The organism is Acinetobacter sp. P1332, from assembly GCF_044057475.1.
Classification (GTDB): Bacteria; Pseudomonadota; Gammaproteobacteria; order Pseudomonadales; family Moraxellaceae; genus Acinetobacter; species Acinetobacter johnsonii.
In genome coordinates, this window is the sequence record NZ_CP171157.1 from 1,556,566 (window position 1) to 1,614,236 (window position 57,671).

Annotated in this window: 54 protein-coding genes (2 of these 54 only partly in view); 27 read left to right on the forward strand and 27 right to left on the reverse strand. The window is 41.0% G+C overall.

Annotation, left to right across the window (positions count from 1 at the left end; genetic code table 11):
• The 4 genes from ACFN7Z_RS07660 to ACFN7Z_RS07675 form a co-directional block, all read right to left on the reverse strand.
• On the reverse strand, positions 1–1,049 hold the 5' portion of the coding sequence (locus ACFN7Z_RS07660; protein ID WP_010326831.1) for a benzoate/H(+) symporter BenE family transporter. It extends 127 nt beyond the left edge of the window; only the first 1,049 of its 1,176 coding nucleotides appear in the window; it begins with the start codon at positions 1,047–1,049; its stop codon lies beyond the left edge, outside the window.
• 125 nt (positions 1,050–1,174) lie between these two features.
• Positions 1,175–1,825 carry a leucine efflux protein LeuE gene (gene leuE / locus ACFN7Z_RS07665; RefSeq protein WP_010326830.1) on the reverse strand — a complete coding sequence of 217 codons (651 nt, stop codon included), beginning with the start codon at positions 1,823–1,825 and terminating at the stop codon, positions 1,175–1,177.
• A gap of 70 nt (positions 1,826–1,895) precedes the next feature.
• Positions 1,896–2,882, reverse strand: coding sequence for a transaldolase (tal, locus tag ACFN7Z_RS07670; RefSeq protein ID WP_395442660.1), 987 nt, complete (start codon positions 2,880–2,882; stop codon positions 1,896–1,898).
• Positions 2,883–2,974: 92 nt separating this feature from the next.
• Complete coding sequence (locus ACFN7Z_RS07675) at positions 2,975–3,862, reverse strand: LysR family transcriptional regulator (RefSeq protein WP_063454283.1); 888 nt, start codon at positions 3,860–3,862, stop codon at positions 2,975–2,977.
• Between the two features lie 99 nt (positions 3,863–3,961).
• Here ACFN7Z_RS07675 and aceI point away from each other — a divergent pair, with 99 nt between their 5' ends.
• On the forward strand, positions 3,962–4,396 hold the full coding sequence (gene aceI, locus ACFN7Z_RS07680; protein WP_010326827.1) for a chlorhexidine efflux PACE transporter AceI: 435 nt from the start codon (positions 3,962–3,964) through the stop codon (positions 4,394–4,396).
• A gap of 46 nt (positions 4,397–4,442) precedes the next feature.
• Here the strand turns inward: aceI and ACFN7Z_RS07685 are convergent, their stop codons facing one another.
• Entirely contained in the window at positions 4,443–4,994 is a 552-nt protein-coding gene (locus tag ACFN7Z_RS07685; RefSeq protein WP_010326826.1) for a hypothetical protein, read from the reverse strand.
• 107 nt (positions 4,995–5,101) lie between these two features.
• Entirely contained in the window at positions 5,102–6,619 is a 1,518-nt protein-coding gene (locus ACFN7Z_RS07690; protein WP_029575037.1) for an acetyl-CoA C-acetyltransferase, read from the reverse strand.
• Between the two features lie 240 nt (positions 6,620–6,859).
• Here ACFN7Z_RS07690 and ACFN7Z_RS07695 point away from each other — a divergent pair, with 240 nt between their 5' ends.
• From ACFN7Z_RS07695 to dnaX, 5 genes are all read left to right on the forward strand, one after another.
• Entirely contained in the window at positions 6,860–8,251 is a 1,392-nt protein-coding gene (locus ACFN7Z_RS07695) for a 3-oxoacyl-ACP reductase (protein WP_130235073.1), read from the forward strand.
• A gap of 147 nt (positions 8,252–8,398) precedes the next feature.
• Positions 8,399–9,253 (forward strand): MaoC/PaaZ C-terminal domain-containing protein, encoded by an 855-nt coding sequence (locus ACFN7Z_RS07700; protein WP_130235072.1) that lies wholly within the window; start codon positions 8,399–8,401, stop codon positions 9,251–9,253.
• A gap of 74 nt (positions 9,254–9,327) precedes the next feature.
• Positions 9,328–10,572, forward strand: coding sequence for a serine hydrolase (locus ACFN7Z_RS07705; protein ID WP_227557097.1), 1,245 nt, complete (start codon positions 9,328–9,330; stop codon positions 10,570–10,572).
• Positions 10,573–10,643: 71 nt separating this feature from the next.
• Positions 10,644–11,099 (forward strand): copper resistance protein NlpE N-terminal domain-containing protein, encoded by a 456-nt coding sequence (locus ACFN7Z_RS07710; protein ID WP_159151526.1) that lies wholly within the window; start codon positions 10,644–10,646, stop codon positions 11,097–11,099.
• 260 nt (positions 11,100–11,359) lie between these two features.
• Positions 11,360–13,462 carry a DNA polymerase III subunit gamma/tau gene (gene dnaX, locus ACFN7Z_RS07715; protein ID WP_131230386.1) on the forward strand — a complete coding sequence of 701 codons (2,103 nt, stop codon included), beginning with the start codon at positions 11,360–11,362 and terminating at the stop codon, positions 13,460–13,462.
• Here the strand turns inward: dnaX and ACFN7Z_RS07720 are convergent.
• Together ACFN7Z_RS07720 and ACFN7Z_RS07725 are read right to left on the reverse strand one after the other, a co-directional pair.
• Complete coding sequence (locus tag ACFN7Z_RS07720) at positions 13,455–13,898, reverse strand: thioesterase family protein (protein WP_130235068.1); 444 nt, start codon at positions 13,896–13,898, stop codon at positions 13,455–13,457. The two genes, dnaX and ACFN7Z_RS07720, sit on opposite strands and share 8 nt — an antisense overlap.
• Before the next feature lie 52 nt (positions 13,899–13,950).
• The gene (locus ACFN7Z_RS07725; RefSeq protein ID WP_010326818.1) at positions 13,951–15,111 is read right to left on the reverse strand and encodes an iron-containing alcohol dehydrogenase; all 1,161 of its coding nucleotides are present in this window, start codon (positions 15,109–15,111) and stop codon (positions 13,951–13,953) included.
• A 114-nt stretch (positions 15,112–15,225) separates the two neighbouring features.
• Here ACFN7Z_RS07725 and ACFN7Z_RS07730 point away from each other — a divergent pair, with 114 nt between their 5' ends.
• Genes ACFN7Z_RS07730 through ACFN7Z_RS07745 form a run of 4 tightly spaced genes read left to right on the forward strand, consistent with a single transcriptional unit; the run spans position 15,226 to position 18,934 of the window.
• Complete coding sequence (locus tag ACFN7Z_RS07730; protein WP_010326817.1) at positions 15,226–15,735, forward strand: low molecular weight protein-tyrosine-phosphatase; 510 nt, start codon at positions 15,226–15,228, stop codon at positions 15,733–15,735.
• 13 nt (positions 15,736–15,748) lie between these two features.
• Positions 15,749–16,786 (forward strand): UDP-N-acetylmuramate dehydrogenase, encoded by a 1,038-nt coding sequence (gene murB, locus ACFN7Z_RS07735; protein ID WP_010326816.1) that lies wholly within the window; start codon positions 15,749–15,751, stop codon positions 16,784–16,786.
• A gap of 4 nt (positions 16,787–16,790) precedes the next feature.
• On the forward strand, positions 16,791–17,903 hold the full coding sequence (locus ACFN7Z_RS07740) for a YdcF family protein (protein WP_010326815.1): 1,113 nt from the start codon (positions 16,791–16,793) through the stop codon (positions 17,901–17,903).
• On the forward strand, positions 17,903–18,934 hold the full coding sequence (locus ACFN7Z_RS07745) for an alpha/beta hydrolase (RefSeq protein WP_010326814.1): 1,032 nt from the start codon (positions 17,903–17,905) through the stop codon (positions 18,932–18,934). The genes ACFN7Z_RS07740 and ACFN7Z_RS07745 overlap by 1 nt, the downstream gene beginning before the upstream one ends.
• A 58-nt stretch (positions 18,935–18,992) precedes the next feature.
• Here the strand turns inward: ACFN7Z_RS07745 and ACFN7Z_RS07750 are convergent, their stop codons facing one another.
• Positions 18,993–20,663, reverse strand: a complete 1,671-nt coding sequence (locus ACFN7Z_RS07750; protein ID WP_010326813.1) for an FMN-binding glutamate synthase family protein — start codon at positions 20,661–20,663, stop codon at positions 18,993–18,995.
• A 298-nt stretch (positions 20,664–20,961) separates the two neighbouring features.
• Between ACFN7Z_RS07750 and ACFN7Z_RS07755 the strand changes: the two genes are divergently transcribed.
• Together ACFN7Z_RS07755 and ACFN7Z_RS07760 are read left to right on the forward strand one after the other, a co-directional pair.
• Entirely contained in the window at positions 20,962–21,648 is a 687-nt protein-coding gene (locus ACFN7Z_RS07755) for a response regulator transcription factor (RefSeq protein WP_004696942.1), read from the forward strand.
• Complete coding sequence (locus ACFN7Z_RS07760) at positions 21,645–23,543, forward strand: 7TM diverse intracellular signaling domain-containing protein (RefSeq protein WP_010326812.1); 1,899 nt, start codon at positions 21,645–21,647, stop codon at positions 23,541–23,543. Before ACFN7Z_RS07755 ends, ACFN7Z_RS07760 begins: the two co-directional genes overlap by 4 nt.
• Positions 23,544–23,569: 26 nt before the next feature.
• Here the strand turns inward: ACFN7Z_RS07760 and ACFN7Z_RS07765 are convergent, their stop codons facing one another.
• Positions 23,570–24,736, reverse strand: a complete 1,167-nt coding sequence (locus ACFN7Z_RS07765; RefSeq protein WP_010326811.1) for a cupin domain-containing protein — start codon at positions 24,734–24,736, stop codon at positions 23,570–23,572.
• A gap of 193 nt (positions 24,737–24,929) precedes the next feature.
• Here ACFN7Z_RS07765 and ACFN7Z_RS07770 point away from each other — a divergent pair, with 193 nt between their 5' ends.
• Positions 24,930–25,352, forward strand: coding sequence for a hypothetical protein (locus ACFN7Z_RS07770; RefSeq protein WP_010326810.1), 423 nt, complete (start codon positions 24,930–24,932; stop codon positions 25,350–25,352).
• A gap of 114 nt (positions 25,353–25,466) precedes the next feature.
• Here the strand turns inward: ACFN7Z_RS07770 and ACFN7Z_RS07775 are convergent, their stop codons facing one another.
• On the reverse strand, positions 25,467–26,060 hold the full coding sequence (locus tag ACFN7Z_RS07775) for a nucleoside triphosphate pyrophosphatase (protein WP_010326809.1): 594 nt from the start codon (positions 26,058–26,060) through the stop codon (positions 25,467–25,469).
• Positions 26,057–26,443, reverse strand: coding sequence for a DUF2237 family protein (locus ACFN7Z_RS07780; protein ID WP_004984725.1), 387 nt, complete (start codon positions 26,441–26,443; stop codon positions 26,057–26,059). The genes ACFN7Z_RS07775 and ACFN7Z_RS07780 overlap by 4 nt, the downstream gene beginning before the upstream one ends.
• 139 nt (positions 26,444–26,582) lie before the next feature.
• Between ACFN7Z_RS07780 and ACFN7Z_RS07785 the strand changes: the two genes are divergently transcribed.
• The 4 genes from ACFN7Z_RS07785 to ACFN7Z_RS07800 all read left to right on the forward strand — a co-directional run bounded on the left by ACFN7Z_RS07785 (position 26,583) and on the right by ACFN7Z_RS07800 (position 30,303).
• The gene (locus ACFN7Z_RS07785) at positions 26,583–27,773 is read left to right on the forward strand and encodes a phosphoglycerate kinase (RefSeq protein WP_010326808.1); all 1,191 of its coding nucleotides are present in this window, start codon (positions 26,583–26,585) and stop codon (positions 27,771–27,773) included.
• A 148-nt stretch (positions 27,774–27,921) separates the two neighbouring features.
• The gene (locus ACFN7Z_RS07790; protein WP_004696954.1) at positions 27,922–28,197 is read left to right on the forward strand and encodes a hypothetical protein; all 276 of its coding nucleotides are present in this window, start codon (positions 27,922–27,924) and stop codon (positions 28,195–28,197) included.
• 121 nt (positions 28,198–28,318) lie between these two features.
• Entirely contained in the window at positions 28,319–29,356 is a 1,038-nt protein-coding gene (gene fba / locus ACFN7Z_RS07795) for a class II fructose-bisphosphate aldolase (RefSeq protein ID WP_004984718.1), read from the forward strand.
• Positions 29,357–29,445: 89 nt separating this feature from the next.
• Positions 29,446–30,303 (forward strand): DMT family transporter, encoded by an 858-nt coding sequence (locus ACFN7Z_RS07800; protein WP_010326807.1) that lies wholly within the window; start codon positions 29,446–29,448, stop codon positions 30,301–30,303.
• A 293-nt stretch (positions 30,304–30,596) separates the two neighbouring features.
• Here ACFN7Z_RS07800 and nfsB read toward each other — a convergent pair whose 3' ends face one another.
• The gene (gene nfsB, locus ACFN7Z_RS07805; RefSeq protein WP_063454281.1) at positions 30,597–31,250 is read right to left on the reverse strand and encodes an oxygen-insensitive NAD(P)H nitroreductase; all 654 of its coding nucleotides are present in this window, start codon (positions 31,248–31,250) and stop codon (positions 30,597–30,599) included.
• A gap of 301 nt (positions 31,251–31,551) precedes the next feature.
• On the opposite strand from nfsB, the gene ACFN7Z_RS07810 reads away from it, so the two are divergent.
• Positions 31,552–31,785 carry a hypothetical protein gene (locus ACFN7Z_RS07810; protein WP_004696964.1) on the forward strand — a complete coding sequence of 78 codons (234 nt, stop codon included), beginning with the start codon at positions 31,552–31,554 and terminating at the stop codon, positions 31,783–31,785.
• A gap of 252 nt (positions 31,786–32,037) precedes the next feature.
• Positions 32,038–32,265 carry a hypothetical protein gene (locus ACFN7Z_RS07815; protein WP_010326805.1) on the forward strand — a complete coding sequence of 76 codons (228 nt, stop codon included), beginning with the start codon at positions 32,038–32,040 and terminating at the stop codon, positions 32,263–32,265.
• A gap of 61 nt (positions 32,266–32,326) precedes the next feature.
• On the opposite strand, the gene ACFN7Z_RS07820 is transcribed toward ACFN7Z_RS07815, so the two are convergent.
• On the reverse strand, positions 32,327–33,046 hold the full coding sequence (locus ACFN7Z_RS07820; protein ID WP_010326804.1) for a UDP-2,3-diacylglucosamine diphosphatase: 720 nt from the start codon (positions 33,044–33,046) through the stop codon (positions 32,327–32,329).
• A gap of 118 nt (positions 33,047–33,164) precedes the next feature.
• Positions 33,165–33,674, reverse strand: coding sequence for a peptidylprolyl isomerase (locus ACFN7Z_RS07825; protein ID WP_004696971.1), 510 nt, complete (start codon positions 33,672–33,674; stop codon positions 33,165–33,167).
• A gap of 235 nt (positions 33,675–33,909) precedes the next feature.
• Here ACFN7Z_RS07825 and ACFN7Z_RS07830 point away from each other — a divergent pair, with 235 nt between their 5' ends.
• The 3 genes from ACFN7Z_RS07830 (at position 33,910) to ACFN7Z_RS07840 (ending at position 37,203) form a co-directional block, all read left to right on the forward strand.
• Positions 33,910–35,628: a glutamine--tRNA ligase/YqeY domain fusion protein gene (locus ACFN7Z_RS07830; protein WP_010326803.1), complete on the forward strand. Its 1,719-nt coding sequence runs from the start codon at positions 33,910–33,912 to the stop codon at positions 35,626–35,628.
• Between the two features lie 82 nt (positions 35,629–35,710).
• Positions 35,711–36,622 carry a bestrophin family protein gene (locus ACFN7Z_RS07835; protein WP_010326802.1) on the forward strand — a complete coding sequence of 304 codons (912 nt, stop codon included), beginning with the start codon at positions 35,711–35,713 and terminating at the stop codon, positions 36,620–36,622.
• Positions 36,623–36,741: 119 nt separating this feature from the next.
• Entirely contained in the window at positions 36,742–37,203 is a 462-nt protein-coding gene (locus tag ACFN7Z_RS07840; protein ID WP_010326801.1) for an SRPBCC domain-containing protein, read from the forward strand.
• Here the strand turns inward: ACFN7Z_RS07840 and ACFN7Z_RS07845 are convergent.
• The 5 genes from ACFN7Z_RS07845 to putA all read right to left on the reverse strand — a co-directional run bounded on the left by ACFN7Z_RS07845 (position 37,197) and on the right by putA (position 43,968).
• On the reverse strand, positions 37,197–37,736 hold the full coding sequence (locus tag ACFN7Z_RS07845) for a lecithin retinol acyltransferase family protein (RefSeq protein WP_010326800.1): 540 nt from the start codon (positions 37,734–37,736) through the stop codon (positions 37,197–37,199). The two genes, ACFN7Z_RS07840 and ACFN7Z_RS07845, sit on opposite strands and share 7 nt — an antisense overlap.
• Positions 37,737–37,938: 202 nt before the next feature.
• Positions 37,939–38,187, reverse strand: coding sequence for a hypothetical protein (locus ACFN7Z_RS07850; protein WP_010326799.1), 249 nt, complete (start codon positions 38,185–38,187; stop codon positions 37,939–37,941).
• Between the two features lie 208 nt (positions 38,188–38,395).
• Positions 38,396–38,620: a hypothetical protein gene (locus tag ACFN7Z_RS07855; RefSeq protein WP_004984703.1), complete on the reverse strand. Its 225-nt coding sequence runs from the start codon at positions 38,618–38,620 to the stop codon at positions 38,396–38,398.
• A gap of 242 nt (positions 38,621–38,862) precedes the next feature.
• Complete coding sequence (gene trmA / locus ACFN7Z_RS07860) at positions 38,863–39,945, reverse strand: tRNA (uridine(54)-C5)-methyltransferase TrmA (protein WP_395442661.1); 1,083 nt, start codon at positions 39,943–39,945, stop codon at positions 38,863–38,865.
• Between the two features lie 267 nt (positions 39,946–40,212).
• A complete protein-coding gene (gene putA / locus ACFN7Z_RS07865; RefSeq protein WP_029575035.1) occupies positions 40,213–43,968 on the reverse strand; it encodes a trifunctional transcriptional regulator/proline dehydrogenase/L-glutamate gamma-semialdehyde dehydrogenase in 3,756 nt (1,251 codons plus the stop codon).
• Positions 43,969–44,085: 117 nt separating this feature from the next.
• On the opposite strand from putA, the gene ACFN7Z_RS07870 reads away from it, so the two are divergent.
• Entirely contained in the window at positions 44,086–44,580 is a 495-nt protein-coding gene (locus tag ACFN7Z_RS07870; protein ID WP_010326795.1) for an Lrp/AsnC ligand binding domain-containing protein, read from the forward strand.
• A gap of 69 nt (positions 44,581–44,649) precedes the next feature.
• On the opposite strand, the gene putP is transcribed toward ACFN7Z_RS07870, so the two are convergent.
• A complete protein-coding gene (gene putP, locus ACFN7Z_RS07875) occupies positions 44,650–46,173 on the reverse strand; it encodes a sodium/proline symporter PutP (RefSeq protein WP_010326794.1) in 1,524 nt (507 codons plus the stop codon).
• 1,124 nt (positions 46,174–47,297) lie between these two features.
• Here putP and ACFN7Z_RS07880 point away from each other — a divergent pair.
• From ACFN7Z_RS07880 to ACFN7Z_RS07895, 4 genes are all read left to right on the forward strand, one after another.
• The gene (locus ACFN7Z_RS07880) at positions 47,298–47,663 is read left to right on the forward strand and encodes a hypothetical protein (protein WP_010326793.1); all 366 of its coding nucleotides are present in this window, start codon (positions 47,298–47,300) and stop codon (positions 47,661–47,663) included.
• 140 nt (positions 47,664–47,803) lie between these two features.
• Positions 47,804–51,262 carry a transcription-repair coupling factor gene (gene mfd / locus ACFN7Z_RS07885; RefSeq protein WP_010326792.1) on the forward strand — a complete coding sequence of 1,153 codons (3,459 nt, stop codon included), beginning with the start codon at positions 47,804–47,806 and terminating at the stop codon, positions 51,260–51,262.
• A 231-nt stretch (positions 51,263–51,493) separates the two neighbouring features.
• Entirely contained in the window at positions 51,494–51,928 is a 435-nt protein-coding gene (locus ACFN7Z_RS07890; protein ID WP_004696995.1) for an HIT domain-containing protein, read from the forward strand.
• Positions 51,929–51,986: 58 nt separating this feature from the next.
• Positions 51,987–53,450 (forward strand): adenylate/guanylate cyclase domain-containing protein, encoded by a 1,464-nt coding sequence (locus ACFN7Z_RS07895; protein ID WP_010326791.1) that lies wholly within the window; start codon positions 51,987–51,989, stop codon positions 53,448–53,450.
• Between the two features lie 75 nt (positions 53,451–53,525).
• Here ACFN7Z_RS07895 and fdx read toward each other — a convergent pair whose 3' ends face one another.
• From fdx to ACFN7Z_RS07925, 6 genes are all read right to left on the reverse strand, one after another.
• Positions 53,526–53,864: an ISC system 2Fe-2S type ferredoxin gene (fdx, locus tag ACFN7Z_RS07900; protein ID WP_004697000.1), complete on the reverse strand. Its 339-nt coding sequence runs from the start codon at positions 53,862–53,864 to the stop codon at positions 53,526–53,528.
• A 16-nt stretch (positions 53,865–53,880) separates the two neighbouring features.
• Positions 53,881–55,740 carry a Fe-S protein assembly chaperone HscA gene (hscA, locus tag ACFN7Z_RS07905; protein WP_010326790.1) on the reverse strand — a complete coding sequence of 620 codons (1,860 nt, stop codon included), beginning with the start codon at positions 55,738–55,740 and terminating at the stop codon, positions 53,881–53,883.
• Between the two features lie 37 nt (positions 55,741–55,777).
• Complete coding sequence (hscB, locus tag ACFN7Z_RS07910; RefSeq protein ID WP_004697004.1) at positions 55,778–56,293, reverse strand: Fe-S protein assembly co-chaperone HscB; 516 nt, start codon at positions 56,291–56,293, stop codon at positions 55,778–55,780.
• Positions 56,294–56,412: 119 nt separating this feature from the next.
• Positions 56,413–56,733: an iron-sulfur cluster assembly protein IscA gene (iscA, locus tag ACFN7Z_RS07915; protein ID WP_010326789.1), complete on the reverse strand. Its 321-nt coding sequence runs from the start codon at positions 56,731–56,733 to the stop codon at positions 56,413–56,415.
• A 36-nt stretch (positions 56,734–56,769) separates the two neighbouring features.
• The gene (gene iscU / locus ACFN7Z_RS07920; RefSeq protein WP_004697007.1) at positions 56,770–57,156 is read right to left on the reverse strand and encodes a Fe-S cluster assembly scaffold IscU; all 387 of its coding nucleotides are present in this window, start codon (positions 57,154–57,156) and stop codon (positions 56,770–56,772) included.
• A 104-nt stretch (positions 57,157–57,260) separates the two neighbouring features.
• On the reverse strand, positions 57,261–57,671 hold the final stretch of the coding sequence (locus tag ACFN7Z_RS07925; protein WP_004697009.1) for an IscS subfamily cysteine desulfurase. Its footprint extends 807 nt past the window's final position; only the last 411 of its 1,218 coding nucleotides appear in the window; its start codon lies beyond the right edge, outside the window; the stop codon is at positions 57,261–57,263.

Here is a 57,671-nt window from a genome sequence, read left to right on the forward strand (position 1 = left end):
GCCTCACGGTCTGATACCGCTTCAAATGCAATCGCGATGTTATGACTAATCGTGCCAAACAAAGCAATACCAGCCAATGCTGTAATAAAGATTGCAGGGAAAGACAGTAAAAGGCTGGTCAGGGTGGCTGCGAATAGTCCCATTAAGATATAGAAGAAACCGCAGCTCATGCCCGCAATATAACGTTTTGATGGATCAGGGTGAACTTGTTCATCTAAACTGACAGCTGCACTAATTGCTGCGGTATTGACACTATAACAGCCAAAGGGTGCGAGTAAGGCTTGAGCGGTACCCGTCCATCCAATCAGTTGATTGACGTGGGGGTTATAGCCATAGCTTTTAATCATGGCAATACCGGGTAAGTACTGCGATGCCATATTGATCACAAACAAAGGTAGCGCTAAACCTAAAATAGCAGACATGCTGAACTCAGGTGCCATCCAAACAGGTTGCGCTAGGCTCCATGTGATTTGAGGCGTATGGAAGTCTAAGAATAACGGGCAGAGTAACAAGCCTGCAATCACTGTAATGACAATGCAGTAACGTGGAGTAAGTCGCTTAGAAACAATATAAGCCGCCAGCATGGATAAAATAAAACCCCAATGGTCTTGCATACTAGCGAACAATGAAATACCAAACTTCAATAACACACCAGCTAGCATGGCACTGGTTAGGCTTTGCGGGATATACGTCAGAACTTTTTCAAAGATACCGAAAAAGCCCAAAATGGCAGTAACTAAACCACAGACCAAAAATGCGCCAATCGCTTCATGCAAACTATAACCACTGCCTGTCGCAATAATTAAGGCCAGTGCTGCCGTAGACCATGAGGTCGATACAGGATATTTAAGTTTCCAAGATAAAAGCAGCCCACTTAAACCAATACCCAGACCTAAAGCCCAGAACCATGAGTTGATTTGTGCGGTATTTGCACCTAAGACTTGGGCGGATTGAATGACCAAGACTGAAGACACACTAATGCCAATGAGGAAGGTAATAAAACCTGCGAATACTGCTGGAACTGAGAAATCTTGAAATAATTTTTGCATGAAGATCAAAACATAATTTGAATGAGTGAAAATAGCGATTGTTCAAGGATCATACGCTGGTTCTTGAAAAAGAAAACAGCATACAATGGTTTTTTTATCGAAAATAACGAGATTATTCACGAGAATTACAGGGTGGAAAGTGCGAGCTTTAAACCAAAACCACAAAACAGTAAACCAACAGTTGCCACTGCGACAGCGGCAACTTTAAACTGACGGTTAAAGTAACTGGCCAATTTAATCCCTGAGAAAATCAAAATGCTAAGATAAGCCATGCTAATGATCTGCAAGATGACTGAAAGTAAAGTAAAGCTGAGTGCAGGATAAGCGTATTTAGGGTTAACAAACTGCACAAAGAAAGACAAATAGAACAAAATAGCTTTAGGGTTTAAAAGACTAATGGTCAGCGCTGATCTAAACGGGTGTAGCGTTTGCAAAGTATTCTGGTTTGCACTTGCTTCAAGATGCTGTGGGGATGAATGCCACGTTTTGACGCCAGCAAATAAGAGTTTTCCACCTAGGTAGGATAGGTACAAAGCACCTACAATTTTTAATAAAATGAACAGCCAAGGAAAAGTATGTAAAAGAGATGCTGCGCCTAGTACCGTGCATAGAATGAGAATCAGGTCACCTGTGAAAACGCCTAATGCTCCCCAATAGCCGATCTTCGGACCAAAACGTGAGGCAATGGACATCACATAAAGAGAATTTGGGCCTGGTAGAATCACAATTAAAATTGTACCGATGATATAGGTACCGATGTCGATAATCCCAAACACAACATATTCTCAATAAAAAAGCCGATATTGCATGATAGCAAAATCGGCTTTTAAAAGAAGAAAAATCAAGTTAAGCTGAAATTTCTTCATCTAGACCAAAAGACTGACGCAATAGTGTGTTCAGCTGTTGACGGGCTTTAATAAATCCATCAATACCGCCTTGTAACAACTGCGTTGCCATCAAGTCATGTTCAATTTGATTCCTAAACTCAGTTTCACTGAGTGTGTTAAGTGCAGTTGTCGCTGGCGCAATATCACTTGCTGACAGTTGGGCTTTAACTTCACGTGTGTCTTGTTCAAGAGCTGCCAATAAGTTAGGCGCAACAGTAAGAAGGTCACAACCTGCAAGTCCTAAGACTTGGTCAACACTGCGGAAGCTTGCGCCCATAATTTCTGTTTTGATCCCATGTGCTTTATAGAACTGGTAAATTTGCTTCACAGAAAGTACGCCAGGGTCTTTCTCAACTGGATAGCTGTCCACGCCTTCGGCTTTTTTGTACCAATCTAAAATACGTCCAACAAAAGGTGAAATTAAAGTGACATTTGCCTCCGCACAAGCATGGGCCTGATGCACACCAAACAAAAGCGTTAAGTTGGTATGGATACCTTCAGCTTCTAACACTTTCGCTGCTTGAATACCCGCCCATGTTGAAGCGATTTTAATTAATATACGATTTTGATCTACGCCGTAGTTTTTATATAGCGCCAACAGCTCTTTGGCTTTTTTAATGGTGGCATCGGTATCGTATGACAGTGCAGCATCCACTTCTGTAGATACACGACCCTCAATCAATTTGAGAATTTCCACCCCAAACTTGACGGTAAGAATGTCGATTGTGCGTTCAATGAGTAAGTCTTCTTTATAGCCCTCAGTTTTGGCTTGAGCAAAAGCATCCTCAATCAACTCTTTATTTTCAGGTTGAATAGCAGCCGCTGTAATCAGCGACGGATTAGTCGTTGCGTCAAGCGGGCGAAATTGGTTAATCGCCGCTAAATCGCTACTGTCAGCAACAATGGTGGTTAAGCTTTTTAATTGGTTTAATGCAGTTTGTGTCATTGATCGTTAGTTCTTAAAGTTATTACCCATAAAATATTTATAACACAAACTGCTTCTAACCCAAGTGGATTAGGATGTTTTAACAGCAGTTATCACGATTTTTTACGTTGATTTCGGATGTATTGGATTAAAAAACGTGCAGCTGCACCCAATTCACTTTCACGACTCCAGACCAAATCGACAAAATATTCAAACTTTGGGGTGAAATCCAGCAGATCTAATATTTTCAACTGGGTTTTGAGCTGAGGGTTTTCATTCAGCATTTCCAAGGGTAAAACACCCCAACCGAAATTTTGCATAATGAGTGCGCAGGCAGAGTGATGATTGTCAGTCCGCCAGTATTCTTTAGAAAAAAGTAGTTCAGGTTTAATGCTTTTATCTCGGCTGGCAACCACGATCTGGCGACTGTGTTGAATTTGTTCAAAGCTGACTTGTGAAAATTGCGCCAGCTCAAAGTCTTTGTTTGCGACAGGGACTAAAGTTTCCATTTTTAATTCAACAAACTGTTCGCTGCTTTCCAGCTGTTCACGTTCGAACATCAGTGCAAGTTGCGCTGTACCGTTGAGTAACATTCTTTGCGCATCTTCCTGAGGTGCAGAAAAAATGTTGATCTGTAGACTGGGAAATTCAGCTTCTAATATTGCGATGTAGTCGATCCATTGCATATGTAGCAGTTCGGATACAACGACGATATTGAGCGAGGACTCCAAACCGTGGCTTAGGGCATGAGCATGCTGTTTCCATTGATTCATTTCGGTCAGTAGTTGCTCGGTCTTTTCATACAAGGTTAGGGCTTGCGCTGTTGCTGTAGGCTCACGTCCTTCGCGTAAGAAAAGTTGTAGGTTTAAGTCTATTTCCAAGTTGGCAATTGACATACTCACGGCCGATGGCACTTTGCCCAATTTTCGTGCGGCAGCTGAAAATGAGCCTGACTCAATCACGGTTTTAAAAATGATCAGTTGCTCTTGATTGATATTCATAATTTTCTATCTTTCAGTTTTACTGAAAGAACCTGACTCGATTAATCAATATTATAAAAATAAAATAGCCAACATCCAATCATGAAAGAGTAATTAAAAATGTTGATTTCCAAAAGAAGGATTATTCATGCGCTCAGCTATGAAATCATCCTATTGGTGATCATTGCTGTAGCTTTAAGTTTCATATTCCATATGCCTTTAGAGGTCACAGGCGTACTCGGTATTGCCATGGCAGTCACTTCGGTCATATGGAATATGGTGTTTAACCATTTTTTTGAAAAGTTTGAAGCAAAAAGAAAACTCAAAAGAACCATCGGCGTACGTGTTCTTCACGCGATTGGTTTTGAAGGTGGTTTGATGCTTGCAACCATTCCAATGGTCGCATATGCAATGCAAATGAGTATTTGGCAAGCCATCGTACTCGACTTCAGTTTAACCATGTGTATTTTGGTTTATACCTTTATTTTCCAATGGTGTTATGACATGGTGGAGGCCAAATTGGGTATTCAACCTGAAGCGCAATATTCAAATTAAAAATTAAGCCACGCAATGTCGTGGCTTTTTTAATGTGATGCGATTCTTATTTGAATTTTCTGACGTTTAAAATATAAGGGATCATTAAGGCAAAAAATACGGTGATGGCAGCATGAAAACTATTTGCTATAGCGCTTATATATGGATGCGCAAAGCCTTTGAGATAGATCATGGTTGCGCCTTTCTTTGTACTGGAATTTGTGTATGGGATTTCATCACTGATCAAAAACCAACTTAAGCAGAAAAAGAGCAACATAAAAATAAAAAACACTAAGCCTAGTGGATTAAACATTGAGCGTTGTTGTGTATTCAGTTTTGCGTAGTGTTGCCTGATGTGCTGAACTTGTGGTCGGTTGAGTTGTACACGAAAATAATTGATCAAAATAAGGGCAAGACAGATGAAAGTACAAATAGCAAAAAAGTCATTGAGAAATTTATGCGGGCTGGACAAGTTGGATGCAATGCTGGTTGGAAACACGCCTTGAAAGTGGAAGTCGAAGCTGACAATCAAAAGCGCTATGACTAAGGGAATGAGGTAAAAATAATAATAGCGAATCGGGGTATTGAGATAAACAATAAAGGGCGGTGAATTTCGCATAGTTTGTATTTGGTTATTTTATGTTTTTATCTATAGAGTAAATTGATGGTTTTGACCAGTAAAAAAAAGCACCTCAAAAGAGATGCTTTTTTACAGCGAAGGCGAGATTATTTCTCAATAATTGCTGTCACACCTTGACCACCTGCAGCACAGATTGAAACCAGTACGCGACCTGAACCTTTTTGGTTAATCAACTTCGCAGCAGTGGCAATGATACGACCACCGGTTGCAGCAAATGGGTGACCTGCTGCAAGTGAAGAACCTTTGACGTTGAGTTTAGTGCGGTCAATTGAACCGAGTGGAGCATCTAAACCTAAACGGTCTTTACAGAATTTTGGATCTTCCCAAGCTTTCAAAGTAGAAAGAACTTGTGACGCAAATGCTTCATGAATTTCGTAGTAGTCGAAGTCTTGAAGTTTAAGGCCAGCACGCTCAAGCATACGTGGAACTGCATAAGCAGGTGCCATCAATAAGCCTTCTTTTTTCTCAACGAAATCAACAGCAGCCGTTTCTTGGAAGGTTAAGTAAGCAAGGACTTCGTGACCGTTTGCTTTCGCCCATTCTTCAGATGCTAAAAGCACACAAGATGCACCATCCGTAAGTGGTGTTGAGTTACCCGCAGTCATGGTACGTGCATCGCCTTTACCAAAAGCTGGTTTGAGCTTAGCAAGTTTTTCAACCGTAGAGTCAGCACGTAAGTTGTTGTCACGCTCTAAACCTAAGAATGGTGTGATCAGGTCATCGAAGAAGCCTTCTTCGTAAGCCGCAGCCATTTTTTGGTGTGAAGATGCAGCAAGTTCGTCTTGCGCTTCACGTGCAATACCCCATTCAAGCGCGGTAATGGCTTGGTGATCACCCATAGACAAACCTGTACGTGGCTCACCATTTTTCGGCGCATCCATCAAGTCTTTTAGGTTGATTTTGGTTAAAGCTTTTAAACGGTCTTTACCCGTTTTTGCAATGTTGAGTTCAAGTAATGCTTTACGTAAACCATCACCAAACGCAATTGGTGCATCAGAAGTCGTGTCTACACCACCAGCCACACCCACTTCAATTTGGCCCAGTGCGATTTTGTTGGCAACTAAGAACGCTGCTTGTAAGCCAGTACCACATGCTTGCTGAATATCGTAAGCAGGTGTTTCTGGCGCAAGTGCAGTGTTTAGTACACATTCACGGGTCATGTTAAAGTCACGGCTGTGCTTAAGAACAGCACCAGCAACCACTTCACCAAGGCGTTGGCCTTGAATATTAAAACGTTCAACAAGACCGTTTAGCGCTGCTGTGAACATATCTGTATTCGAAGCGGTGAAATATGCGCCATTTGAGCGAGCGAAAGGAATACGGTTACCACCGATAATAGCCACGCGGCGAACAGTGTTTTGACTCATGGTTTGATCCTGTTGAACAGCAGTTTGAGTTTTTGGTTTTGAAGCATTTGTAGAAGAAGCAGGGCTTTTACTACGAGTTGACGCAGCACGAGTGCGAGTCGGCTTAGTCGTGTTATTTACTGATTGGGTTGTCGTGCCAGTACTTTTAGTTCTACGCGGTGTACTTTTTGATGTATTTGACACGGTTTCCGTAGCAGAATTTTCCACTGCTGGATTTTCTTGAGTTGTTTTGCTCATAAGGCTTTTCCAAGCATGTTAATCTATTCTTAGGGTGTACATTAGCATATTATAAAAAGGGCTGAATTGACTAGAATGACATTGCAACAGGCTTTCAGGTCAAGACATATCCTCTATAACTCAAGTATGATTCTACTGAAACCGATGGAACTATTGAAATATAAGACTCTAGACATCACTTTGAAGTTAAAAGGATATCTTTGAATCCATCAACAATTCATTTGTATGAGAGATAAAAACATGACTGATCAATACCAAACATTTGCAAAATCTCCTATTGGTAAATTTGTCATTAAAAATTTGGGTTTACCTGCACCAACTTTTTTAGACCGTTTTGAGTCAGCAACGCCTGTGATTAAAGGTGCTGTTTTACTGGGTGCAGCAGCAAACAGTTCACTATCTGGTGCAATTGCGCAAGTGTTGGCAAATGTCCACGCCAATAGCTATGCGGGTAACAATGCGCAACTACAACAAGCTGCGGCTCAAGTGGGCTTAAACTTAAGTGCATTTAATGCAGGCGACAAAGAGTCTAAATTCAAAGTTGTTATTTTTGATGCATCTGGCATTGAGTCATCAGAGCAACTTAATGAGTTATATAACTTCTTTAACCCGATTGCACGTCAAGTGGCTGCTTCTGGTCGTGTGATTGTGGTAGGCACGACCCCTGAAACTGCGGGTAGCGTTAAAAAAGCGATTGCACAACGCGCGCTTGAAGGCTTCGTGAAGTCAGTCGGTAAAGAATTTAAAAAGGGGATTGCAGCACATTTGATTTATGTGGATGCAGATGCGGAAGCAAATCTTGAGTCAACTTTACGTTTTGCAGCATCTCCACGTTCTGCTTATGTCTCCGGTCAAGTGATTCGTGTTTCTAAAGCTGATGTTGTAGATGTAGACTGGGCTAAACCACTGGCAGGTAAAACTGCTGTAGTGACAGGTGCGAGCCGTGGTATTGGTGAAGCGATTGCGCATGTCTTGGCACGTGATGGCGCGCATGTGATTTGTTTAGACGTACCACCGCAGCAAGCAGATCTTGACCGTGTTGCAGGTGAGATCGGTGGTTCAACACTGGCAATTGATATCACTGCAAATGATGCTGGTGAGAAAATTAAAGCTGCGGCAGCTGCTCAAGGTGGTTTAGACATCATCGTGCATAACGCAGGTATTACTCGTGACAAAACTTTGGCAAATATGAAGCCTGAGCTTTGGGACTTGGTGATTAACATTAACTTGTCTGCAATTGAACGTGTAAATGATTATTTACTTGCCAAAGAGGGTTTAAATACCAATGGTCGTATTGTATGTGTATCATCGATTTCAGGTATTGCGGGTAACCTAGGTCAAACCAACTATGCTGTGTCGAAAGCAGGTGTCATTGGTGTGGTTAAATTTACTGCTCCAACTTTGACGAATGGCATTACGATCAATGCGGTTGCACCAGGTTTCATTGAAACGCAAATGACTGCTGCGATTCCATTTGCAATCCGTGAAGCGGGTCGTCGTATGAACTCGATGAGCCAAGGTGGTTTACCTGTAGATGTTGCTGAAACCATTGCTTTATTTGCAGCGACAGCATCGACTGGTTTAAACGGCAACGTGGTACGTGTTTGTGGTCAAAGTTTGTTGGGTGCTTAATTTAAAAGCTTGAATTTATCTCTCCTTTAGGGAGGGATAAATTCTTTATATTATAAAAGGGAGGGAGTTTTCCCTCATCCCAACCTTCTCCCTGAGGGAGAAGGAGCTTTCAAAAATATTGAAATAAAAACTTCTCAAAGGTTCAGTATGAAGACTCGCCATTTTAGTCAACTTCCAAAACCATATATGGCTTATCCGAAAGTCATTCAAGGTTTGATCTTTAAAAAGCCAAAAGGTGAAAAAGTCTTACCGCAGGTTGAGTATGTGGTGGATTCTTTTAACGTCGATCAAAAGCATTTGAAAGCCTATAACCAAGTATGTGGCTTTAAAAATAATGGTTATATTCCTGCGATTTATTTGGCCGTATTATCGCAAAGCCTACAAATGCACATGATGGGGCAAGAGCCGTTTCCATTTCCTGTGCTAGGTTTGGTACATATTCGCAATCAAGTCAAACAAATGCGTAAAGTTGGCGTCAATGAAACCCTCACTTTATCATGTAAATATGGCGCGCTTGAGCCACATGATAAAGGTGTTCAGTTCGATTTTATTACCACGGTGAAAGTTGGCAATGAAGTGGTGGTTGAAGCATTAACCACGTATTTAGCACGTCAAAAGACCGATGGTAAAACAGCACCAAAATTAGTTGAAGCAACGACTCCAGATTATCAGCCGAATGCAGTCTGGGAAGTCTCTGAAAACACAGGTCGTCGTTATGCAATGACCTCGGGCGACTTCAACCTCATCCACATTCATGCGGTGACAGCAAAAGCCTTTGGTTTCAAACAAGCCATTGCGCACGGCATGTGGAGTAAGGCGCGAGCGTTGGCTTCGATCACATTGCCTGATGCTTATGAAGCGGATGTTTGGTTTAAACTGCCGATGTATTTGCCTTCAACGGTCGATTTTATGACCACGACAGAAGGTGTAAATACCGCTTTCTTAATTCGAAATAGTAAGAATCAAAAACCGCATGTGACGGGACAGGTCAAAGCACTATAATTTTAAAAAGCCCAGTTTAGATTACACTGGGCTTTTTTATGTCAGCTTAAAAATACAAGGATGTGTAAATGAAAATTTTAAAACAATATTTACAAGCGAATCCGAACCATTACCAAGGCTATGTTGACCCACGTTTTCAAAGTGTTGCCCATCTCTTTAGCCGCTTACAGGATGCTCGTTTAGCATATGGCGGTGCAGCTTGTGTTTTATATTTTCAAGGTGAAAAAGTTGTTGATATCTATACTGGTTTAGCAGCGGTAGATTCTCCTTGGCAGGCCAATACCATGTCGGTGTGTTATTCGACGGGCAAAGGCGTGCTTGCAACCTTGGCGCATATTTTAGTCAGTCAAGGTGTGCTGAGCTACGACCAACCGATTGCGGATTATTGGCCTGAATTTGCCCAAAATGGTAAAGGAAAGATGACGCTAAGACATGTGCTAAGTCATCAAAGCGGATTATTTGATATCCGTAATAACATTGCTGATGCGACAGAAATGTTGGACTGGACGCATATGTTAGACGTATTTGAAAAAGCGCAACCACGTTTTGCAATTGGTCAAGATGCTGCCTATCAACCTTTGTCATTTGGTTGGATTGTCGGTGGTACTTTGGAAAAAGCAACGGGCAAACCTTTAACTGAACTCTTCCAAACCTATTTAGTTGAGCCACTTGAGCTAGATGGGGCTTACTTTGGTGCACCCAGTGCTGAATTAAAACGTATCGCACGACCCATTGTCCGTCCTGTACCTATCCAACCAAATCAAAAAAGTCCAACGAAGGTACGTAAAGTTTCATTGTTTGATAAAGCGATGCAGTGGTCAGGGCAAGATCCACAAGATTTTCAGGATGGCATGATTCCCAAAGGCATGAAAAAGGTCAGCTTTTACCATGATGATGCGATTCAGGCGATCATTCCCGCAGCAAATGGTGTATTTACAGCCAATAGTTTAGCCAAAGTGTATGCGATGATATCTCAAAAAGGGATTTGGAAAGGTCAGCAGTTGATTCGTCCAGATGTGTTTTCTGAGTTGAGTCGAGTGCAATATACCGATCGAGATCGCGTGATGCCGATACCTATGCATTGGCGCTTGGGGTATCACCGTATATTAACCTTAGGAAAAACCGCAGAGCAAGGTTTTGGTCATATGGGCTTTAATGGTTCAGGGGCTTGGGGCGATAGTGAGCGAGGCTTAAGTTTTGCTTATACACATAACTTTGCTACAGGTTCTTTAACTGGGGATTATCGACTTTGGGCTTTGAGCCAAGAAAGTTTACGCTGCGTAGATGCGGTCTTAAAAGGTAAAAAAGGTTGGTTTTGACAGGTCTGAGATTTAGTCATCGTCTAAAATATGTTATGTTCGTCGCGGTTTAGGTTTTGAATATTTGTGACATGAAGGCTCCCATTCTTATCCCGCTGGTTGCTACAGGATTATTGTTAGGTTGTTCCGAGGCGAATCAAACGCAACATGATCAGTCTAAACTTCAAGTGGCAGAACAAAAGCAGATTATTCCTGCGTGGGTTGGGAGTTATCAGGGGACAATGCCGTGTATGGGATGTTTGTCCCGTTGTGAAGACTGTCCGGGTATGGCAGTTGCACTAGAGCTGCATGAAAACATGACTTATACCCTAAAACGAGAAAGTTTGAGTGGCCATAACGAAATCGAAACTTTGACTGGAGCACTTCGTTTTAATGCTCAAGATCAGCACAAGGTAGAGTTAGTGAATATGACAACGCGAAACTTGCTTTATATCGATTTAGAATTTCGTGTTTTAGAAATACGTGAAGATGTGACTGGAAAAAAATATCAAATGCAGAGTGATTTTATTTTAGTGAAACCAGCTTAATTTCCTAAATAGCTGTATTTTAGAAATTCATTTTAATATTTACACCTTTTTACTTTTCCAAAGCTCTCACTTTATTTCAAATCCATAATCTAAATACATAAATAGCTTGAGATAGAGAGTGGGATAAAAATGGAGCTAATGGTTTTTGGATTATTGATCTAAATCAGGTTTATAGCTTAGAAATGCGAGAACGGAGTGAAGTAATTCATTCACTCTTTGGCAAAAAAACAGTATGCTTAGGCCTATAAAAAGGAGCATACATGTATCAGGTACTTGCACGGAAATATCGTCCTCGCAATTTTAATGAGCTAGTGGGGCAAAACCACGTTTCTCGAGCACTAACCAGTGCTTTGGAGCGCGGACGTTTGCACCATGCTTATTTATTTACAGGAACGCGTGGGGTCGGAAAAACCACCATTGCCCGTATTTTGGCGAAGTGCTTGAACTGTGAAACGGGTGTGACTTCGACGCCGTGCGAAGTTTGCCCAACCTGTACCGCCGTGAATGAAGGCCGTTTTATTGATTTAATTGAAATCGATGCGGCATCACGGACTAAAGTTGAAGATACGCGAGAACTTTTAGACAATGTTCCTTATGCGCCGACACAAGGTCGTTTTAAGGTCTATTTAATCGATGAAGTACATATGCTGTCTACGCATTCTTTTAATGCTTTACTCAAAACATTGGAAGAACCACCTGAACATGTGAAATTCCTTTTTGCAACGACAGATCCGCAAAAGCTCCCAATTACCGTGATTTCGCGTTGTTTGCAATTTACATTACGCCCGTTGGCTGTCGATGAAATTACCGAGCATCTGGGGAATATTTTAAATAAAGAAAGCATCCAAGCCGAACAAGATGCGATTTGGCAAATTGCAGAGTCTGCCCAAGGCTCATTACGTGATGCACTTTCTTTGACAGACCAAGCGATTGCTTACGGTCAGGGTGCTATCCAGCACCAAGATGTCAAAGAAATGTTGGGTTTAATCGATCGTACTATTATTTATGATTTGATCCTTGCAATACATCAAAATCAAAAACAATGGGTGAGTGAGTTGCTGATGCAATTCCGCCAGCAAGCACTGGATGTATCTTTAGTTTTGGATCAGCTGATTTCGACTTTACATGAATTGGCATTACTACAATATTTGCCAGAACTTAGTCTTAAATATAGTGCTGAAATTAATAAAAAAATCATGCAATTGTCTCAGCAAATTGCTGCGCAAGACTTGCAACTTTATTACCAAATTGCATGTAAAGGACGTGCTGAATTACAGCTAGCAGTCACGCAAGAGCAAGGCTTTGAAATGTCGGTGCTGCGTATGTTGGCGTTCCGTCCATTACAACCGAATGAAGTGCTGGTGGCTCAGACGAATAGCGCTGTAGTTGAATCCGAATCTGTACAACAAACGGCAATACTGACTTCTGATCCAGAAACGGCTTTGCAGCAAGATGCTCAAACTGTAGATGTTGAAGTAGAATTTGAAGATGCTGCAATAACTCAGAATGCAGAACCTGAGTTTAAGCCTGGACTTGATGATGTCGATCTTTCAGAAAGCGCCGAAGATAATAAACCACCAGTGGATGCATCTCAGCAATCTGATCAAATCGTTTTTGATCCTTCAAGCGATGAAGTGTTGTTTGATTTAGATGAAGCAGACGAATTTAATGCGCAAAGCAATGACGATGAGCCAAATAGTGATGATTTCTTATTTGATGAAATTGTACCGCTAGATATAGAAAGTCAAAATAAAGCATCCGTTGAACCTGTCGCAGTAATAGCTGAACCTGCTGTGCAAGCGGAGTCGTTTGATTTAGCAAGTGGAGTACTTTCTGCTGATAGCGTACAGGACACCCAAGTTGTGGAAAATGAAAGCCAGCAAACTGTTGCTGCTATTGTAGAGTCTGTTCAACCTGAACAGGTTTCATCTGCATCAGTCGATTTAATGCCGCAAGATATTTTACAACTACAACCGCAGCAGTTAGTCGGTGAGTGGACGGTGGAGAAGTGGGAGTACTGGTTCAGAAGCAGTGGCTTATCACCCGCGGTACAAGAGCTGGCTCAGCAAGGTTTAATGGCTGGGCAAATTAATGCCGAGTCTGTGTTTATGATTCCGCAGCGTTATGAGCAACTCCTCACCCAATTACGTCATGTTTTGGAAGATGCGCTCAAAGCTGAATGGCCTCAGACGCGTTTTGATGTGAAATATGCAGAAGTTGAAACGATTACGCCGTACACCATGCAGGCGCAGCGCAAGCAAAAAGCATTTCAACGTGCGCATGAATTACTACAAAACGAAGACACGGTCAAAGGTCTTGTACAAACTTTTGATGGTGAATTACACAATATTCAACTTAAGTAATGTCATGGCTTAAGTAGTGGTGCAAAGCACTCCGCATTTCAGAGGGAATCGGTGTGCTTTTTCGTGTTTCACGGTCTATAAAGACATGAACAAAATGTCCTTGAGCTGAAGCAGTTTCTTGACCAAATTTGAAAATGGCAAGTTCGTATGTGAGTGAAGAGTTCCCTATTTTGGAAATAGTCACACCAACATCAATAATCTCAGGATAAGACAACTCATGTAAGAAACTGCATGCTGAGTCGACCACTAAACCAATAATAGGGGATTGGTGAATATTAAAATTTGCTTTTTCAATCAGTAAGGCATTTGCGGCAGTATCAAAATAACTATAGTAGGTGACGTTGTTGACATGGCCATAGAGGTCATTGTCCGACCAACGTGTTTGAATCGGTAGAAAATAATGAAATTGATCACGTGTCTTTGCAGCTTGTCTCATCGATATCATCCTTAAAAATCATCTTATAAGTAGCCTAAGTTAATTATATGGCTTAGCTGTAAATGGCTTGATAAATTTCGCGTGCCTGTTGCCACTCTAGTTCTCTTGGGTTGTTTTGTAGTAGGCGTGTTTGCAACATGGCATCGGTTGCAAGCTGATCTAGACTGTGTTCAGAAACATTTAATTCTTTGAGTTTTAAGGTTAAACCACTGCGGTCTAAATGGTTTTGCATATGATCGACGAAAAGATCAGAAAGACCATCGGTACAGCCTGTACTTTTTGGGTCGAGCCAGCAGATCAGTTCCGCATAATGTTGCTTAGCTTGGGGGAGGTTAAACTTTAAAACCTCTGTCAGCACTAAGGCATTACTGTGTCCATGAGAAATGTGAAAATGTCCACCCAATGGATAAGCCAGCGCATGAACAGCACCTACTGGGGCATTGGCAAAGGCTTGTCCTGCCAACATCGAACCGACTAACATATTTTGTCGAGCTTCTAAATTTCGACCATCTTCTAGCACCAAGTTGAGGTTTTGATTCAGCAGTTTTAAAGCCTGTTTTGCTAACATGTCTGCATAGGGGTTTTTCTTGATTTTAGAGGTATAGGCTTCAATCGCATGTACCATCGCGTCAATGCCTGTGGCAGCACTAATATGACGCGGCAGGTTTTCAGTAAATGTCGCATCCAAAATCGCTACATCGGCAAAAAGAACGGGTGCTACGATGCCAGTCTTTGTCGTTTCACCTGTGGTAACGATCGAAATTGGTGTGACCTCAGAGCCTGTCCCTGCAGTGGTAGGGACTAAAATTAAGGGTAGACGAGGTGCTTGGGCATTATTCACCCCATAAAGATCTGATAACTTTTGCTGCTGTGCAGGATGGCTGAGGATGGCAATAATTTTTGCAACATCCATAGAGCTGCCGCCACCAAAACCTAAAACGATATCTACCTTTTGCTGTTTGGCATAATCAACCGCATTTAAAACAATTTGTTCACTCGGATCTGCTTCAACCTCACTGTAAATACTGTAAGTGAGTGAGAGATCTTCTAAAATTTCTAAGATGGGAAGGTGAAGCTGATGCTTTAACATGCCTGCATCTGTAACCAATAACAGATGTTGATAAGGGCGTGCTGTTAAAATTTCTCTGAGCTGTTGAATGCTGCCTAAGCCTGAAATAATATTCGGCACAGTTTGAAATTGAAATTGGTTCATAACAGCATCCTTTTTTATATCTTATCCAACAATATTGTTTTGTACTTCTATAGGATTCATCCTCTAAATAACTTAACATAAGACACTTGAAAATAAAGCTGTTTCGAGGTGGTTATGTCATTCACAGCGCCCTATAAGGTGTTATGTGTCTGTTTAGGAAATATTTGTCGTTCTCCCACGGCAGAAGTAGTTCTCAGACATTTTTGTGATGCACATCAGCTCAACATCGAAATCGATTCGGCGGGAACCAGTAATTACCATCCCAACAAAGCACCTGACTTGCGTAGTCAAGAACATGCTTTAAAACGGGGCTATGATTTATCCAGTTTACGCGCACGACAGTTGCAGACCCGTGATTTTGTCCATTTCGATTTAATTTTGGCGATGGACTACAATAATTTTGACGATATTCAAGCGTTGTATCAAACAGCGCAAATTGAATTTGGTGCTCAACCTCTCCGCGCTAAAGTTGCACTGATGTCTGAACATGATGCGCAGTATCCGCAGCAAGCATTACCTGATCCTTACTATGGTGGCTTTGATGGTTTTGAACGTGTTATTGACCAATGTGAGTCAAGCAGCCAAGCGTGGGTCAGTATTTTTAAACAACAATTTGAACAGTAATTAAGGTTCGTGCATGCAAATCGAAACACAAAAACAGCTTAAACCTTTTAATACGTTAAGCTTAAATGCGATAGCCTCTCATTATGTTCAAATTCACAGTCCAGATGAGCTTGTAGAAGCATTGGATTATGCACAGCAACACGCTTTGAATGTCATGATTCTATCTGGTGGAAGTAATATGCTGCTTCCTGCACAAATTAATGCTTTGGTTGTGCATATGAACATTCTAGGCGTAGAAAACCTGTCTGAAGATGCAACTACCAAAACTATACGGGTCGGTGCGGGTCAAGTTTGGCATGACTTTGTGCTTTGGACGACAGAACACCATTTATTTGGCTTACAGAATTTGGCGTTGATTCCAGGCCTCGTGGGTGCATCTCCTGTACAAAATATTGGGGCTTATGGTGTAGAGGTCGGTGAGTTCATCGAAAGCGTGCAAGTCTATGACCGACAGTTGAAAACATTTAGCGATATTCAAGCTAAAGACTGTGCATTTAGTTATCGTCATAGTATTTTTAAAGATGATCCAAATCGCTATGTGATTACGCATGTGACCTTCAAGTTGTTGAAAAAAGAAGATTTGAAAATTAGCTATGGTGACTTAAAACAAGCCGTAGGTGATGAGCTAACAGCTTTTAATTTACAACAACAAGTGATTCAGATTCGTCAAAGTAAACTGCCTGATCCGAAAGAATTTCCAAATGTAGGTAGTTTTTTTAAAAATCCAATTATTAGTCAGCAAACTTATGACCTTTTAGCCGAACAATTTGAAAAATTGCCACATTATCCGCAGCCGAATGGTGATGTTAAAATTGCAGCAGGTTGGTTGATTGATCAATCAGGCTGGAAAGGTAAGCAGCTTGGTGTGGTCGGGATGTTTGCCAAACAAGCCTTGGTTTTAGTGAATTATGCCAATGCAGATTTGAACGATGTACAGAGCACATACCGTGCAGTACAGCAGGATGTGTATAATAAATTTAAAGTTTTGTTGGAACCTGAGCCTGTGCTATTTAATTCAGCGGGTCTCATCCAATCTTATCAGGATCGTTAAAAGTATGAGTAAAACCCATAAAATGGTACGTTTAATGCAAATCACTTCGGTGCTGTTTGCATTTTTCGGCTGTTTAATGATTTTTATTTATACGCCTTTTTATTCTAAGCTGATTGTGGCGACATTGAATACCTTTGTCCCTGTAGACGTCAATGAAGTTGCAGCACAAAGTCAAAAAATGGCGGCACTCAGTGAGCAAGAAAGCTTAGAACCGGGCTCTGATTTGTGGATTGCCCGTCAAGCGTACTTACAGTTGATGGAAGAGCAAATCAAAGAACATAATTCGCAAAACCTAACCACGATTCAGGCACGTTATAAAGCACTACAACAGTTAATTATTTCTGAACAGCGTGAAGAGCAAGAAAAAGAGCAAAAGCCTCAAATTCCTTTGGTGATTGAGACAGCAAGTTCTGAGGTTGACCCGACTGAAAATGTCAAAGAACTGCTAGAGCTGAATAGCAAAGAAAATAAAGCCTTGATGGAAAATTATCTCGACTTTTTAAAAACGCATAAAGTAGAGACTGTAGAGGAAGAGCCGATAGATGAACAAATCTATCAGGACATCGCACAAATACATGCACAAAATGAAGAGAGAAAAGCGGCATTAAACATGCCGAATGCCATAGTCGTTTTGGGTGGTGGATTAACTTTAGATAAAAACCGTAAAGATATTGTGGTGAATGAATATACGCGACTACGTCTTGAAACCACATTGCAGGTCGAAAAACAGTTCAAGCTGCCCATTGTGCTTAGCGGTGTCGAAGCCCCGTATATGCAAAAATGGTTAAAGGCACGTGGAGTCGATGCGAAACTATTGGAAGATCGTAGTATGAATACCTGCGAAAACTCGCGCTTTAGCTCTTTGCTGTTGCAGAAAAAAGGTGGTGCGCCTAGAGTGATTTTAATTACAGATCAATATCATATGCCACGTACACGCCGTTTATTTGCTTTAAATGGTATCGAAACACAGCCCATTGAGGCGCCTATGCCGACTCAATTAACCCAATGGCGTCCAAGTGAACAAAATTATGATCATAGTCGCCGTGCCAATTATGAAATGCTCGCAACGATACGCGATGTACTGTTGGGTTCGAGTGACTGTAGGGAGATTCCATAATGCCTGAACTTCCTTTTTTAAATCCATCTGTACTCAAACAGCTTGAACTTCCTGTGCCGAGTCGTGAGACGACACCACAGCTTCTAATGCCTTTGAATCTAAACCAGCCGTATGAGGCATCGGTGGAGATGGTGTCTTATCGTCGTTTATATGGTTTAGACGCATTGGACTGTGACCACTGGCAAGGTTATGTTCAAATGCCTTTGTTTAAGCTGCATGTCCAAGTTTTTGCACCAAAAATCGAAAAAATTAAAGGTACAGTCTGTCTGTTGCATGGTTATTTAGAGCATAGCGGAATTTACCAACCCATTATTAAAGAACTACTTGACCAAGGCTTTAGTGTACTGACCTATGATCTTCCAGGGCATGGACTCAGTGATGGATCACCCGCGAATATCCAAAATTTTGATCATTATCAAGATGTGTTACATGCTGTGGTGCGCTATGTCAAACATGCAGAACAGCTACCGCAACCGTGGCTAGGCATAGGGCAGAGCACGGGTGGTGCGATTTTGATGCATCATTTGCTTGAGTTTGCCGAACGCCGTGAAAACCCTTATGTGCAACGTGTTTTGTTGTTGTCGCCACTCATTCGGCCTGCAAAATCCGCTTGGTGGCATAACTCGGTTGGATTAGGCATTATTCGTCGGATTAAACGCCAAGTACCGCGTCATTTTAGGCGGAATAACCATAACCCTGAGTTCTTACGTTTTGTCCGTTTAAAAGATCCGTTACAACCTCGCATGATGGGTATGGACTGGATTTTGGCTATGTCCAAATGGATGTTGGAAATGGAGCAACGCCCAGCCTGTCGCATTCCTGTCTGGTTAGCTCAAGGTGCGCTGGATCAGACGGTAGACTGGCGTTATAACATTGAGTTTATTCGTGAAAAGTTCCGCTTACAAACTTTATTGATGTTGGAGGAAGGTTCGCATCAATTGATCAATGAACGTTCGGATATTCGTGCGGCCTTAACAGGACTAATCCCAGCCTTTTTACATGCACAGGGTTCATCAAGTGGATATTACTAACATTCTGTGATTTCTGTTATCGAAAATAAAAAGGAGGCTAATAGAGCCTCCTTTTTATTTAGAAATGTTCTAATTTGGACATATTCCACATACGGAAATAGAAGTTCTCTTCATCTTTATTTTCACAAGACAGCAGCTCACCATCTTTTAACCAAAAATGTAGCTGCGCATAGTTTCGAATTTCTCGGTCATTAATGCGCTGCGCTAAATGGCGCGCTTTAATTTCTGCTGGATGTTTTAAGCCCGCTGAAGCAATCATTTCTGAAAGTGCCTTTAATGTGTTGTCATGAAAATGCAGCACGCGTTCGGCTTTGGTGGGCACATGTAGTGCTTTTTGACGCTCTTTGTCTTGTGTCGCAACACCGACTGGGCATTGGTTGGTATGACAACTTTGCGCTTGAATGCAGCCCACTGCGAACATAAATCCTCGTGCAGAATTGACCCAATCTGCACCAATTGCCATGGTACTAGCAATATCAAAGGCACTAACCAATTTGCCACTGGCACCAATTTTGATCTGATCACGTAAACCCGCACCGACCAGTGTGTTGTGTACGAAAAGTAAGCCTTCACGTAGTGGTACGCCCATATTGTCTATCAGTTCGATAGGTGCTGCACCTGTACCGCCTTCGGAACCATCTACAACAATAAAATCAGGAATAATTTGAGTATGTAGCATGGCCTTAACAATACTCATAAACTGCCAAGGCTGACCAATACACAGCTTGAAACCGACTGGTTTACCTTCAGATAACTCACGCAGTTTTTGAATAAAATGCATCATCTGAATTGGCGTTTTGAAGGCAGAGTGACTCGAGGGAGAAACACAGTCATGATCGCGACTGACGCCACGTATTTCAGCAATCTCTTCAGAAATTTTATCTTTCGGTAGAATCCCGCCATGACCGGGTTTTGCTCCCTGAGAGAGCTTGATTTCGATCATTTTGACTTGAGGTCGTTTGGCTTGAACGGCAAATTTTTCAGGGTCAAATTGGCCATCTAGAGTACGGCAGCCAAAATAACCACTGCCTAACTCCCAAACAATATCGCCTCCATACTCAAGATGGTACGGACTTAAACTGCCTTCGCCAGTATCATGGTAAAAACCACCCATTTGCGCTCCTTTGTTTAAAGCGCGAATGGCATTGGCACTCAGGCTGCCAAAACTCATGGCTGAAATATTGAAAATAGAAGCACTATAAGGTTGTGAACATTGCGAATTGCCCACCAAAATACGGAAGGTTTTAGGGTCAGCAGGTGTGCATGGGCTCAGTGAATGAGTCATGAAGCGGTAGTTGTCTGCATAGACATCGATAATGGAGCCGAAGGGTTTATCTGCATTTTGGTTTTTTGCACGTTGATAGACCAAACTGCGTTGCATACGCGAAAAAGGCAGTGCGTCTTGATCGGCCTCAATAAAATACTGGCGAATTTCAGGGCGAAAATCTTCAAAAATAAAACGAAAATGCCCCATAATCGGGTAGTTCTTTAAGATCGAATGTTTATTTTGTAAAACATCATGCAAGCCAACAAGACTCAGTAAACCTGTTATCAGCCAAATACTGTTTAGTAAAGTGTCTGAAATAAAATAATTAATATAGATGGGGGTATGACTATAATGAAAAAAAGAAATGCTCAAAAAAATAAAAATACACAGTAGCCAAATGGAGTGCCGTGAAAAAAAAGTATTGAGTAATTTATGACGTATGGATTGAGCAGGGCTAGACATATGGCTGGGCATCCTTCCAGATTGTTTAAACCTAATGTGCCAAGTCTCTGTTTCATCTACAAGTAATAAATTGTTGTTACGCCCGTTATTATTTGCTGTGGGAATCCAATATTAAAATTATGGATAAATTTTATACAGATTGATATCTTTCAGAATTTAAAGTATATAAAATGAATATGAATAAGCGCTTATTGTTCAAAAGAAAAAATTATAAATTACTTACTTCTAGGGATAGGTTAGGCCAAGTTTGCATCGGTATAGTGTGGTTGAAGAATGATAAGAAAGAGGGGAAGCTTCAGTGAAAAATAAGGAAACTGTTTTGCCTGCACCTGTTTTAATCGTGGAAGATGAAGCCATGATTCGCTCGCGCCTAGATCTGATCCTGTCGGAACTGGGCTATAGTCAAGATATGCTGATTTTTGCTAAAAATTTAGCTGAAGCCATGCAAATTATTGCATCACAACCGATTTCTTTAGCTTTAGTTGATTTAGGGTTGCCTGATGGAAATGGCATCACCTTAATTGAAAAACTTAGAGAGATAGACGAAAGCGCCTTAATTTTGGTGATTTCTGCATGGAGTACACAGCAAAGTTTATTTGCCTCAATTAAGGCAGGAGCAAATGGCTATGTATTGAAAGAACGTGATGATGCCGAAGTGCTGATGTCCATACGGAGTATTTTGCGCGGCGGAGCGCCAATTGATCCCTTTATTGCTCGCGAAATTTTAAATCAAATCTCAACCTCAAATACCCCCCAAACTGAGCGTGTAGAGCAGTTGGATGGTCAGGACTATGATCAACTGACCAATCGAGAAACTGAAATTCTCAATTTGGTGGCACAAGGCCTGAGTAACCGCGAAATTGCTGAGCAATTATTTGTTTCGCGCTATACCGTTGAAAGCCATATTAAGCATATTTACCGCAAGCTTTCTGTTTCAAAAAGAACCAAAGCAGTCAGCACTGCGCGTTCTTTAGGTATTTTATGAGAAATGGCTGGCTGAGCATTTTTGTCACACTGTGTTTGTGTGTGCTTAGTTTTGCCAGTTCCGCACAAACCAACTTTGCTGTTAGTCCAACTTGTAAAGTGAATGTCGATAAAATTTCTGCGGTGAAAACAAGTTCTATCGATGTTGTTCCGAAGACGGGATGGGTAGAGGTCAAAAACCCTGACGTGTGGACAGAACGCTGGCCACATTACGATGGCGGCGTTTGGTACCATTTTAATTGGCATTGGAGTTGTAACGACAGTAATGAACTGAAGCAGCCTTTAGCATTTTCTGTGGAAGGCATGAGTAGTGCAGGCGCTGTTTTTTTTAATCGAAACCTGCTTTGGAAAGATAAGCATTTAGTTGAACCCCTATCAAAAAGCTGGAATACTCCGCGTTTTTGGATCCTTCCTGTCGAAAGCTTAAAACAAAAAAACAATGACATTTGGGTGTATGTGGTTGGTAATAGTTATGAAAGTCCGGGTTTAGGCAAACTAGAATTTTCTGATATCACAACAGCATATGATAAACAACAAAAAAGAATTTGGAACAAGAGAGCACTGTTTCAAGTCAATTTAGTCATTTCCACCACCTTAGGTTTGGTGTGCTTTGTCATTTGGTTTTTTAGACGCAATGAAACGACATTTCTGTGGTTTTCTGTTAGCTGTTTGTTTTGGGTCTTGTTTATTTGGAATGTCATCAACCGAGAAGTGTTTCCTTATCCAAACTCCCTGTGGGTCATGAAAACTAACCTGACTTTTTTTGTTTTATACAATGTTTGCTTTTGCATTTACCTGCTGCGTTTTGTAAGAACAAAGTTTGCTGAGTTAGAAAAAACCTTATTTTTAGTTGCTGCGGTGTGTATTGTTACCATCTTATTTATCCCGAGCTTGATGGTTAATATCGTAACTGCGGTGATTTTCTTATTGTGCATTGTGCTCTTTATCGTATCATTCTTTTTTGTGATTTATCGTGCTTATAAAACGAAGCGCCCTGATTATATTTTATTGGCTGTTTGTTTAAGCGTGATTCTTATAGTTATGCTTTACGATATTTCACTACTTTTTGATGGGCATATTAATGACCATCAGCCTTTGTCGCCGTATACCTCACCGGTGATCACTTTTTTTATTGTGATTATTCTCGCAACACGGTTAGATAAAAATATCAAAAAAATACAAAGATTTAATAGTGAACTTGAGCAACGAGTGAGCTTTGTGACCAGTAACCTGTCCTCTAGTTTATATGCTCGACACCAATTAGAGCTTGAAAATGTCCGCTTACAAGAGCGTATTCATTTAGCACATGATTTGCACGATGGTTTGGGTGCATCTTTGGTTCGTTCCATGATTTTGGTGGATCAGAGCTCCAGCACCATGTCGAATCAACAATTTTTATCCATCCTCAAATTGCTTCGAGATGATTTAAGACAAATTATTGACAGCGGGTCTTTAACCAATAACAAAACGCCAGATAATCCTGTGTTATGGATTGCTCCTGTTCGGCATCGGTTTAGTCAGATCATGGATGAGTTGGACATTGAGGCGACTTGGAGCATTCCAGAGGCATGGGAAATACAACCGACAGCACTACAATGTTTGACTTTAATTCGTGTGCTTGAAGAAAGTTTGACCAATATTATGAAGCACAGCCAAGCACGGCATATTGATGTAAAAATGTATTATCCAAGTACAACTCACTTGGTCATGATTATTCAGGATGATGGCGTAGGTTTTAATGTGGAGTGTGTGCTTAACCACGGGATGGGCATTGGTATGCGCAGTATGAAAATGCGTTTAGAAAAAATTGGTGCTGAGCTCAATATCGAATCAGAAAAAGGCTGTACCAAAATTATTGCCAGTTTAAGGTTTGGTGAGGGAGAAAGTGCTGAGTAGATTAGATTCCTCAGCACTTGGTTTGCTTAAGCTTCGTCAGGTGGGAGTAGCATTAAGACGGATTCGTTCATCAGCATTGCAATGTCTTCTAGAATATCGGCATCATATAAGCTTTCATCAAGTAACAGTGCTTCACCATCTGCTAAATTCTTGAGTAATGGTGCAAATTGCTCCGAAATGCATAGCCCTTCACCGTTGGCCCAAAATAAGAATTCATCTTCATCGTGAGTATAAAGTAGGCGAGAAGCAGGTTCTAAGATCAGCTGATAGCCTTGGTCTAAAATACCTTCTAAATCTCCTGTGCCAATTTCTTCAGCTTCAGGAATATTTTCAGGGTATTTCGGCTCTGACATCAAGGTCATAATAGCATCTTCAAGTAAAGTTGAGTTTTGCAGCTGAGCCAAAATTTCTGCCTTTAAATAATCCAATTCGTTTTGTGTTAATTGACCGATCGGACTTTGTTGGTCACGAACAATATCGAGTAAAGGATTACGTAGCAGAGCGTTATCAGACAGTTTGTCGCCTACACGGTCTACCATGTCGGTGACGTTTGGCATACGGAAGCCAAAAGAGAAAGTCAGGCAGTCATCTTCGGCTACACCAAAATGTGATAAACTTGGTGGTACATAAAGTAGATCACCTGGTGCTAATACTTCGTCAAAATGTACGTCAATTTCAGGTAGTAATTTTAAAGGTTGGCCTGCAACAATCTCAGATTCAGCATCGCACATTTGACCCAATTGCCAACGACGGTGTCCATAACCTTGAACTAAAAAGACATCGTAAAAGTCAAAATGCTTTCCGACAGAGCCACCTTTAGGCGCATAAGACACCATGATGTCATCACGGCGCCACTGCGGAATAAAAGGAAATTTTTTCCACAGTGCTGCTAAGTCAAAAGAGTAGTGATCTACGGCTTGAACCAATAAAGTCCAGAGTTTTGGCATCTTTTGGAAATCAGCTTTTAACAGCGGTGAAGACTTTACCGACCACTGATTTGGGTCACGGTCTTTTTGTTTGATGAGACGAGCTGTGACATTTTCATCTAAAGCCAGTTCCATAATATCGCTAGGTTCTAAAATATTGATAATTTCAGGCAGCGCGTTACGGACCAGTAATGGCTTTTTTTGCCAATATTCGGCAAGGAATTGTTCAGCTGTAATACCGCCAAGAACATCAAGAGATTGGGACATGAAAATAGCCTAAGCAAATTTAAAACAATATTGTGACTATTGTCTTATGATCGAAGGCCTATGTGCAAGTATCGTTAGATTTATTTAAATGCGCTTGGTTGATTTAAATAAATTGAGTTTGTCTGAGTCGTTATGATTGCAGGCATCAAAATTTTTACAGCATAATTGGTCTAAAATATAGTGAAGAAAAATAATGTTAAGTAAAGAAGATGCCGAGAAAATGGCGAATGAGATATTGCAAAAAGAAAGAGAGAAAAGTCAGTCCAAATTAGCGAAAAAATCATCCTCAATCGATAGGATATACAAAACAAAAGATTTGGCTAAGGTGCCGCAATATCAGCATATCTTACTTTTTAGACAAGCCAAAAGTCTCGCTGAAGATCATCCGCTATATAATAAAATGTGGTATGGCTATTTGGTATTGGCATTGTTATTTGTCAAATATCTCTTTAGACAGAGGGAAAGTGTGAGTAGCTTTGACCCTAATAATATTGGTCTATTTTCCTTTCTTATTCTTTTTATGCTGATTACGCTGTACCGTAGTCTATTAATTCGAATGTATTTTAAACGACTCATTCAAGCTTATCTCTCAGTAAATTCGTCTAAAAATCTTTGAGCGATTGGTCATATATTAATATTTATGCTGTTGTTAAATTTAATGCTCATAAACGAACAGCAACACCTGCTGCTGTTCAATTTATTGGGAATTAACTAAAAATACTTCTAATAATTATGGCACAAGCACTTTTAATTCACGCAGAATATGACACAACTGAATCATAGGCATACCCATCAACGTGGTTTGATCTTGTCCTATCATTTGTTCAAATAAGCTGATACCAAGGCTTTCACACTTGAAGCTTCCTGCACACATCAGTGGCTGTTCAACGTCAACATAACGCTGAATTTCAGGTAGTCCCAATTTACGGAACTTAACTTTATAATGTTCAACCAGACTACGCTCAAAACCTGTTGAGTGTTGCTGCACGCTGAGTGCGGTACTGAAGTAGACAATTTTGTCCGAATTGGCCTGTAGCTGTTTAATGGCTTTTTCAGTACTCAAAGGCTTACCAATAAAAATATCGGGTGCACCTTCACGCCATGCCACTTGATCTGAACCAATCACGATTGCTTCAGGATTTTGTGACGCAATGACATGCGCTTTTTCAAAAGCAAGTCGCTTGGCTAAATCATCGGCATGGCTTTCACCACGAGGCGATTCGTTTATATCAGGGACAACGCAGCGGTAGTCTAGACGTAAACGGTTCATGAGGTCTTTACGAGTTTGACTGCTTGATGCCAAGATAATTTCTGAAGTATTCATTCGACTGCATATTCCATAAGCACATTCAGCGGGACATAGGACAGTACAGCTTGATGGCAAGCTTGAACTTTAACAGGAGGCGCAAAACCGGCCTGATAAGCTTCTACCCAACGGGTCACACAGATACACCAAAAATCACCAGGTTGTAGACCTGGAAAGTCAACTTCAGGCACAGGGGTAATGAGATCATTACCTACACGCTGCGAAAAATTTAAAAACTCAGAGGTCATTTCGACACAGATCGTGTGTTGTCCCAAATCAGAAGGTGCTGTATGACAAAAACCATTACGGAAATATCCAGTGATCGGGGAATAACAACAGCTGGCTAAAGGTTCACCCAAAACGTTTAAACGGTTTAGATTTGGATCAGGATGAATAGACATAAATGCTAAATCTAGTGAGACTTTTCACTATGATAGCAAAACTTTGCCTTTCGTTTGCTTTTCTGCAAAAGAAGCTAACCTTTTTCTGCATAATCATTTAAAATCGATGCGATTTTTATATATAGAAAGAGAGCTCTACATGAATTTTCAGCGTATGACTGACCTCGATTTAACGGGTAAACGTGTTCTTATTCGCGAAGATTTAAACGTTCCTGTTAAAAATGGTGTGATTACAAGCGATGCACGTTTACGCGCCGCTTTACCAACAATTAAAGCAGCGTTAGCACAAGGCGCAGCCCTAATGGTTTATTCTCACCTTGGTCGTCCAGTTGAAGGTGAGCCAAAACCAGAACAATCATTAGCACCTGTTGCTGCGTATTTGACTGAAGCATTGGGTCAAGACGTTCAATTAGTGACGGACTATCTCGATGGTGTTGAAGTTACAGCAGGTCAAGTGGTACTCCTTGAAAACTGCCGTTTTAACGTGGGTGAAAAGAAAAACAACCCAGAACTTGCTGCAAAATATGCAGCACTTTGCGATGTATTTGTGATGGATGCATTCGGTACAGCGCACCGTGCAGAAGCATCAACTGAAGGTGTGGCACGTTTAGCGAAAGTTGCAGCGGCTGGTCCTTTATTGGCAGCTGAGTTAGATGCACTTGGTCGTGCATTACAAACACCTGAAAAACCAATGGTTGCTATTGTTGCGGGTTCTAAAGTATCGACTAAGTTAGATGTGTTGACATCACTTTCTGACATTTGTGATCAATTGATCGTGGGTGGTGGTATTGCCAATACCTTCTTGGCAGCAGCAGGCTTCAATGTCGGTAAATCATTGTGTGAAAATGATTTGATCGATACAGCAAAAGCGATTGCTGCAAAAGTTTCTGTACCTCTTCCAACAGATGTTGTCGTGGCAGATGCTTCTGAAATCGATTTTGCAGACTTCTTGGGTTCATTGGCTGCTGCTAAAGCAGTCGTGAAAAAAGTTGAAGATGTGACTGACAATGACATGATTTTGGATGTAGGTCCAGAAACAGCAAAAGCATTTGCAGACATTTTAAAAACGTCAAAAACGATTCTTTGGAATGGCCCAGTGGGCGTATTTGAGGTTGATCAATTCGGCGAAGGCACAAAAACTTTATCTTTAGCGATTGCTGAATCTGCTGGCTTCTCTATTGCAGGTGGTGGTGACACTTTAGCTGCTATTGATAAATACGAAGTTGCAGACAAAATTGGTTATATCTCAACTGGTGGTGGTGCTTTCCTTGAGTTTGTTGAAGGTAAAACACTTCCAGCAGTTGCAGCGCTGATAGAGCGTGCACAATAATTATTGTGTGCTAGTGCTGTTGTAAAAAGGTTGACTTCGGTCAACCTTTTTTATGAGCTTAACAAATCTATTCATCATTCAGTCATGAAAATGAAATAATGCTGAAATAAACTACAGGGCATTAAATCATCTGTTCTAGGAAAACATTATGAATTTAAAAATGACCCTTGCTGCACTTTTGTTAGCACCATTGGCACTGACTGCTTGTAAGAAAAATGAAGCACCAGAGCAAACCGCTGCGGCATCTGAAACAGCAGCAGTTGAAGAAGCTGTAACGGCTGAACAACAAGCGGCAATTGATGCGATTGATCAGCCAGAATTGGATGAAAAGAACAAAGACATTCCTGCTGAAGTTGCAAATGCACCTGCAGATGCTGCAACTGCCGATCCTGCGGTAGAGGCTTCGGCTGCTACAGCACACTAAATACACGCGAATTTCGTAAAAAGTCCCTGCAATTGCGGGGATTTTTTTTAAATAGTGTTATTTGTTGCTGAATTGAAACCTTTGAGCATGTAGAATATGTCGCATCAACTGGGAGGACATTATGGCTCTTATTTCATTGCGCCAGCTCTTGGATCACGCCGGCGAACATGCTTACGGCGTACCAGCATTCAACGTAAACAACTTAGAACAAATGCGCGCAATCATGCTTGCAGCAGATGCGACAAATTCACCTGTTATCGTACAAGCATCAGCGGGTGCGCGTAAATATGCAGGCGCTCCATTCTTACGTCATCTTATTTTGGCTGCAATTGAAGAATGGCCACACATTCCAGTGGTAATGCATCAAGACCATGGTACAGATCCAGACGTTTGCCAGCGTTCAATTCAATTGGGTTTTTCATCTGTAATGATGGATGGTTCATTGGGTGCAGACGGTAAAACACCAACAACGTATGAATACAACGTTGATGTAACACGTCGTACAGTACAAATGGCGCATGCATGTGGTGTTTCAGTTGAAGGTGAAATCGGTTGTTTAGGTAGCCTTGAAACTGGTATGGCGGGTGAAGAAGATGGCGTAGGCGCTGAAGGTGTTCTTGATCATTCTCAACTTTTAACTTCAGTTGAAGAAGCACGTCAGTTTGTTGCAGATACCAATGTAGATGCACTTGCAATTGCGGTGGGTACTTCTCACGGTGCATATAAGTTCACTCGTCCACCTACAGGCGATATTTTGGCGATTGACCGTATTAAAGAAATTCATGCGGCGCTGCCAAATACCCACCTTGTGATGCACGGTTCAAGCTCTGTTCCGCAAGAATGGTTAGCGATCATTAACCAGTACGGCGGCGACATCAAAGAAACTTATGGTGTTCCTGTTGAGCAATTGGTTGAAGCAATCAAGCACGGTGTACGTAAAATCAACATCGATACCGATTTACGTTTAGCATCTACAGGTGCAATGCGCCGTATGATGGCTGAACAACCAAGCGAATTTGATCCGCGTAAATTCTTTGCAAAAACTGTTGATGCAATGAAACAGATCTGTGTTGATCGTTATGAAGCTTTTGGTACTGCGGGCAACGCCGACAAGATTCGTCCAATTTCTTTAGAGAAAATGGTTGATCGTTATAAATAATTCTTTTTGAATGATTTATATTGGAAAAGCCCACCCTGATGTGGGCTTTTCTATGTGTGTAATCCAAGTGACAATAATAAGAGTGTGCTATGGAACTGATATTTGCTGCGGCCTGTTGTAGTGTGGTGGTCTCCATTCTTTTAAAATGGGGCAAAAACAAAGGATTTGATCCGATCCAGATGATCAGCTGGAACTATGCTTCAGCCAGTTTACTGTGTTACGTCTGGTTTAAACCTGACCTAAGCCACGTTTCTGTTTCAAATACTCCGTGGTGGCTGATTATAGCACTTGGTGTCTTGTTACCGAGTGTATTTTTATTTTTAGCCAAGTCTTTGCAATATGCAGGCATTGTCAAAACAGAAATCGCACAGCGTTTGTCGGTGATTTTATCTTTATTGGCGGCTTATTTTATTTTTCAAGAACAGTTTAATCAGCTCAAAATTATCGGGGTAGTCTTGGGGCTTGCCGCCGTGATGTGCATTTTATTTACCAATGCCTCTGGTGGTGGAGAAGGTCAAAAACAGGCTGTGTGGTATTTAGCACTAGTCTGGTTTGGTTATGCGCTGATTGATGTCTTACTCAAATATACAACAGGGCTGGGTGTGCAGTTTTCCGTTGCGTTAAACCTGATGTTTATTTGCGCGTTTTTATTGTCAGTCGGTTATGTTGCTGTGACCACGAAAAATATCGGCTTAACCAAGAACGTCTTGGCAGGTTTATGTCTTGGCGTGTTGAACTTTGCCAATATCGCACTTTATGTCAAAGCTCATCTGTTACTCAAGGACAGCCCAGCGGTGGTCTTTGCAGGCATGAATATTATGGTGGTGCTGTTAGGCGTATTCAGCGGACTACTGTTCTTTAAAGAGAAGCTCAAACTCGCAACAGCAATCGGATTGGTGTTGGGTATCACAAGCGTGGCTTGTTTAGCTTATGCAATGTCTGTTTAAAATAGATCTGCACAAAGGAAAAAGGGTGTTTGAGTAGATCCTCAATCACTGCAATTCCCAATAACAGCCCTGGTTGCTCACAATTGGGGCAATCGGGATAGTGAGGGCGCATGATATGTTGATACTGACCTAAATAGATTTTATTGCAATGTGCACATTCAAATTTCATCGGTATATTGGGCTTAACAGACATCAGCAACCTCACTTTTTTTGTTTTGGCATTGAACATGATGAAGCAATTTTCAGGCCCAAAATATAAAAGGGACTGAAGTCCCTTTTATAAACAAATAGCATTACAGCTGCGTGAAAATATCTTCTTTGCTTAAGCGAGACTTTGGCAATTTTGCATTGAAGTCAGCATCACTACGATAGCCTAGTGTGAGCAATACAGAAGGGATTAGACCTTGTTCGGCTAAACCTAGCTCTTCACTAATAATGGATTCATTAAAACCACCAATTGGCGTCGCATCAATTTTTTCAATACCTGCAGCCAATAGAATTTGACCTAAAGCAATAAAGGTTTGGTTTTCGGCCCAACGCTGCACATCACCTTTTTCATTGCGGTAATAGTTGACATAACCTGAACGACTGTCTTTTTGGCCTTGCTTAGCGGCATCATCTTTAAAACGACCATGTAGGTCATCTTGATGCAATAAATTTTCCAAATGTTGCTCAGAAATATCGGCTTTGGTACAAAATAAAATTGTATGTGATGAATCTAGTACTTTGGGAGCATTGTATGCGTATTTACCCACCAGTGCTTTTGCAATTCGTTCTTTGGCGTTTGTGTTTTCTGCAATGAAAAAATGCCAAGGTTGGATGTTGATAGACGATGGCGTCAAGCGGAGAATTTCTAATAATCGAGCAAACTGTTCATGAGGGATCTTTCTATTTGGGTCATAAGCTTTGGTGGTATAACGACTTTTTGAAATATTTAGCAGATCCATAATCGCACTCGATTTATTGTTGATGTCTGATTCTAACCGATGAAAGGAGACTTGTGATCACGCTACAACTCGAACAGACTTAGATTTTAGTTGAAAAAGGCATACAGACTTAGTTCGTTATCATTATTGAATAACGAGTGTGTTACTCAATTTCTATGGGGGAGAGGCAGTTAGTATGTAATCAAAGCTGGGTGTAAGTTACTCGTTTTGTTTTTATGTGACATTGAGATAGTAATTGCGTTGCAATCAAATCTATAAAGTGGTTGAATTACTTCTTTAAAATAATGAACATACTGTATAAATGTTTGATCTAGAACCTAAAAATATCAAAGCTAAAATCCGACAACAGTCTTTAACGAAAGTTTTTACGGTGTTGATTTTTGGTTTGAGTATTTTAATTATTGTGTCAGAATATCAAAAATATAGTGAATGGAATTTTAAGTTTCTAGTGATTGCTGTGGCTGTCATGGTTTGGAATTATAAGTTGGCTCGTGAAATTAAAAATTTAAAAGATCAAAATACCGATGTGCCTTAAACAAATCATTTTCTGGTTTATGCTAGTATTTACCCAAAGTGAGCTACTTTTGCTTAAATCTTGACAACCTAGTATAATGAAGACTACGAGTAGGTATTGTTCCTACTTTTCTATGATATAGCTGATTGTGATCTATCTGAGTTCAGGCATTTGACTTGAATATCATCATTGTAACTACAGAATTATTATTCAAAACCCGTTTTATTAATCTCTTTGTTCCATCACAAAAAGCTCACTTAGTGAGTTAAAATTTTGACAACTTTAAATACATGGCGTGTTGCTACAGCCGTAAATGGTAGTGAAATCAATGTAAAATTGGTGCCACTTAAACGTCAACAGAATACAAATCAGGGTTTAATCTGGGTTGAAGTGGGGCATATGATTCAACTTGAATCTGGCGAAACTCTTCCAATGAACTTAGATGGTTTGAGCTTTTATACTGGTGTTAATCAATTGTATCGTCTAAATGAGTTGAACTAAGGCGATAAGTACTTGAGTTAGCATTATGTATAATATTGATTGGTATAGTAAAAAAATGGCATTAATACTGCCATTTTTTTAATGCCAAATTTTGTAGATGATTATTCGCATTAATTTCTAAAATCTGAGCGGAATCTTCTTTCCAGTCACCAAGTACAATTCTCTTTTTTCCATCGACATCATGAATATTGGCGCGGTGGGTGTGTCCGTGAATCAGTAAATCCACATTGCTTAATGCGACCTGAACTGCGCTTGGGTTAACATCCATAACTTCATAGCTTTTAAACTGTTGCGCTTGACGGCTTTTTTTACGGAATCCATTGGCCAGTTTTTGTCTAAAGCCAAGCGGTGTACTTTTTAAAAACTTCAACAGAAGTGGATTACGGATAATTTTACGAAAGCGCTGATAGGATACGTCATCCGTGCAGAGCAAATCACCATGTTCAATACGAATGGTGTAATCTGAAAGTTCGAGTGTGCATACTTCGGCTAACAGTTGACCATTAAATTGGTCGAGGAACTGTTGTCCTAGGGCAAAATCACGGTTACCTGTTAAGAAATAGATGTGATTGCCTGCATTTGAAAATTGTTTTAAGGCGCGAATGATTTCATCTAGCCAAGGGGCTGTGTAGTCGTCGCCAATCCATGCATTGAACCAGTCGCCTAAAATATACAGCTGAGTGTTCTTGTTTTTATAAGCCTCTAATAAATCTAAAAACCCCCGAACGAGTCGAGGGTGATCTGGTGACAAGTGTAAATCAGCGATAAACAAATAGGTCACGGAAGTTTCCTTTTAAAAACCCCTCCCGACCTCTCTTTAATAAGGGAGGATAATCTCATGTTCGAATGAGAGTCTAGCTCCCTCCTTTATCAAAGGAGGGCTGGGGAGGATTTAAAAATTACTCAGAAATGATCTTAGCAGATTCAATCACAACGTTCTCAAGCGGAACGTCAGCGTGGTAGCCACGGTTACCAGTACGAACACCTTTAATTTCGTTTACTACGTCTAGGCCTTCAGTTACTTTACCGAAAACTGCATAACCCCAACCTTGTGCATTTTTGCCAGAGTGGTTAAGGAAAGAGTTATTACCCACGTTAATAAAGAACTGAGCAGATGCAGAGTGAGGTGCTTGTGTACGCGCCATTGCAATTGTACCAAGGTCATTGGTTAAGCCGTTATCAGCTTCGTTTTCAATTGCATCACGTGTTGCTTTTTCTTTGAAGTTTTCATCCATACCACCACCTTGGATCATGAAACCATCGATCACGCGGTGGAAAATTACGCCGTCATAGAAACCGTCACGTACGTATTCTAAGAAGTTAGCAACAGTGATTGGTGCTTTTTCGTTGTTAAGTTCAAGAACAATACGACCTTTATTGGTGTTTAATTCGACTTGAGGAAAACTCATTGTGTAATCTCCTAATCATGGACATCAAAGCCATGGGTTTTTTGGTTGTGAGAAGCATAAGCAAACTGTAAACTACAAGGCAAGTAAAAACGTTATTTTCTTTGTAAAATAGATCAAATATCGTTTAAGGGGCTGTAAAATATTCATAAATCGACTGATAGATCAGTTAGAATTATGCTCGTATAGCAGGACCCTATTTTTCCTTAATTTTTTTCATCAAAGTGATTTTTAAACTATGAAGCCGAATGATGTTGTTTCAACACTGCCAAATAACCCGACACCAAGTAACAATGCCTCTGTCGCAGCGCAGCAAGAACAACAGCCAGGCTTAGATTTTGTTCGCCAAGTGATTACCGAAGATTTGGCTGAAGGTCGTACGCAAAAAGTAGTCACGCGTTTCCCGCCAGAGCCGAATGGTTATTTACACATTGGTCACGTGAAAGCAATTTGCTTGAACTTTGGTATTGCCAACGAGTTTGATGGTTTTTGCAACCTACGTTTTGATGACACTAACCCAGATGCAGAAGAACAAGAATATGTAGATGGGATCGTCAATGACGTTAAATGGTTAGGTTTTGAGTGGAATGGCGAACCACGCTATGCGTCAAGCTATTTCGATCAACTCCATGCATGGGCGGTTCAACTGATTAAACAGGGTGATGCTTATGTTGATTTGCAGTCACCTGAAGAAATTCGTTTGAACCGTGGTAACTTTATTGAGCCGGGTAAAAACTCGCCTTACCGTGATACTTCAGTTAAAGAAAACCTTGCGCGTTTTGAAAAAATGAACAATGGCGAGTTTGCAGAAGGCGAAGCTGTTCTGCGTGCCAAAATTGATATGGCATCTCCAAATGTGCATATGCGTGATCCTATTTTGTACCGTGTACTCCATTCAGAGCATCACCAAACAGGTGATAAATGGAAAATGTACCCAATGTACGACTATGCGCATCCATTATCCGATGCAATCGAAGGCATTACTCACTCATTATGTACTTTGGAATTCCAAGATCACCGTCCGTTTTATGACTGGGTGGTTGAGAAAGTACACTCGGAAGCAGTACCACGTCAGTATGAATCTAGCCGTTTAAATATCGACTACACCATTACCTCTAAGCGTAAATTGCGTAAATTGGTTGAAGGTGGTTATGTTAATGGGTGGGATGACCCGCGTATGCCAACTGTTGTAGGTATGCGCCGTCGTGGTTTTACCCCAGAAGGCCTACGCGACTTCTGTAAGCGTGTTGGTGTGTCGAAGTCAGACGGTATTGTTGATGTTGCAATGCTTGAATATTGCATCCGTCAGTCTCTAGAAAATGTTGCGGCGCGTGGTATGGCGGTGTTGAACCCACTTAAAGTTACGCTCACCAACTTGCCTAATGATATGGATTTAACCCATTCACGTCATCCAAATGTAGATATGGGTGAGCGTGTGATTCCGTTAACATCTGAAATTTACATTGACCGTAAAGACTTTGAAGAAGAGCCACCAAAAGGCTTCAAACGTTTAATTCCTGGTGGTGAAGTGCGTTTGCGTCATGCTTATGTCATTAAGTGTGATGAAGTAATTAAAGATGAAAACGGTGAAGTTGTTGAGTTGAAATGTTCAATCGACCCTGAAACTTTGGGCAAAAATCCAGAAGGTCGTAAAGTTAAAGGGGTGATTCACTGGGTATCTGCGACCAAAGGTATTCCTGCAGAAGTCCGTATTTATGATCGCCTGTTTACAGAGTCGGACCCTGAAGTGGGAGATGATTTCTTAGCGAACTTGAACCCTGATTCGTTGAAAATTGTACACGCGGTGATTGAGCCTGCATTGGCGCAAGCACAGCCTGAAGACCGTTTCCAATTTGAACGTGAAGGTTATTTTGTTGCAGATCAATACGACCATACAGCAGAGAAGCCTGTGTTTAACCGTATTTTAGACTTAAAAGACAGTTTTAAGCCTAAATAAGCGCTGTTTGCTTGATGTGGATATAGATATAAGGCTCAACCTCGGTTGAGCCTTTTCGTAGCGAAACCAATAGGAATACACTGTGATCGTTCGAGATAAAACCAATAGCTTTGCATTACTCTTTGCTTGGCGTGGCACCATTTTACCGAAAGTGTTTCCTGCGCTGATGGTTGGTGTTTTAATTTCAACTCTGTTGGTTTATCTAGCGACTCAACATTACGTGACAGCTCCTGCAGTGCCTGTCATTGGTTTTACTGTATTTGGCGTCATTCTTTCGATTTTCTTAAGCTTTCGAAATACAGCGTGTTATGACCGTTGGTGGGAAGGACGTAAGCTATGGGGCGCAATGATTGCCAACGCACGGCATATGATCCGTGATAGTTATGTCTTAAATGATGCAGAGCGTACAGTTTTGATGTATCGCGTGATGTTATTTAGCCATTTGCTTCGAGATCGTTTACGGCAGCAAAGTCATACCTATGACCACTATCAAGCCAAAGTTCAACTGACGGTAGAGCAGTGGAAAATATTGGATACGCATATTAATCCACCGCAATATCTATTAGAGCTTACGCAGAAAGATCTGGCGGCGTTGTATAAGCGTGGTGAGATTAGCGATATTATTTACAGTATGCTGACCAAGCATACGGTGGCAATGGGGGATATTCACGCTGGTTGTGACCGTATTTCATCTACACCTCTGCCATTTTCTTATTCGGTTTTGTTACACCGTGCCGTGTACTCTTTCTGTCTCATTTTACCTTTTAGTTTAAGTTCCAGTCTTGGTTTTTGGTCACCTGTGATCGTGGCCTTAATTGCCTATCTCTTATTGGGTTTAGATGCGCTAAGTGCAGAGTTAGAAGAACCTTTCGGGCTTCAGGAAAATGACTTGCCTTTAGATGCTATTGTGCGGGGCATAGAGCGTGAAATGCTCAGTTCTTTAAATGAATCCTTGCCAGAACCAGTAAGTGCGCATAGAGCCAATTTAAGTTAAAGCAGTAAACAAATCCATAACAGAAAATGAGTGGATTGCCTGAGCCATAACAAATTTTCGATATGATTGGTTTGTTGAGATGTGCTATCACTAAGTTTAAAAGTGATAGGGATATAACAATGACTACCGTGATCGAAACTCAGATGTTGATTCGGCGTTCTGTCAATATTGTGTTTAATGCTTTTATTGATCCACTCATAACCACCAAGTTTTGGTTTAGTCAGTCTTCGGGCTATTTAGAAAAAGGCGCAATGGTCGATTGGACATGGGATAAATACCAAATTACACACTCGACTCATGTCCTACAAGTCGTTGAAAATGAGCTGATCTGCATCGAATGGGGCACGCCTAAAACTAAAGTAGATTTTGTATTTGAAAAAATCGACAGCATGAATACCTATGTGATCATTCGAAACTATGATATTGAGTTACAGGGTAATGAGCTGATTCATTATGTGATGGATGCAACAGGTGGCTTTACTACAGTGCTAGATGGTGCCAAGGCATGGCTTGAATACGATATCCAGCTCAACTTGGTTGAAGATAAATTTCCACCTTTTGAACTGCGTTCACATCAGTGATCTTTTTTAGAGCGCTCTTCTTTAAACTCAAAATAGTTCCCAAGCTGCTGTTTGGCCTTATCACGTAATTTCTTTTTGATATACAGCACCAAGGCAAAACAGGTGGTGGTCAGCGTTAACATTAGGCTGTTCATGAAACTCATCATAGAGCTAACATAGCCAATAGTAGTAAGTCGGTGCATCATCTTGATGACTTGTGGGCTACTTTCAACGCCTGTAATGGCCCACGTGCACAAGTGTTCACAGTTATTGATAATAAGATGGTAGTTGTTTTCATGCATGCGTGAGCGCATACGGCGAACCACTTTACGGCCTTTATATTTGGGGTCTTGGTACTGATTGACTGTAATTTTACGTCCGTGGCTAAAGTTCTCGATGGAAGTGATTTCAATCGGATGCTTTTTAAAAAGATGTGCAAAACCTGAATAATGGATCACACGTCCACGCCCCGCATATATGCCGTGATGCGTATAGCCAAAATGTTTGACTATAAGATGAGCCCCCAAGGGGTAGTGGACTTTTTGTTGTTGCATGCCTAATACGTGCTAATTCATTACAGTTGTCTTTTATCTGTATTTTAAAGCTTCTGCTGGGAATTAGCGACTGTTTAGTGGGTTTTCAGTTATTTGAGTTTACGATGATAGAAATAAAAGAGACCGATTGGAAAGGAGCATCTAGCTTTTCTGATTACATTAAAAAAGGATGCAAGCATCCTCTTTTAAGATGAAGTAGTGTTTATTGATCCACTAGACCTAAAAGTGAGTTTTGGGTACTGCACATGCGTGTTGCTTCTTCAGTGTTCATCGCTTTCACGTCTTCTTCAAATTTCTTTTTTTGTTCTTTGAGTTGTTCTTCAGGTAAACCCATTTGCTCGGCAAGTTTTTCCATTTTTTCCCAAGACTCAACACAAGCTTTCGGCATCTTGCTACATGCTGTTAAAGATAAAAGGGTAATACATGTGCTGATTATGAGTGGTTTTTTCATTACTTAACCTTTTAATTTTCAAACATTATTGATTTTTATATTGAGCCTGTAAGGTAACAAAAATTTAAGACTTTGTATAATATTTAAACGTGCAAAGTGTGCTGTGCTTCATATACCGTGGTTTTTTATAAGGCGAATGATGTACAGACATTAAAAAAGGCACTTAGATCAATTTAAGTGCCTTTTTGATGAATATTCAGTGACTCTACTACTGTAGAGGTCGATGCTGAAGTTCATTTAACTCCTTACGGCCATAGCCACGAGAAGCTAATACTTTTTTAATCCCAACAATCACGTCTTCATCGGTCGCTGTTTTAAGCTTTTCGATGAGCTGTTCATTGGTTTTACAAGAGCAGTCATTTTCAACACAAGCAATTTGATTTTTATGCTCGTTTTGCTGTTCATTTGAAAACAGCTTTTGCCAAAAACTCATATAGACTTCATTTACAACCTAACATAGGGTGAAATATAACCAATCTGTAAAATAATGCAAGTCAGCGTGAGAGATAAAAGCAGCGATCGATGTCGAAAAATTCCGATTATAGCGCAAGGTATTAACGTTATTATGACAGTTGAAATACTTGCATTTTATATAAGCTTATCTTTTTTCATGAAAATTAAAAAAGAAGCTCATTTGAGCTTCTTTTTTATACGGTTTGAGTTGCAACAAATTGTTTAAATTTTTTCCAGCAAAACCCCAGACTCGACATGATGCGTATAGGGGAATTGGTCAAACAACGCAAACTGTGAAATTTTATGGGTTTGGCTGAGTGTTTGTAAGTTGTCATGCAAGGTGTCAGGATTACACGAAATATAGATGATTCGTTCAAAACGCTGAATCAATTTTAAGGTTTCATCATCAATACCCGCACGCGGTGGGTCAACAAACACCGTATCGAATTCATAGCTGCTCATATCGATATTTGCTTCTTGTAAGCGACGGAATTCGCGCTCGCCGTTATAGGCTTGTGTGAAGTCTTCTGCCGATAAACGCGCGACTTGAATATTATCGATGTGGTTTTGTTCGATGTTCCACTGTGCTGCATACACAGAGGACTTAGCTAGCTCAGTGGCTAAAACACGGTTGAAACGGGTTGAAAGCGGTAGGGTAAAGTTACCATTGCCGCAGTAAAGTTCTAACAAATCTTTGTTCGACTGCTGTGCAGCATTACAGGCCCATTCGAGCATTTTTTGGCAGACTTGCGCATTGGGCTGCGTAAAGCTGCTTTCAATTTGTTTGTACTGATATTTGCGCTCAAAAACTTGTAGTTCTTCCACCACAAATTCATCAGTGAGTACCACTTTTTGACCACGGCTACGGCCAATCAACTTAATATTTAATTTTTCTGAAAGTTGTTTGGCTAAAACCTGCCATTGTTCATCGAGTGGGCAGCGATAAATCAGTGAAACCAGCATTTCACCCTTTAAGGTTGCTAAGAAATGCACTTCAAATAGGCGTTTTGAGAGGAGATCATAGCTTTTCAATGCTGCCAATAAAACAGGCATGAGCTGATTAATACTGGCATCAGCGATTGGGAAGTCATCAATACGAATGACTTTTTTCTGATTGTCTTCATCGCGTTCAAACATGGCATAAAACATATCATCTTCGGTATGCCAAATACGGAATTCTGCACGCATGCGAAAGTGTTTTTCAGGAGATTGAAAAACTTCAAGCGAAGGTGGAGTGAGTTCAGCAAATTGAGCTGTAATTCGTTCAATTTTGGCGTCAAGTTGTTGTTGATAAGAAGAAGTCATATGCAGTAAAAATCGCAAACATATAGAAAAAAGAGATGGTAACAAAGTTTGCCGAATTAGCCTAAAGATATTCAGCAAAAGCGTGGGGTTTATTCATGTTAAAGATGGTTTGATACTTTGCTATATCGGAAATTATCGAGCAGATTAAGCCAAACCGAGTCGCATAAAAAATGCCAAGTAAACAGACCAGGAGATGTTGACTTGGCAATAGAGGAAACACAGTAATAAACCTGTAGTCCCGATAAGAGCTACAGGTTTAAATTCGGCTTAGTTCAAAGTCATGAGACTTGCATTACCACCAGCAGCTGCAGTGTTAACACTAATAGCGCGCTCAATCACAAAGCGTTCTAAAGGAATGGCAGTTTGTGATGGGCTAAGATGAGTAATGCCTACAATCGCACCTTGACGCTCAGCAATCTGCTGTTGCAGAGCTAAAAGCTGCGCCGTTGTACCATGATGTAATACTGCATCAAAAGCATCAGTTTTGATGTCTTTGATGACATGGAACGCTTGAGCCAATGCTTTAGGCATGCTTGGCATGTGTTTTAACACAAAGCTGTTATCTGAAAGCACTGCTGGACGGCTACCAACTGCAAAAATTGCATTCAACTGTTGTAGTTGATCCGCTTCTTGTTCAGCTAATGACAAGACTGCATGACGCGGAATCACCATGTATTGGTTGCTTTCACCAGTCGGACCTTGCAGCTCGTAATGATGACCTGAACAGAAGTTCTCAATTTTTGCCAATTTCACTGCTGGGAAGGCTTTAGCTGCCCACTCAAGGAACAATGCAGAGTTGCTGAACTCGACTTGAGGGTTCAAATCAGCACCTGTTGCAAATGGTTTATTCAACTTTTTCGCAGAACAGTTTTGCATTAGGCGATATAGATAAATTGGACCACCCGCTTTAGGGCCTGTACCTGATAAACCTTCGCCACCAAAAGGTTGTACACCGACAACTGCACCCACGATGTTACGGTTGATGTAGAGGTTACCTACTTCAGCATGGGTCATTACAGTTTGAATGGTCTCGTCAATACGGGTATGTAGACCCATCGTCAGGCCATAGCCTTTGCTGTTGATGTGCTCAAGTAGCTGTTTGAGTGAACCTTGGTTAAAGCGAATCACGTGCAGCACTGGACCAAACACTTCGCGCTCTAAATCATTGAGATTTGGTAACTCAATTAGTGTTGGTATAATGAACGTGCCTGCATCTAGTTCAGAGTCTTGAGTATCATTACGCATCAACTGGTGTACGCGATGACCTTTTTGGCGCATCTTGTCGATGTGCTTTTGAATGTTTTCTTGCGCTTCAGCATCAATCACAGGGCCAATATCAGTTTTAAGTAGATATGGGTTGCCCACTTGAAGTTGTTGCATTGCACCTTTAAGCATTTGAATCACAGCATCGGCATTGTCTTCTTGTACACACAGTACGCGAAGGGCAGAACAACGTTGACCTGCGCTGTCATAAGCTGAACTGACGACATCAAGTACAACTTGCTCAGTCAATGCTGATGAGTCAACGATCATGGCATTTTGACCGCCTGTTTCAGCAATCAGGGGAATGCTTTCACCAGTTTTGCTTAGACGCTTCGCCACAGTTTTTTGCAAAATCTTAGCAACTTCAGTAGAACCTGTGAACATGATGCCTTGAACTTGCTCGGCTGCACTGAGTTGTGCACCCACAGTTTCACCGCGACCCGGCATCAGCTGTACAGCAGCTTGAGGCACACCCGCTTGCCATAAGATTTGAATTGCTTGAGCTGCGATCAATGGTGTTTGTTCAGCTGGTTTAGCAATCACGGTATTACCCGCAACCAATGCAGCAGCAACCTGACCTGTGAAGATGGCCAATGGGAAGTTCCATGGGCTAATGCATAGCATAGTGCCTAAAGGCTCAACTTCTGCGTTTGCATCTAGATCAATCATTTGCGTTGCGTAGTAGCGTAAGAAATCTACAGCTTCACGAACTTCTGCAATAGCATTGGCATACGTTTTACCACTTTCACGGCAAAGTAAAACCATCAGTTCTTCTAAGCGAGCTTCCATTAGGTCAGCAGCGCGAAGTAGGTAACTTGCACGGGTGTCTTTAGCCGTACGTGCCCAAATGTCTTGAACAGCCTGCGCATTGTTTAATGCTTGCTCAACTTGTTCAGTTGTTGCTTCTTGTACATAACCCACAACATCTGAGTGACGTGCTGGGTTGATAATGCTTTGCGGAGCAACGGCGTCATTGGTCTGAAAGTGCTCACCCATTGGTGCAGCAGACCATTGGTGCTTAGCAAACTGTTGAGCTGTTTGGTTCAGATGAATTAATGCAGAGTCATTTGCAAGGTCTAAACCTTTGGAGTTTGCACGTAGCTGCCCATAAAGCTCAGCAGGAAGTGGAATCGAAAGGTGCTTTTGACCCACGATATTTTCACGTTTTGCACTGCTTAAAATGGTTTGAGTTGGGTTTTCAATCAAATCATCAATTGCGAGTGACTTGTCTGCAATACGGTTGACAAAAGAGGTGTTTGCACCATTTTCAAGTAAACGACGTACAAGATAAGCCAATAGTGTTTCATGGTTGCCCACTGGCGCATAAATACGGCACGGTACACCCAGTTTTTTATCTTGCTTTTCACCGACCACTTGTTCATACAGTGGCTCGCCCATGCCGTGTAAGCATTGGAACTCGTACTGACCCACGTAGTATTTCTCTGGGTTGGCCATTTCATAAATGGTCGCCAAGGTTTGCGCATTGTGCGTTGCAAACTGTGGGTAGATTTGTTCTGGTGCAGCCAATAATTTTTTCGCACACGCGATATACGACAAGTCTGTATGTACTTTACGGGTAAATACAGGGTAGTCGGTCATCCCTTCGATTTGTGCTTTCTTGATTTCGCTGTCCCAGTACGCGCCTTTCACCAAACGGATCATTAAGCGTTTTTCGCTACGTTTAGCCAAGTCTACGATGTAGTCAACCACGTAGAAACAACGTTTTTGATACGCTTGGATAACGAAACCAATGCCTTTCCAGTCTTTGAGTTCTGGTTCAAAGCATAGACGTTCAAGCATTTCTAAAGAAATTTCTAAACGCTCAGATTCTTCGGCATCGATATTTAAACCGATGTTATAGCCGCGTGCTAATTTAGCAAGGGTAAAGACTTTGCCGTACAACTCTTCATGCATACGTGCAACTTGTGCACGTTGGTAGCGAGGGTGTAGAGCAGATAATTTAATTGAAATACCCGGGCCGTCATAAACATCTTTGTCTTTTGATGCTTGACCAATGGCATGAATGGCATCGGTATAGTCTTTCATATAACGATTAGCATCATGATCGGTCAGTGCCGCTTCACCCAGCATGTCGTATGAATAGCGGAAGCCTTTTTCCTCAAGACGTTCAGCGTGTTGTAATGCTTCACCAATGGTTTCGCCAGTCACAAACTGTTCGCCCATCATACGCATAGCTACATCAACCGCTTTACGGATGATGCCACGACCACTACGTGCCAATAAGCCTGTTAAAGTGCCTGATAAGCTATTTTGCTTTGGTGTTTCCATGAGCTTGCCAGTCAGCATGAGACCCCATGCTGCCGCATTGACAAACATCAGGTTACTTTGACCAACGTGCTCTTTCCAGTTGCCTTGGTTGATTTTGTCTTTAATCAATAGGTCACGTGTCGCCATGTCAGGAATACGAAGCAATGCTTCAGCTAAACACATCAATGCGATGCCTTCTTGAGAAGACAATGCAAATTCTTGTAAGAGACCCTGTACAATACCTGCTTTACCGCTGCCGCTTTTACGTTCACGTAAAGTATGAGCCAAATCAAACGCAAGTTCATGAATGCGTTGATTCATCTCGTCAGAGATTTTGCTGTGGTCTAATAAGTTTTGAACACAGTCAGTTTCGGCACGTCGCCAAGCGGTATTGATTTCAACTTCAAGCTCACTTTTTTCTTTGAATTCGGTAATATATTCAAATTGAGTTTGAGCGTCGTTGAAATGCGTATTGCTTTCCATCATATTCATGCCTACATCCTGTGCATACAATAATGTGTTGAGAGATCTATAGTAATTAATTTATGATTACAGAAAGAATACCGAATAACTCACTATAATTTGTATGCTATTTAGAGATTAATTCAGATGACGAGCCCAATTTTTAGCTTGGACCGAACAGATATCAAAATATTAGATATTCTTCAAAGAGATGGAAAAATATCGAATATTAAACTTGCCGAAGAAGTGAACTTATCAGCGACAGCTGCTTTGGCTCGGGTGCAAAAATTAACCAAGGAAGGCTTTATTTTGAATTATGAAGCACGCTTAAATCCAAACATGCTGAATGCCAGTTTTGTGGTTTTTGTTGAGATACTTTTGGATAAAACCACGCCACATGTCTTGGAAGATTTTCGCCATGCCGTACTACAGCATGATGAAATTGTGGAATGTCATATGACCAGTGGGGGCTTTGATTTTGTGGTGAAGATTCGTTGTGCCAGTATGGATGAGTTCCGAAAAATCTCAGGTCAAGTCTTGTGGCAACTGCCGGGCGTTAAAGAAACACGCAGTTATCCCGTGATGGAAGTCATCAAAGAAAGCTCACGTATTCAACTCAAATACAAACCTTTGTCGAAATAATTGAGTGCATGAGATGCAAAAAAAAAAGGGGCTTAAAAGCCCCTTTTTTTTGTTGGTCTACACGTTCAATTAACGTTGTGTAGATTCTTCTTTCATTTCAGCCATGGCTTGTTTGTACATGCTGTCTGCTTGTTCAAAGCGTTGTACTACTTCAGCTTCAGGGGCTTTACCCATTAAGCTTACAACTACAATGCTGATCCAAGAGAAGATGAAGCCTGGAATAATTTCATATAGACCTAAGTGTCCTAATGCATTTTTCCATACAATCACAGTTACCGCACCAACAATAATACCTGCAATAGCACCATTCAAGGTCATGCGCTTCCAGAACAAAGACAAGATAATCAGTGGACCAAATGCCGCACCAAAACCTGCCCATGCATAAGCTACAAGGCCTAGAACTTTACTGTCAGGGTTGCTTGCTAAGCAAATTGCAAGAACAGCAACTGCAAGAACCATGAAACGACCCACCCAGACCAATTCTTTTTGAGAAGCGGTTTTACGGATGAATGCTTTGTACATGTCTTCTGTCAATGTTGTAGAACAAACCAGTAACTGACAGCTTAATGTACTCATCACCGCAGCTAAAATTGCAGCTAAAACAATGCCTGCAATCCATGGGTTGAATAATATTTTAGTTAGTTCCATGAACACAGTTTCTGGGTTTTGAGAAACCACAGCCGCCAGTTCAGGGTGTTGTTGGAAGTAAGCAATCGCAATAAAACCTGCACCGACTGCACCACCTAGACATAAAATCATCCATGTCATACCAATGCGACGCGCAGCAGGAATTGTTTTCACAGAGTCTGCAGCCATGAAGCGCACTAAAATGTGTGGCTGACCAAAATAGCCTAAGCCCCATGCCAATGATGACAGGATGGCAACAGTGCTGAGCTCAGAGACAATGTGCATTGCTTGTGGGCGAGCAGTTTCAAGTAGGACTGAAAACTGTGCAGCATTACCATCAATCGCAAGATAAGTCATGATTGGGGTAAGCAGCAGAGCAAAAATCATTAAGCCTGCTTGGAAGGTGTCTGTCCAACTAATAGCAAGGAAGCCGCCGATACATACATAACTGATGGTTGCAATTGCGCTAATCCAAAGAGCAGTGGTGTAATCCCAACCAAAAATGCTTTCAAATAAACGTGAGCCAGCGACCATGCCTGAAGCACAGTAAATCGCGAAGAATACTAAAATAACGATCGCTGAGATCATACGCAAGATACGTTTACGATCTGCGAAACGACCTGTGAAATAATCAGGCAGGGTGAGGGCATTGTTTTGGACTTCAGTATGTACACGTAAACGTCCTGCAACCAATAACCAGTTGAGCCATGCACCAATGATCAGACCTACAGCAATCCACGCTTCAGACAAACCAGACAAATAAATTGCGCCCGGTAAGCCCATCAGTAACCAGCCACTCATGTCTGATGCACCTGCAGAAAGCGCAGTAACTACACTTCCTAAGCTACGACCACCTAAGATGTAATCATCAAAGTTGTTTGTGGACTTGTATGCATACAAACCGATGCCAACCATGGCAATGATATAAACTAAAAATGTGACGAGGGTGGGGTTAATTTGACTCATAGGCATTCCTTGGCAAAATCCGACTTGGGAGATTTTTTAATCGCTTTGTTTGAGACGGCGATTCAAGCATAAAAATAAAATTACACTCTGTAACAGTTGTAAGGTGTTTTTGTATATTTTGTGTAATTATTAATTGTTTTTTAAAATTAAACAATAAGTTGTTGAAAATATGTTGTTTATTGGTCAATTATTATTCTTTTTTATAGGGTGAATGAAATTCTAAGCATTTATTTCGTAAAATCAGCGGGCTAGTTATAATTTATGATTTTTTATTGCTTACGAAAAATTACATTACCTACAAAACAGGTGTATTTACATATAAAGTGTTTCATTTATGAAATGTATTTACAGTCGTGAAATAGTTAGAAAAGACGAATATTTCACCATTGAACTAATTTTGTTAAGGCATTCATACTTTGAGTGCATTGGAAAACTTTCAAATTTCTAATTAGAAAAAAGGAATTCAATGGCATTTTCTGCTTGCTTTGGAACAAGTGAAAATAGCGTCGGTATAAATTAACTGCAAATTTGACAAAATTTCTCCTGAAATTGTGCAGGCCATTGCGGGGGCATGTGAGCAATTGAGCCAAACTCCTGAAAATTGGACATACGCTTTCCCTATAGATGTCTATAAAGTTGGGGTGGGCACCTCAATTAATATGAATAGCAACAAAGTGCTGGCCAATCTTGCATTAAAGCATGTATTCCTTTCTTAAGGTAAATACGAGGTTCTTCAACCAAAAGACCTTGTGACTAAATATCAATTGACCAATACTTTCTACAGTGGCGCTATGTTTAGCAATTAATTAGTGTTGGTATTTTAATCGAATCTTAGGTCATGTGAAATGGGTAAACAGTGTATTGCGGAAAACAAAACAGTTCAGTGAGTGGTATTGGAGAAAGGGTTGTTGACTTAATAACCCTTAGGTCACATTTTCTCATTTGAAACTTGGCTGCTGAGTTGACGCCTAAGGTTGTATCTTTAGCATACGCTAGCTAGAACATTTATAACTATATAGGTATAAAAGTAGTCAATGCGCTGCTTTTATACTTTTTAGCCGATACAAGCTAACAAAAGGTAGCAGTTAGAACTACAATAAGCTTGAGTGAAGAACCATGATTAAATGTCTATGCTGAGTAAATTAAGCCAATTATTTAAATTAAAGAAAGATGCGCCAGAACAACTTTTTTTGCAGCAGCATCAGATTGAATATAATGATGAAAAAGGCTTTATCATTGAAGGTATTGTGCTAAATGCCATACATGCTGAACGTTTGGTCTATTTTTCAAATCGTAGAATTAGTGAGTTTGATGATCTTAATGCACTTTTTTATAGTGCTATGCTAATCAATGAGAAAATCGACTTAGAAATTGCCAATGAACGATTTGTCGCACGTTTAGGTAATAATCTAGAAAACTTAACTGAGCTAAAGCGAATGATTAAGCTACTTAATGACTATTATTACCAGTTTATACGTGACAAAAAATAAGTCTTTTAAAAGCCATAAATTTGAGTTGTAAAAAGGACTTAGCGCTAGATTGATGTTGTTGTTGTCGTGAAAAATAACATGCAGCGAGAGGACATCATGCTAGTATATGACGCATGTTTTTAAACGCTAAAGCCATGTCCATGTTCCAAGAAGAAATCTCCCAACTGAATGTGCAACAACTAAAAACAGGCGAAAAACGTTGGCTGGGAAATTTGCTCGGCTCTTCAGCTGCATTATTCATTCAAACGTTAAGTACACAAAATAAAAAGCTCTTTGTAGTTGTGGCGAAAAATAATCAACACTTAGCACAACTCGAAAGTGAATTTGAATTTTACGGTATTCGACCGACCATTTTCCCAGACTGGGAAATTCTGCCTTATGATCGTTTATCTCCTCATCAAGATATTGTATCTGAGCGTCTCGCAATTTTATCCAATATGCCGCAAACAGGTGTCTTACTGATTTCGGCTTCGACCTTGGCGCAGCGTGTAGCGCCGACTTCGTGGGTTTTGGGAGAACACTTTGATATTCACGTCGGTCAAAAGTTTGAATTAGAACAGCAAAAGAAGCGTTTGATTCAAGCAGGCTATCATTTGGTCGACACAGTATATGACCATGGTGAATTTGCGGTTCGGGGTAGCATTATGGATATCTATGCCTCAGGTCAAGCTGCACCAATTCGCATAGATTTGTTTGATGATGAAATTGAAACCCTTAAATTTTTTGATCCTGAAACACAGCGCACTACGCAAAACTTAAAACAGTTTTCCGTATTACCAGCTAAAGAGTTTCCTTTAAAAGAGGCACGCAGCATATTTCGTGATCGCTATGCAGAAATGTTTCCGACGGCAAATCCAAAGAAAAATCCAATTTATCAGGATGTGTTAGAAGGGATTGCCTCACCAGGGATTGAGTTCTATTTCCCACTATTTTTCAGTGCTGCGCAGATGGAAGCTCAAAGCACACTGCTTTCATACTTACCAAATCATTCCATTGTCATTACAGATAGGCAAGTTGATGATGGTTTAGATAGTTTTTGGAAAGAAATCGATCGACGTTATGAAGACCGTCGCCATAATGTTGATCAGCCAATTTTAGCCCCTAACCAGCTTTTTATTTCGACCAATCAAGTTTTAGAACAGCTCAATACCTTTCCACGTATTATTGCCTCAGTCGAGGCTTTTGATCTAAAAGCGGGTGTGACCAATTTAAATACTGAACTTCCACCACGTTTAGCGGTCGATCCTAAAAATGAAAAGCCCTTTCACGCGGTTAAACAGTATATTGATGCTGCTAACCATCCAGTATTACTGGTTGCTGAAAGTGCGGGGCGTCGTGAAACTTTAAAAGATGCATTGCGCGCCACATTGGGAGAGATTCCTAATGTCGAGAATTTTGCTGAATTTCAAAAATCTTTACATGCCATTGCAATTACCAGTGCGCCCTTAGAGCGTGGCTTGGTATTAAAAGACAGCATTAGCATCATTTCTGAAAATCAGTTGTATGAGCATCGCGTTGTACAGCGCCGTCGTAAACGCCAGCAAGAGGTTTCGGAAGAGTTTCTCATCCGCAGTTTGACTGAGTTGAGTATGGGTGCGCCGGTGGTGCACATCGACTATGGTGTGGGGCGTTATGCGGGCTTAGTCACTTTAAGCATTGATGATCAAGACTATGAGTTCTTGCAGCTTGATTATGCCGATGCCGCCAAAGTTTATGTTCCTGTCACCAATTTACATTTGATCAGCCGTTATAGCGGCGGCGACCCAGACTTAGCACCCTTGCATAAGTTGGGTACAGATGCTTGGAGTAAAGCAAAGCGTAAAGCATTGGAGCAAATCCATGATGTAGCAGCGGAGCTATTGCATATCCAAGCCCGTCGCCAAGCGAAGCCAGGTTTTGGTTTTGAGTTGGATCAAGGTCAATATATGCAGTTTGCCAGTGGCTTTGCCTATGAGGAAACACTCGATCAAGCCAATGCGATTGAAGCGACTTTGTATGATATGCAATTGGCTAAACCGATGGATCGCTTGGTCTGTGGTGATGTGGGCTTTGGTAAAACCGAAGTTGCGATGCGCGCAGCATTCTTAGCCGTGCAGAACAACAAACAAGTGGCCGTTTTGGTGCCGACGACGTTGCTGGCCCAACAGCATTATGAGTCGTTTAAAGACCGTTTTGCAGACTGGCCTATTCGTATCGAAGTTTTATCACGTTTTGGCAGCAGTAAATCACATACGAAAACGATCGAAGACTTAGCTGAGGGCAAAGTCGATATTGTGATTGGTACGCATAAAATTCTACAAGAAAGTGTCCAGTTTAAAGACTTAGGCTTGATGATTGTGGATGAAGAACACCGCTTTGGTGTACGCGATAAAGAGCGGATTAAAGCGATGCGTGCAGATGTGGATATGTTGACTCTGACTGCAACTCCAATTCCACGGACTTTAAATATGGCCTTTAGTGGCATGCGCGATCTATCCATTATTGCCACACCACCTGCACGACGTTTAGCGGTAAAAACTTTTGTGCAAGAACATACGGGTGATTCAGTTAAAGAAGCCATCTTGCGTGAGTTACTGCGTGGTGGACAAGTTTATTTCCTACATAATGAAGTAGAAACCATTGAGCGTGCAGCGGAGAGTCTTCGAGAACTGGTCCCTGAGGCACGTGTAGCTGTTGCACATGGTCAAATGCGTGAACGCGAGTTAGAACAAGTCATGCAGCAGTTCTACCATAAAGAATATAACGTCCTGGTTTGTTCAACCATTATTGAAACAGGGATTGACGTTCCGAATGCCAATACTATTTTAATTGAACGGGCAGATAAGCTGGGTTTAGCGCAGTTGCATCAACTACGTGGGCGTGTAGGGCGCTCGCATCACCAAGCCTATGCCTATCTGTTGGTGCCATCCATCAAAGGGTTGAAAGGCGATGCCGAAAAGCGTCTAGATGCGATTCAGCGGGCATCGACATTAGGTGCGGGTTTTATGTTGGCCACGGAAGACTTAGAAATTCGCGGAGCGGGTGAGCTACTCGGCGAGCAACAAAGTGGTTCAATGCAAGCGATTGGCTATAGCTTGTATATGGAGATGCTTGAAAAGGCGACCAAAGCCATTCAAAAAGGCAAAACCCCGAACTTCGATGCGCCACTCTCACTGACCGCAGAAATCAATTTACATATGCCAGCTTTGATTCCAGATGAATATCTGGGAGATGTCCATCAGCGTTTATTGTTCTATAAGCGTATTAGTAATACGGACAGTCAGGAAAAGCTCGATAACATTCGTATGGAGTTGATTGACCGTTTTGGGATACCGCCACAACCTGTGAAGCAGCTTTTTGCTGTGCATCAGATGCGTTTGAAAGCAGAAACACTGGGCATTACCAAAGTCGATATTGCTGCCAATGGTGGTGCGATTGAATTTTCACCAGATACTCCAGTTCAGGCGATTAGTATTATTCAGATGATGCAAAAACACCCGACCTTTTTTAGGATGGAGGGTGGTCAGCGCTTAAAGGTCATGGTGATGCTAGAGGAATATGAAAAACGGATTCAATTTATCAATGACTTATTGGAAAGTTTGTTGAAAGAGTTGCATTAAAATTTAGCTTTAATTTGCTGTGATTTCATACAGATATCAGGTCTTTCTTGCGGACTTGCGCTATAAAAAGAAAGACTTGATTTTTTGATGAAATTTATTAAAGTAATAAATGTGATGTAGTTCAAAGTAAAACGTAGTTTATTTGTGTTGAAACACATTGCTTGCAATATTCACCTCTGATTGGATGTGATAGTATTAGCCATTATTCTAATTTGCATCATTTATAAAGATATGTTTAGTTTGCATCCACAACTTGCTCAAGATACGTTTTTTGTAGGCGACTTTCCACTTTCAACATGTCGCTTAATGAATGATATGCAATTCCCGTGGCTAATTTTAATTCCACGCGTGCCAGGCATCACTGAGTTATATGAACTCAGTCAAGCCGACCAAGAACAGTTTTTGCGTGAGTCAAGCTGGTTATCAAGCCAATTGGCTCGTGTATTCCGTGCTGACAAAATGAATGTTGCTGCTTTAGGTAACATGGTTCCGCAGCTCCATTTCCACCATGTTGTACGTTATCAAAACGACGTCGCATGGCCAAAACCAGTTTGGGGTACTCCCGCTGTTCCTTATAGCAATGAAGTGCTTGCGCATATGCGTCAAACTTTAATGCTTGCACTACGTGGTCAAGGTGATATGCCATTCGATTGGCGTATGGACTAATACACGTGAGAAATCAAATCAGGGATGATTTGATCGTGCGCATAGTGGGGAACGAGCAGTGCCATTAGACGATTGGTTATCTAAAGAGCCTAAACAATTCGAGTATTTCCATCGTGTGATGGGATATGGCATGCTGTCTTTAATAACCATCGTCTATCATTATACGATGGCAGATACGCAATATCAGATTTATGTGCCGCTGTTGTTGCTCATTGTGTTATTGATCACACAACCATTTTCAAGGTGGTTAGGTTATCGCTTCAATAATACGATGCGACGCGGTGTGATGTTTGTTATTGATATTGTCATTACAGCGATCATTTTAGCCGCTGTACATCTCAGTATCGTACTCACATTTTTAACCATTTTTGCTATGCTTTACACGGCTATTAGCAATAAAATTTCTTTTTTGATGGTGTCTTTGGCCAGCCTGATTGGGGTGGTTGTCTTTTATGTCTCGATTATCTTTGTCTTTGGTTTTGGTGAGTATTTCGAGGCTACCAGTACCGAACTGATCGTATTGGGTTTTTTGTGCCTCACCACTTATTTTGGCGTGGGTAGCTATTATCACCGCAACCAAATGCAAGACATATACCGCCGAAAAAATCACTATTTCGATCAGATGAACCGTTATATGGAGTTTGCCAATCAGCTGAGTCGCTATGCACCAGTTCAGTTGTGGCAATCGATTATGAAGGGTGAGTCTGAAGCGAAAATTGAATACAAGCGTAAGAAACTGACAGTTTTCTTTTCAGATATTCAGGGCTTTACAGAGCTTTCTGAAAGCTTAATTCCGGATGATTTAGCATTTCTACTCAATGATTATTTAAAACACATGACCGAGATTGCGAAGCAATATGAAGGTACTGTTGATAAATTCATGGGGGATGCAATTTTAGTGTTTTTTGGTGATCCTAATTCCGAAGGTGTAGAGCGTGATGCTCAAAACTGTTTGGAAATGGCCATGGCGATGCGTCAGCAAATGAAAATTCTGCGCGAGCGTTGGGTGAAAATGGGTTATCCACCATTGCATATTCGTATGGGGATTTCTACAGGGTATTGTCACGTAGGGAACTATGGCGCATCGCATCGTATGGCTTATACCATTGTTGGTCGTGATGTAAACCTTGCTGCACGTTTACAAAGTGCAGCACAAGTGGATGAAATCTTAATTTCGGACGATACACATAATTTAGTAAAAAATGATTATCTTTGTGCACCGAAAGCGCCAATTTTCCTTAAGGGGATTAAAGGTGCTGTGAAGACGTGGCAAGTCGTTGAAAAATATACCTCGCAAAAATTAGACTATCAGCGCTGGTTTGATTATGAATATAAAGGGTTTCATTTACTGCTGAACTTAGATCAAGTGCAGAATTTTGAATATCCGCAGTTAATTCAAGTCTTAGAAAAAATGATTCAACGCATTCAAACCCAACAGAAGATGACCAATTCGCAAGGTATCGTCAAACTCAATCTTGAAGATGAAGTAATAGAGCCTGTTCAGAAAAATGAATATCATTAACTTGATGGTATCGGATACAAAAATGAGAGTCGTAAAGAAGCCACTACAATGAGTGGCTTTTTTATGCTTTGAAAATTAGTGATTTTCAGACGCGTGGTTAATTGTGTATTTAGGAATTTCAACTTCTAAGTCTTCATCCACTAACTTCACTTGGCAAGACAAGCGAGAGTCAGGTTCTAAGCCCCAAGCCCGATCCAGTAGATCGGCTTCAACATCATTCATTTCTTCTAAGCTGTCGAAGCCTTTACGTACCACAACGTGACAGGTTGTACATGCAGCTGACATATCGCACGCATGTTCAATCTTGATTCCATTTTTCAGTAAGCTTTCACAAAGATTCGCATTCTGTTCAACTTCAAACTCAGCACCTTCTGGGCAGATTTGCGCATGTGGGAGAACTTTAATACGTGGCATAGTCTTTACCTATAAATTAGTTTGAGTTTGACCAGTCGTCGAGTTTTGTGCCTTTCAGCGCTGCATCGATATGCTGATTCATACGTGCTGCTGCAAAAGCATCACTGTGTATTTTAAGCTGTTCAACAGCAGATTCAATTGCTTTGATTTCTGTTGTTTCAAGTGTTGCTTCTAATGAAGTTTTGGCCGCATTTAATGCAACTTGTTGTTCATTCGTGAGCAGGTGAGCATCCACTTTCAAGGCTTGCTCTAAAGCTTCGAGTTCGCGTTTTGCTTCAACTTTGGTTTCTTGTAAGTGACGAAGATTTTTATCTTCTTCAGCAAATTTATAACCATCAAGCAGTAAGCGTTCCATGTCACTATCAGCCAAACCATATGATGGTTTGATGTCAATTTGTGCATGTACGCCAGAGGTTGTTTCTTTAGCTGAAACCGTCAGTAGGCCATCGGCATCCACTTGGAAGGTCACTTCAATGCGTGCTTGACCCGCAGTCATTGGTGGAATACCGCGAAGGACAAAACGACCTAAGCTACGGCAATGCTCAACCAAATCACGCTCACCTTGAACCACATGAATCAACATCGCTGTTTGGCCATCTTGGTAGGTGGTGAACTCTTGGCGACGTGCAACTGGGATTGCGGTATTACGTGAAATAAGACGCTCGACCAAGCCACCCATGGTTTCTAGACCGAGAGAAAGCGGTGTTACATCAAGCAGTAATGCGCCATCGGCTGTGTTTCCAATCAGCTGATTGGCTGTAATCGATGCACCGATAGCAACAACTTCGTCTGGGTTGATGGTACACAATGGCTCTTGAGCAAATACATCGCGTACAGCGTTTTGTACAGCATAAGAGCGAGTTGAGCCACCGACCAAAACCACGTTTTGAATGTCGCTGAGTTCAAGCTTCGCATCACGGAGGACGCGTTTACACACACTAATTGTTTTATCTAAAGCAACTTTGATAATGCCTTCAAATGTCGCACGATCAAGCGTTAAGCTGTGCTCTAGGACTTGTAAATGAACGCTTTCTACATCGGTTAAAGCTTCTTTAGCTTTACGTGCAGCAACTAAAATGTGTGCATATTCAGTGTCATCGAACTGCTCAATGTTGAGTTCTTTTTTCGCCCATTTTACGATTAAGCGGTCAAGATCATCACCGCCTAATGCGGTATGGCCACCCGTTGCTAACACTTCAAACACGCCTTGTGAAAAGCGTAAAATTGAAACGTCAAAGGTACCGCCACCCAAGTCATAAATCACATAGTTGTGATCATGCGCAAGATTGGTTTCTTGGTCCAGACCATACGCAACTGCAGCAGCAGTAGGCTCATTTAAAAGTCGTAGTACATTTAAACCCGCAAGTTGTGCGGCATCGCGTGTTGCTTGACGTTGAGCCTCATCGAAGTATGCGGGAACGGTAATCACTGCACCATTGACTTCATTTTTTAAGCTCGCTTCAGCACGATCTTTTAGTTGCTTTAAAATTTCAGCGGACACTTCGACAGGAGTTTTGCGGCCCTGAGCGGTTTCAAAAGCAGGCATTTGATTATCTTCACCCACTAAAGTGTAGGGGTGTTGAAACTTAATGTCGGCTTTAGAGCGTCCCATAAAACGTTTGACTGAAACGATGGTGTTTTTAGGGTCGGCAGTCAAAAATGGTTTTGCTTCGTCGCCATATTGGGTTTGGTTTACACCATAATACGCGATCGATGGGAGTAAGACACGACCTTGTTCATCATGCAAAACTTTTGCCTTGCCTGAAAGTATAGTTGCAACTAGAGAGTGAGTTGTACCTAAGTCGATACCAATGGCAATACGGTGTTCATGTGGCGCACTTGATTGTCCAGGTTCTGCAATTTGCAAGAGAGCCATGTGTTACATCCTTTGAGCGTCAAAAATTAAAAATAAGTTAAAATTCATCATCTAAATCAAAGCTATCGTCATCTTCAAAACGATCTTCAGCTTTATCTATGTCATGCATGACTTTTACAAAGAAGCGAAGTTTGCGGACATCATCACGTGCCTCAGCCCAATCTTCCTCTTCAAAATCAATTTTGAATTCGCGGACTAAACCATCAATCCATTGTTGAACGTCTAATTTGAGTGATTGTAATTCATCTGCTGAACGTGCTTCATCAAGTTGTTCACGGATTTCTAAGGCAGACTGGAGAAATTCAAAATCATTGATGGATTGATCAAGATGATAATCTTGTTTTTTTAATCCTAATAAATATCCTGCACGGCTATCGACCTGAGATAAAACTTTAAATGCTTGATTGATCTCACTTGATTTTATGAGGGCTTGATCTTTATCGAGAGCTTTATCTGGGTGATATTGTTGCTGCAACTTTAAAAATTCTGATTTTAAGGTTGCTAAATCAATATCGAGTGCTACTGGGAGGTTAAACAACTCAAAATGATTCATAGGAGAGGGATTCCGCGCTAAATTGGGGGTCATTGCGAAAGCAAAAACAATCTATGTAAATGCAATTAAAACAGTGTGATACACACTGTTTTAATGTTGAAAAGCAAGTTAATGAACTGTTATACGGTGAAAGATTCACCACAGCCACATTCGCCTTTTTTGTTTGGGTTGTTAAACTCAAAGCCTTCGTTTAAACCATTTTTCACGTAGTCCATCTCCATACCATCGAGATAAACCAAGCTTTTTGGGTCTACAAATACTTTCACCCCAAACTGCTCAAAGCTAGTGTCATGTGCATCAATTGAATCGACAAATTCAAGCACATAAGCCAAACCAGAACAGCCTGAAGTTTTCACGCCAACGCGAATACCTTCACCCTTACCGCGATTTTTTAAATAATTGCTGATATGAGTTGCAGCATTTTCAGTTAAGTTGATCATGAAAACTCCCTAATCTTTCTTTAAAATGCGAAGCAATTAAGCTTTAGATTTTTTGCTGCGGTAGTCTTCAACAGCAGCTTTAATAGCATCTTCAGCCAGTACAGAACAGTGTACTTTTACTGGAGGAAGAGCAAGTTCAGTTGCGATATCAATGTTTTTGATCGCTTGAGCTTGATCTAAAGTTTTGCCTTTTAGCCATTCAGTCACTAAAGAGCTTGATGCAATAGCAGAACCACAACCATAAGTTTTGAAACGTGCTTCTTCAATCACACCGTTGTCATCTACTTGAATCTGTAAACGCATAACGTCGCCACATGCAGGTGCTCCGACCATACCTGTACCTACGTTTTCAGCATTTTTGTCTAATACACCTACATTACGAGGGTTTTCGTAATGGTCAATTACTTTTTCGCTATAAGCCATGATGCGTCTCCAAACCTCGGGGTCAGCGTTAATATTAAATATGGGGTCAAAACTTGATTTTTCAATGAAGCCATCCAGTATGTGAATGACTTCAATGGGAAAAATTAGTGTTCAGCCCACTCAACTGTAGAAAGGTCGATACCGTCTTTGTACATGTCCCAAAGTGGAGAAAGTTCACGAAGTTTCTCCACTGCAGAACGCGTCACTGTAAGTACATGGTCAATGTCTGCTTCAGTGGTGTATTTACCAAAACTGAAACGAATTGAACTGTGCGCAAGTTCGTCAGACAAACCTAGTGCACGTAATACATAAGAAGGTTCTAATGTTGCTGAAGTACAAGCTGAACCCGAAGATACAGCAGCGTCTTTCAACGACATCATTAACGATTCACCTTCAACAAAGTTGAAACTTACGTTTAAGTAGTTCGCAACGTTTTGTGTTGGGTGGCCGTTTAAGAAAATTTGTTCTAAGTCTTGTAAGCCATTCCAAAGCTTGTCACGAAGTACGCGAATGCG

Excerpts from the sequence above, each read along its gene's own strand:
- fdx (WP_004697000.1), bottom strand. The coding sequence starts at position 53,864 with ATGCCACGTATTAAAGTTCTCCCACATGCGCAAATCTGCCCAGAAGGT.
- aceI (WP_010326827.1), top strand. The coding sequence starts at position 3,962 with ATGTTGATTTCCAAAAGAAGGATTATTCATGCGCTCAGCTATGAAATC.
- ACFN7Z_RS07690 (WP_029575037.1), bottom strand. The coding sequence starts at position 6,619 with ATGAGCAAAACAACTCAAGAAAATCCAGCAGTGGAAAATTCTGCTACG.
- ACFN7Z_RS07780 (WP_004984725.1), bottom strand. The coding sequence starts at position 26,443 with ATGTCTATTCATCCTGATCCAAATCTAAACCGTTTAAACGTTTTGGGT.
- ACFN7Z_RS07880 (WP_010326793.1), top strand. The coding sequence starts at position 47,298 with ATGTCTATGCTGAGTAAATTAAGCCAATTATTTAAATTAAAGAAAGAT.
- ACFN7Z_RS07710 (WP_159151526.1), top strand. The coding sequence starts at position 10,644 with ATGAAGGCTCCCATTCTTATCCCGCTGGTTGCTACAGGATTATTGTTA.
- putP (WP_010326794.1), bottom strand. The coding sequence starts at position 46,173 with ATGAGTCAAATTAACCCCACCCTCGTCACATTTTTAGTTTATATCATT.
- ACFN7Z_RS07765 (WP_010326811.1), bottom strand. The coding sequence starts at position 24,736 with ATGTCCCAATCTCTTGATGTTCTTGGCGGTATTACAGCTGAACAATTC.
- ACFN7Z_RS07800 (WP_010326807.1), top strand. The coding sequence starts at position 29,446 with ATGGAACTGATATTTGCTGCGGCCTGTTGTAGTGTGGTGGTCTCCATT.
- ACFN7Z_RS07830 (WP_010326803.1), top strand. The coding sequence starts at position 33,910 with ATGAAGCCGAATGATGTTGTTTCAACACTGCCAAATAACCCGACACCA.
- ACFN7Z_RS07785 (WP_010326808.1), top strand. The coding sequence starts at position 26,583 with ATGAATTTTCAGCGTATGACTGACCTCGATTTAACGGGTAAACGTGTT.
- nfsB (WP_063454281.1), bottom strand. The coding sequence starts at position 31,250 with ATGGATCTGCTAAATATTTCAAAAAGTCGTTATACCACCAAAGCTTAT.
- ACFN7Z_RS07870 (WP_010326795.1), top strand. The coding sequence starts at position 44,086 with ATGACGAGCCCAATTTTTAGCTTGGACCGAACAGATATCAAAATATTA.
- ACFN7Z_RS07825 (WP_004696971.1), bottom strand. The coding sequence starts at position 33,674 with ATGAGTTTTCCTCAAGTCGAATTAAACACCAATAAAGGTCGTATTGTT.
- iscU (WP_004697007.1), bottom strand. The coding sequence starts at position 57,156 with ATGGCTTATAGCGAAAAAGTAATTGACCATTACGAAAACCCTCGTAAT.
- ACFN7Z_RS07760 (WP_010326812.1), top strand. The coding sequence starts at position 21,645 with ATGAGAAATGGCTGGCTGAGCATTTTTGTCACACTGTGTTTGTGTGTG.
- fba (WP_004984718.1), top strand. The coding sequence starts at position 28,319 with ATGGCTCTTATTTCATTGCGCCAGCTCTTGGATCACGCCGGCGAACAT.
- ACFN7Z_RS07850 (WP_010326799.1), bottom strand. The coding sequence starts at position 38,187 with ATGAAAAAACCACTCATAATCAGCACATGTATTACCCTTTTATCTTTA.
- ACFN7Z_RS07685 (WP_010326826.1), bottom strand. The coding sequence starts at position 4,994 with ATGCGAAATTCACCGCCCTTTATTGTTTATCTCAATACCCCGATTCGC.
- iscA (WP_010326789.1), bottom strand. The coding sequence starts at position 56,733 with ATGATCAACTTAACTGAAAATGCTGCAACTCATATCAGCAATTATTTA.
- ACFN7Z_RS07675 (WP_063454283.1), bottom strand. The coding sequence starts at position 3,862 with ATGAATATCAATCAAGAGCAACTGATCATTTTTAAAACCGTGATTGAG.
- trmA (WP_395442661.1), bottom strand. The coding sequence starts at position 39,945 with ATGACTTCTTCTTATCAACAACAACTTGACGCCAAAATTGAACGAATT.
- ACFN7Z_RS07730 (WP_010326817.1), top strand. The coding sequence starts at position 15,226 with ATGTCATTCACAGCGCCCTATAAGGTGTTATGTGTCTGTTTAGGAAAT.
- ACFN7Z_RS07720 (WP_130235068.1), bottom strand. The coding sequence starts at position 13,898 with ATGAGACAAGCTGCAAAGACACGTGATCAATTTCATTATTTTCTACCG.
- ACFN7Z_RS07695 (WP_130235073.1), top strand. The coding sequence starts at position 6,860 with ATGACTGATCAATACCAAACATTTGCAAAATCTCCTATTGGTAAATTT.
- ACFN7Z_RS07890 (WP_004696995.1), top strand. The coding sequence starts at position 51,494 with ATGTTTAGTTTGCATCCACAACTTGCTCAAGATACGTTTTTTGTAGGC.
- ACFN7Z_RS07790 (WP_004696954.1), top strand. The coding sequence starts at position 27,922 with ATGAATTTAAAAATGACCCTTGCTGCACTTTTGTTAGCACCATTGGCA.
- ACFN7Z_RS07855 (WP_004984703.1), bottom strand. The coding sequence starts at position 38,620 with ATGAGTTTTTGGCAAAAGCTGTTTTCAAATGAACAGCAAAACGAGCAT.
- ACFN7Z_RS07700 (WP_130235072.1), top strand. The coding sequence starts at position 8,399 with ATGAAGACTCGCCATTTTAGTCAACTTCCAAAACCATATATGGCTTAT.
- tal (WP_395442660.1), bottom strand. The coding sequence starts at position 2,882 with ATGACACAAACTGCATTAAACCAATTAAAAAGCTTAACCACCATTGTT.
- murB (WP_010326816.1), top strand. The coding sequence starts at position 15,749 with ATGCAAATCGAAACACAAAAACAGCTTAAACCTTTTAATACGTTAAGC.
- ACFN7Z_RS07740 (WP_010326815.1), top strand. The coding sequence starts at position 16,791 with ATGAGTAAAACCCATAAAATGGTACGTTTAATGCAAATCACTTCGGTG.
- ACFN7Z_RS07745 (WP_010326814.1), top strand. The coding sequence starts at position 17,903 with ATGCCTGAACTTCCTTTTTTAAATCCATCTGTACTCAAACAGCTTGAA.
- ACFN7Z_RS07845 (WP_010326800.1), bottom strand. The coding sequence starts at position 37,736 with ATGCAACAACAAAAAGTCCACTACCCCTTGGGGGCTCATCTTATAGTC.
- ACFN7Z_RS07840 (WP_010326801.1), top strand. The coding sequence starts at position 36,742 with ATGACTACCGTGATCGAAACTCAGATGTTGATTCGGCGTTCTGTCAAT.
- ACFN7Z_RS07810 (WP_004696964.1), top strand. The coding sequence starts at position 31,552 with ATGTTTGATCTAGAACCTAAAAATATCAAAGCTAAAATCCGACAACAG.
- ACFN7Z_RS07750 (WP_010326813.1), bottom strand. The coding sequence starts at position 20,663 with ATGTCTAGCCCTGCTCAATCCATACGTCATAAATTACTCAATACTTTT.
- ACFN7Z_RS07725 (WP_010326818.1), bottom strand. The coding sequence starts at position 15,111 with ATGAACCAATTTCAATTTCAAACTGTGCCGAATATTATTTCAGGCTTA.
- ACFN7Z_RS07775 (WP_010326809.1), bottom strand. The coding sequence starts at position 26,060 with ATGAATACTTCAGAAATTATCTTGGCATCAAGCAGTCAAACTCGTAAA.
- putA (WP_029575035.1), bottom strand. The coding sequence starts at position 43,968 with ATGAATATGATGGAAAGCAATACGCATTTCAACGACGCTCAAACTCAA.
- ACFN7Z_RS07770 (WP_010326810.1), top strand. The coding sequence starts at position 24,930 with ATGTTAAGTAAAGAAGATGCCGAGAAAATGGCGAATGAGATATTGCAA.
- dnaX (WP_131230386.1), top strand. The coding sequence starts at position 11,360 with ATGTATCAGGTACTTGCACGGAAATATCGTCCTCGCAATTTTAATGAG.
- hscA (WP_010326790.1), bottom strand. The coding sequence starts at position 55,740 with ATGGCTCTCTTGCAAATTGCAGAACCTGGACAATCAAGTGCGCCACAT.
- mfd (WP_010326792.1), top strand. The coding sequence starts at position 47,804 with ATGTTCCAAGAAGAAATCTCCCAACTGAATGTGCAACAACTAAAAACA.
- hscB (WP_004697004.1), bottom strand. The coding sequence starts at position 56,293 with ATGAATCATTTTGAGTTGTTTAACCTCCCAGTAGCACTCGATATTGAT.